General features: G+C 64.8%; 51 protein-coding genes (1 of these 51 cut by a window edge). 18 read left to right on the top strand and 33 right to left on the bottom strand.

From position 1 onward, the window contains the following. The 3 genes from OUZ49_RS00255 to OUZ49_RS00245 all read left to right on the top strand — a co-directional run. Positions 1-799: the 3' portion of a thiazole synthase gene (locus OUZ49_RS00255; protein ID WP_266147871.1), read on the top strand. Its footprint begins 2 nt before the window's first position; only the last 799 of its 801 coding nucleotides appear in the window; the start codon is cut by the window's left edge — 1 of its three bases falls inside, at position 1; the stop codon is at positions 797-799. Positions 800-807: 8 nt separating this feature from the next. Further along, positions 808-1,524, top strand: coding sequence for a tRNA (guanosine(46)-N7)-methyltransferase TrmB (gene trmB / locus OUZ49_RS00250; protein WP_266147870.1), 717 nt, complete (start codon positions 808-810; stop codon positions 1,522-1,524). A 332-nt stretch (positions 1,525-1,856) separates the two neighbouring features. Continuing rightward, positions 1,857-3,674, top strand: a complete 1,818-nt coding sequence (locus tag OUZ49_RS00245) for an SLC13 family permease (protein ID WP_266148612.1) — start codon at positions 1,857-1,859, stop codon at positions 3,672-3,674. A 16-nt stretch (positions 3,675-3,690) separates the two neighbouring features. Here the strand turns inward: OUZ49_RS00245 and OUZ49_RS00240 are convergent, their stop codons facing one another. After that, positions 3,691-4,035 (bottom strand): Rieske (2Fe-2S) protein, encoded by a 345-nt coding sequence (locus OUZ49_RS00240; protein ID WP_266147869.1) that lies wholly within the window; start codon positions 4,033-4,035, stop codon positions 3,691-3,693. A gap of 78 nt (positions 4,036-4,113) precedes the next feature. Here OUZ49_RS00240 and OUZ49_RS00235 point away from each other — a divergent pair, with 78 nt between their 5' ends. From OUZ49_RS00235 to yedA, 3 genes are all read left to right on the top strand, one after another. Further along, the gene (locus OUZ49_RS00235; protein WP_266147868.1) at positions 4,114-4,383 is read left to right on the top strand and encodes a hypothetical protein; all 270 of its coding nucleotides are present in this window, start codon (positions 4,114-4,116) and stop codon (positions 4,381-4,383) included. Between the two features lie 158 nt (positions 4,384-4,541). Continuing rightward, positions 4,542-5,423, top strand: a complete 882-nt coding sequence (locus tag OUZ49_RS00230) for a methylated-DNA--[protein]-cysteine S-methyltransferase (RefSeq protein ID WP_266147867.1) — start codon at positions 4,542-4,544, stop codon at positions 5,421-5,423. 136 nt (positions 5,424-5,559) lie between these two features. Then, positions 5,560-6,483: a drug/metabolite exporter YedA gene (gene yedA, locus OUZ49_RS00225; RefSeq protein ID WP_266147866.1), complete on the top strand. Its 924-nt coding sequence runs from the start codon at positions 5,560-5,562 to the stop codon at positions 6,481-6,483. Positions 6,484-6,632: 149 nt separating this feature from the next. On the opposite strand, the gene OUZ49_RS00220 is transcribed toward yedA, so the two are convergent. The 4 genes from OUZ49_RS00220 to OUZ49_RS00205 all read right to left on the bottom strand — a co-directional run bounded on the left by OUZ49_RS00220 (position 6,633) and on the right by OUZ49_RS00205 (position 11,147). Further along, on the bottom strand, positions 6,633-7,949 hold the full coding sequence (locus OUZ49_RS00220) for an ABC transporter permease (protein ID WP_266147865.1): 1,317 nt from the start codon (positions 7,947-7,949) through the stop codon (positions 6,633-6,635). Positions 7,950-7,959: 10 nt separating this feature from the next. Then, positions 7,960-9,126 carry an ABC transporter permease gene (locus tag OUZ49_RS00215; RefSeq protein WP_266147864.1) on the bottom strand — a complete coding sequence of 389 codons (1,167 nt, stop codon included), beginning with the start codon at positions 9,124-9,126 and terminating at the stop codon, positions 7,960-7,962. Between the two features lie 10 nt (positions 9,127-9,136). Beyond that, positions 9,137-9,823, bottom strand: a complete 687-nt coding sequence (locus tag OUZ49_RS00210; protein ID WP_266147863.1) for an ABC transporter ATP-binding protein — start codon at positions 9,821-9,823, stop codon at positions 9,137-9,139. Positions 9,824-9,899: 76 nt separating this feature from the next. Next, entirely contained in the window at positions 9,900-11,147 is a 1,248-nt protein-coding gene (locus OUZ49_RS00205) for an efflux RND transporter periplasmic adaptor subunit (protein WP_266147862.1), read from the bottom strand. 230 nt (positions 11,148-11,377) lie between these two features. On the opposite strand from OUZ49_RS00205, the gene OUZ49_RS00200 reads away from it, so the two are divergent. From OUZ49_RS00200 to OUZ49_RS00190, 3 genes are all read left to right on the top strand, one after another. Continuing rightward, positions 11,378-12,064: a fumarylacetoacetate hydrolase family protein gene (locus OUZ49_RS00200; protein WP_266147861.1), complete on the top strand. Its 687-nt coding sequence runs from the start codon at positions 11,378-11,380 to the stop codon at positions 12,062-12,064. Between the two features lie 96 nt (positions 12,065-12,160). Next, entirely contained in the window at positions 12,161-12,571 is a 411-nt protein-coding gene (gene mscL, locus OUZ49_RS00195) for a large-conductance mechanosensitive channel protein MscL (protein WP_266147859.1), read from the top strand. A 127-nt stretch (positions 12,572-12,698) separates the two neighbouring features. Next, positions 12,699-14,138, top strand: a complete 1,440-nt coding sequence (locus OUZ49_RS00190; RefSeq protein ID WP_266147857.1) for a M20/M25/M40 family metallo-hydrolase — start codon at positions 12,699-12,701, stop codon at positions 14,136-14,138. An 81-nt stretch (positions 14,139-14,219) separates the two neighbouring features. Here the strand turns inward: OUZ49_RS00190 and OUZ49_RS00185 are convergent, their stop codons facing one another. The 3 genes from OUZ49_RS00185 to OUZ49_RS00175 all read right to left on the bottom strand — a co-directional run bounded on the left by OUZ49_RS00185 (position 14,220) and on the right by OUZ49_RS00175 (position 19,336). After that, positions 14,220-17,324: an efflux RND transporter permease subunit gene (locus tag OUZ49_RS00185; RefSeq protein ID WP_266147856.1), complete on the bottom strand. Its 3,105-nt coding sequence runs from the start codon at positions 17,322-17,324 to the stop codon at positions 14,220-14,222. A 92-nt stretch (positions 17,325-17,416) separates the two neighbouring features. Continuing rightward, positions 17,417-18,547: an efflux RND transporter periplasmic adaptor subunit gene (locus tag OUZ49_RS00180; RefSeq protein WP_266147855.1), complete on the bottom strand. Its 1,131-nt coding sequence runs from the start codon at positions 18,545-18,547 to the stop codon at positions 17,417-17,419. Positions 18,548-18,871: 324 nt separating this feature from the next. Then, complete coding sequence (locus tag OUZ49_RS00175) at positions 18,872-19,336, bottom strand: MarR family winged helix-turn-helix transcriptional regulator (RefSeq protein WP_266147854.1); 465 nt, start codon at positions 19,334-19,336, stop codon at positions 18,872-18,874. 361 nt (positions 19,337-19,697) lie between these two features. Here OUZ49_RS00175 and OUZ49_RS00170 point away from each other — a divergent pair, with 361 nt between their 5' ends. Next, the gene (locus tag OUZ49_RS00170; protein WP_266147853.1) at positions 19,698-20,222 is read left to right on the top strand and encodes an O-acetyl-ADP-ribose deacetylase; all 525 of its coding nucleotides are present in this window, start codon (positions 19,698-19,700) and stop codon (positions 20,220-20,222) included. Here OUZ49_RS00170 and OUZ49_RS00165 read toward each other — a convergent pair. From OUZ49_RS00165 to OUZ49_RS00115, 11 genes are all read right to left on the bottom strand, one after another. Further along, the gene (locus tag OUZ49_RS00165) at positions 20,206-21,903 is read right to left on the bottom strand and encodes a BatD family protein (protein ID WP_266147852.1); all 1,698 of its coding nucleotides are present in this window, start codon (positions 21,901-21,903) and stop codon (positions 20,206-20,208) included. The two genes, OUZ49_RS00170 and OUZ49_RS00165, sit on opposite strands and share 17 nt — an antisense overlap. Continuing rightward, positions 21,900-23,801, bottom strand: coding sequence for a VWA domain-containing protein (locus OUZ49_RS00160; RefSeq protein ID WP_266147851.1), 1,902 nt, complete (start codon positions 23,799-23,801; stop codon positions 21,900-21,902). The genes OUZ49_RS00165 and OUZ49_RS00160 overlap by 4 nt, the downstream gene beginning before the upstream one ends. Beyond that, positions 23,798-24,778 (bottom strand): VWA domain-containing protein, encoded by a 981-nt coding sequence (locus OUZ49_RS00155; RefSeq protein ID WP_266147850.1) that lies wholly within the window; start codon positions 24,776-24,778, stop codon positions 23,798-23,800. Before OUZ49_RS00155 ends, OUZ49_RS00160 begins: the two co-directional genes overlap by 4 nt. After that, positions 24,771-25,316, bottom strand: a complete 546-nt coding sequence (locus OUZ49_RS00150; RefSeq protein WP_266147849.1) for a DUF4381 domain-containing protein — start codon at positions 25,314-25,316, stop codon at positions 24,771-24,773. The genes OUZ49_RS00155 and OUZ49_RS00150 overlap by 8 nt, the downstream gene beginning before the upstream one ends. Beyond that, positions 25,313-26,227 (bottom strand): DUF58 domain-containing protein, encoded by a 915-nt coding sequence (locus OUZ49_RS00145; protein ID WP_380005151.1) that lies wholly within the window; start codon positions 26,225-26,227, stop codon positions 25,313-25,315. The genes OUZ49_RS00150 and OUZ49_RS00145 overlap by 4 nt, the downstream gene beginning before the upstream one ends. Before the next feature lie 14 nt (positions 26,228-26,241). Next, positions 26,242-27,237 (bottom strand): AAA family ATPase, encoded by a 996-nt coding sequence (locus OUZ49_RS00140; protein WP_266147847.1) that lies wholly within the window; start codon positions 27,235-27,237, stop codon positions 26,242-26,244. A 160-nt stretch (positions 27,238-27,397) separates the two neighbouring features. After that, positions 27,398-29,635 carry a type IV pilus secretin PilQ gene (locus OUZ49_RS00135; RefSeq protein ID WP_266147846.1) on the bottom strand — a complete coding sequence of 746 codons (2,238 nt, stop codon included), beginning with the start codon at positions 29,633-29,635 and terminating at the stop codon, positions 27,398-27,400. 56 nt (positions 29,636-29,691) lie between these two features. Then, on the bottom strand, positions 29,692-30,234 hold the full coding sequence (locus OUZ49_RS00130) for a pilus assembly protein PilP (RefSeq protein WP_266147845.1): 543 nt from the start codon (positions 30,232-30,234) through the stop codon (positions 29,692-29,694). After that, on the bottom strand, positions 30,231-30,947 hold the full coding sequence (locus OUZ49_RS00125) for a type IV pilus inner membrane component PilO (protein WP_266147844.1): 717 nt from the start codon (positions 30,945-30,947) through the stop codon (positions 30,231-30,233). The genes OUZ49_RS00130 and OUZ49_RS00125 overlap by 4 nt, the downstream gene beginning before the upstream one ends. Then, the gene (locus OUZ49_RS00120; RefSeq protein WP_266147843.1) at positions 30,944-31,696 is read right to left on the bottom strand and encodes a PilN domain-containing protein; all 753 of its coding nucleotides are present in this window, start codon (positions 31,694-31,696) and stop codon (positions 30,944-30,946) included. Before OUZ49_RS00120 ends, OUZ49_RS00125 begins: the two co-directional genes overlap by 4 nt. Further along, complete coding sequence (locus tag OUZ49_RS00115) at positions 31,696-32,754, bottom strand: pilus assembly protein PilM (protein WP_266147842.1); 1,059 nt, start codon at positions 32,752-32,754, stop codon at positions 31,696-31,698. The genes OUZ49_RS00120 and OUZ49_RS00115 overlap by 1 nt, the downstream gene beginning before the upstream one ends. A 249-nt stretch (positions 32,755-33,003) precedes the next feature. On the opposite strand from OUZ49_RS00115, the gene OUZ49_RS00110 reads away from it, so the two are divergent. Then, positions 33,004-35,541, top strand: coding sequence for a penicillin-binding protein 1A (locus tag OUZ49_RS00110; RefSeq protein WP_266147841.1), 2,538 nt, complete (start codon positions 33,004-33,006; stop codon positions 35,539-35,541). Positions 35,542-35,629: 88 nt separating this feature from the next. Continuing rightward, the gene (locus OUZ49_RS00105; RefSeq protein WP_266147840.1) at positions 35,630-36,304 is read left to right on the top strand and encodes a hypothetical protein; all 675 of its coding nucleotides are present in this window, start codon (positions 35,630-35,632) and stop codon (positions 36,302-36,304) included. 162 nt (positions 36,305-36,466) lie between these two features. Here the strand turns inward: OUZ49_RS00105 and OUZ49_RS00100 are convergent, their stop codons facing one another. From OUZ49_RS00100 to rpoZ, 7 genes are all read right to left on the bottom strand, one after another. Then, positions 36,467-37,762, bottom strand: coding sequence for a citrate synthase (locus OUZ49_RS00100; protein ID WP_266147839.1), 1,296 nt, complete (start codon positions 37,760-37,762; stop codon positions 36,467-36,469). A gap of 255 nt (positions 37,763-38,017) precedes the next feature. Further along, a complete protein-coding gene (locus OUZ49_RS00095) occupies positions 38,018-38,263 on the bottom strand; it encodes a type B 50S ribosomal protein L31 (protein WP_266147837.1) in 246 nt (81 codons plus the stop codon). A gap of 105 nt (positions 38,264-38,368) precedes the next feature. Next, positions 38,369-39,295 carry a nucleoside hydrolase gene (locus tag OUZ49_RS00090; RefSeq protein WP_266147835.1) on the bottom strand — a complete coding sequence of 309 codons (927 nt, stop codon included), beginning with the start codon at positions 39,293-39,295 and terminating at the stop codon, positions 38,369-38,371. A 192-nt stretch (positions 39,296-39,487) separates the two neighbouring features. Continuing rightward, positions 39,488-41,608 (bottom strand): ATP-dependent DNA helicase RecG, encoded by a 2,121-nt coding sequence (gene recG / locus OUZ49_RS00085; protein WP_266147834.1) that lies wholly within the window; start codon positions 41,606-41,608, stop codon positions 39,488-39,490. Positions 41,609-41,688: 80 nt separating this feature from the next. Beyond that, positions 41,689-42,072, bottom strand: a complete 384-nt coding sequence (locus OUZ49_RS00080) for a RidA family protein (RefSeq protein ID WP_266147833.1) — start codon at positions 42,070-42,072, stop codon at positions 41,689-41,691. 166 nt (positions 42,073-42,238) lie between these two features. After that, positions 42,239-44,404: a RelA/SpoT family protein gene (locus tag OUZ49_RS00075; RefSeq protein ID WP_266147832.1), complete on the bottom strand. Its 2,166-nt coding sequence runs from the start codon at positions 44,402-44,404 to the stop codon at positions 42,239-42,241. A gap of 136 nt (positions 44,405-44,540) precedes the next feature. Then, the gene (rpoZ, locus tag OUZ49_RS00070; RefSeq protein ID WP_266147831.1) at positions 44,541-44,831 is read right to left on the bottom strand and encodes a DNA-directed RNA polymerase subunit omega; all 291 of its coding nucleotides are present in this window, start codon (positions 44,829-44,831) and stop codon (positions 44,541-44,543) included. Between the two features lie 200 nt (positions 44,832-45,031). Between rpoZ and OUZ49_RS00065 the strand changes: the two genes are divergently transcribed. Next, positions 45,032-45,877 (top strand): MlaA family lipoprotein, encoded by an 846-nt coding sequence (locus OUZ49_RS00065; RefSeq protein ID WP_266147830.1) that lies wholly within the window; start codon positions 45,032-45,034, stop codon positions 45,875-45,877. Between the two features lie 66 nt (positions 45,878-45,943). On the opposite strand, the gene OUZ49_RS00060 is transcribed toward OUZ49_RS00065, so the two are convergent. The 7 genes from OUZ49_RS00060 to OUZ49_RS00030 form a co-directional block, all read right to left on the bottom strand. Further along, a complete protein-coding gene (locus OUZ49_RS00060; RefSeq protein ID WP_266147829.1) occupies positions 45,944-46,249 on the bottom strand; it encodes an STAS domain-containing protein in 306 nt (101 codons plus the stop codon). Continuing rightward, entirely contained in the window at positions 46,249-46,923 is a 675-nt protein-coding gene (locus OUZ49_RS00055) for an MlaC/ttg2D family ABC transporter substrate-binding protein (RefSeq protein WP_266147828.1), read from the bottom strand. The genes OUZ49_RS00060 and OUZ49_RS00055 overlap by 1 nt, the downstream gene beginning before the upstream one ends. A gap of 53 nt (positions 46,924-46,976) precedes the next feature. Then, the gene (mlaD, locus tag OUZ49_RS00050) at positions 46,977-47,843 is read right to left on the bottom strand and encodes an outer membrane lipid asymmetry maintenance protein MlaD (RefSeq protein WP_266147827.1); all 867 of its coding nucleotides are present in this window, start codon (positions 47,841-47,843) and stop codon (positions 46,977-46,979) included. Positions 47,844-47,907: 64 nt separating this feature from the next. Then, positions 47,908-48,681 carry a lipid asymmetry maintenance ABC transporter permease subunit MlaE gene (mlaE, locus tag OUZ49_RS00045; RefSeq protein WP_266147826.1) on the bottom strand — a complete coding sequence of 258 codons (774 nt, stop codon included), beginning with the start codon at positions 48,679-48,681 and terminating at the stop codon, positions 47,908-47,910. Next, positions 48,678-49,514, bottom strand: a complete 837-nt coding sequence (locus tag OUZ49_RS00040) for an ABC transporter ATP-binding protein (protein ID WP_266147825.1) — start codon at positions 49,512-49,514, stop codon at positions 48,678-48,680. The genes mlaE and OUZ49_RS00040 overlap by 4 nt, the downstream gene beginning before the upstream one ends. A 203-nt stretch (positions 49,515-49,717) precedes the next feature. Continuing rightward, complete coding sequence (gene gmk, locus OUZ49_RS00035; protein WP_266147824.1) at positions 49,718-50,359, bottom strand: guanylate kinase; 642 nt, start codon at positions 50,357-50,359, stop codon at positions 49,718-49,720. Further along, positions 50,356-51,216 (bottom strand): YicC/YloC family endoribonuclease, encoded by an 861-nt coding sequence (locus tag OUZ49_RS00030; RefSeq protein ID WP_266147823.1) that lies wholly within the window; start codon positions 51,214-51,216, stop codon positions 50,356-50,358. The genes gmk and OUZ49_RS00030 overlap by 4 nt, the downstream gene beginning before the upstream one ends. Before the next feature lie 81 nt (positions 51,217-51,297). On the opposite strand from OUZ49_RS00030, the gene rph reads away from it, so the two are divergent. The 5 genes from rph to OUZ49_RS00005 all read left to right on the top strand — a co-directional run bounded on the left by rph (position 51,298) and on the right by OUZ49_RS00005 (position 56,557). After that, positions 51,298-52,029: a ribonuclease PH gene (rph, locus tag OUZ49_RS00025; RefSeq protein ID WP_266147822.1), complete on the top strand. Its 732-nt coding sequence runs from the start codon at positions 51,298-51,300 to the stop codon at positions 52,027-52,029. Positions 52,030-52,049: 20 nt separating this feature from the next. Next, positions 52,050-52,649 carry an RdgB/HAM1 family non-canonical purine NTP pyrophosphatase gene (rdgB, locus tag OUZ49_RS00020; protein ID WP_266147821.1) on the top strand — a complete coding sequence of 200 codons (600 nt, stop codon included), beginning with the start codon at positions 52,050-52,052 and terminating at the stop codon, positions 52,647-52,649. 4 nt (positions 52,650-52,653) lie between these two features. Next, positions 52,654-53,820 carry a radical SAM family heme chaperone HemW gene (hemW, locus tag OUZ49_RS00015; RefSeq protein WP_266147820.1) on the top strand — a complete coding sequence of 389 codons (1,167 nt, stop codon included), beginning with the start codon at positions 52,654-52,656 and terminating at the stop codon, positions 53,818-53,820. Between the two features lie 98 nt (positions 53,821-53,918). Continuing rightward, positions 53,919-56,192: a DUF1631 family protein gene (locus OUZ49_RS00010; RefSeq protein ID WP_266147819.1), complete on the top strand. Its 2,274-nt coding sequence runs from the start codon at positions 53,919-53,921 to the stop codon at positions 56,190-56,192. Further along, a complete protein-coding gene (locus OUZ49_RS00005; RefSeq protein WP_266147818.1) occupies positions 56,189-56,557 on the top strand; it encodes a PilZ domain-containing protein in 369 nt (122 codons plus the stop codon). The genes OUZ49_RS00010 and OUZ49_RS00005 overlap by 4 nt, the downstream gene beginning before the upstream one ends. Positions 56,558-56,869 lie beyond the last annotated feature (312 nt).

The raw sequence follows: 56,869 nt of genomic DNA, 5'->3' as shown, positions 1-56,869 counted from the left end.
GAACATCAAGACGCTCGATTCCGCCGATCCGCTGATCATTGCAGGCAAAAGCTATGGCTCGCGCCTGCTCACCGGCACCGGCAAGTACAAGGATTTCGACGAAACCCGCCGCGCCACCCAGGCCGCCGGCGCCGAGATCGTCACCTTGGCGATCCGTCGCGTGAACATCGGTCAGGATGCCAGCCAGCCCAATCTGCTGGACGCACTGCCGCCCGAGGAATTCACCCTGCTGCCGAACACCGCCGGCTGCTACAACGCCGTGGACGCCGTACGCACCTGCAAGCTCGCTCGCGAGCTGCTGGATGGCCACAAGCTGGTGAAGCTGGAAGTGCTGGGCGACCAGCGCACCTTGTTCCCCGACGTCGTGGAGACGCTCAAGGCCGCAGAAACCCTGGTGGCCGATGGTTTCGACGTGATGGTCTACACCAGCGACGATCCGATCCTGGCCAAGCGCCTGGAAGAGATCGGCTGCGTGGCGGTGATGCCGCTGGCCGCGCCGATCGGCTCGGGCCTGGGCATCCAGAACCGCTACAACCTGCTGGAAATCATCGAGAACGCGAAGGTGCCGATCATCGTCGACGCCGGTGTGGGCACCGCTTCGGACGCGGCGATCGCGATGGAGCTGGGCTGCGACGGCGTGTTGATGAATACCGCCATTGCCGGCGCCAGGGACCCGCTGCTGATGGCACACGCCATGAAGCTGGCAATCCAGGCCGGCCGTGCCGCCTTCAAGGCCGGACGCATCCCGCGCAAGCGTTTCGCCTCGGCCTCCTCGCCGATCGACGGCACCATCGGCTGATTCCGCGCATGAGCGACACGCACGACCACGATCAGGACGCCGGGCACCCTGGCTATATGCGCCGCATCCGCAGCTTCGTGCTGCGCGAAGGCCGCATGACGCCAGCCCAGCAGCGCGCCTTCGACGAGCACTGGGCTCGCTACGGCATCGATTACACCCGCGCGCCGCAGGACTATGCCACTCGTTTTGGCCGCACGGCGCCGCTGGTGCTGGAGATCGGCTTTGGCAACGGCGAAGCCCTGGCCTGGGCGAGCGAGCATGACCTGGCGCGCGATTTCATCGGCGTGGAAGTGCATGGTCCGGGCGTGGGCAGGCTGATGAACGCGCTGGCCGCGCGTGACGCCAGCAATGTACGCCTGTACAAACACGATGCCGTGGAAGTGCTGGAGCACGAGGTGCCCGCCGGCACACTGGCCGAGGCCCGTATCTGGTTCCCCGACCCCTGGCACAAGAAGCGCCACAACAAGCGCCGCATCATCCAGCCCGAATTCGTCGCCCTGCTCGCTTCGCGCATGGCGCCCAGCGGCCTGCTGCACCTGGCCACTGACTGGCAGCCGTATGCCGAGCACATGCTGGAAGTGATGGAAGCGGCGCCGGCTTGGCGCAACGACCTTGGTGCCGGCCAGTACGCCGAGAAGCCGGCCTGGCGCATCGAGACCCACTTCGAGCGCCGCGGCCTGAAGCTTGGCCATGGGGTGTGGGACCTGCTGTACCGCATCGCTTGAGCTTGCTCTACTCCCTCTACCCTCCGGGGAGAGGGCTGGGGTGAGGGGACACTCTGGCCGCGGTCCTTCAAATCCGACTTCTTCAAGCTCGCCATGAGCAATGCTGTCGCGAGCACCCGCCCCTCACCCTGCCCTCTCCCCCGAGGGGAGAGGGAATGCGCGGCTTCATTAGTGCGGACTCAGTTCACCAGCACTCATCACGACCCGCTTATACTCGCCCCTCAAACAGGGACGAGTCGTCGCAGCGTGAAGCTTCCACTGCCCAGCACCATCCATCGCAAGGCAGCCCGGCAGGGGGATGCGCGCTAGTGGGTCTCTCGCTCACCCCCGAAATGATTCTGGTGCTCGGGCTGGTGGGCTTCACCATGCTGATGCTGGTGCTGGAATGGATCCGCGCCGATATGGTGGCCTTGCTGGTCGTGGTGGTGATCGGCCTCACCGGCCTGATTCCCTCCGAGCGCGTCTTCAACGGCTTCGCCGGTAACGCTGTCATCGCGATCATCGCGATCATGATCATGGGTGCAGGCCTGGATCGCGCCGGCGTACTCACCCTCACCGCCAGCTTCGTGATGCGCATGGCGCGCGGCGTGGAGTCGCGCCTGGGCCTCGTGATCAACCTCGTCACCAGCCTGTTCAGCGCCGTCATTCCCAGCCAGGCGCTCGCCGCCCTGATGATCCCGGTGACCAGCCGCCTCTCTGCACGTACCGGCGTACCGATCTCACGACTGCTGCTGCCAATGGCGTTCTGCATCCTGGCCGCCACCAACACGACGCTGATCGCGAACTCGCCGCTGATCGTGCTCAACGACCTGGTGGCCAGCGCCAACGCCAACCTGCCGGCGGGTGCCCACACGATTCCCAAGTTCGGCCTGTTCAGCGTCACGCCCGTGGGCCTGGTGCTGGCGCTGACCGGTGTCGGCTTCTTCTACTTCTTCGGCAAGAAGCTGCTGCCCGAGCGCGAGGACGAACGCCTCAAGGTCACACCCGGCCGCACCGAAAGCTATTTTGCCGACACCTACGGCATCGTTGGCGAAACCGCCGAACTTACCGTGACCGCGGAAAGCCCTCTGGTCGGCATGAGCATCGGCGAAGTCGAGCAGCTCTACGGTGCGCCGCTGATCCTGGCCATCAAGAGCGGCAATGATGCGCGCATGGCGCCGCCGGCAGACCACGTCATCTGGGTCGGCTCCGTGCTCGGCGTGCTGGGGCCACGCGAACAGCTCAATCAGTTCGCCAATAACCAGCTGTGCAAGCTGTCGCCGCGCATGCGCCAGTTGGGTGAGCTGTTCAATCCCACCCGTGCGGGTATTTCCGAAGCGGTGATTCCGCCCAGCTCGCGCTTCCTCAAGCAGTCCGTCGGCGATCTGCGCCTGCGCAAGCGCTACGGCATCTCGGTGCTGGCGGTGAACCGCGGCGACCAGGTTTATCGCGACGACGTGCGCTCGGTCAGCCTGCGCGCAGGCGACACGCTGGTCTTGCATTCCAGCTGGCGCGATCTAGGCCTGGCCACCGAGGACAAAGACCTCGTCGTGGTCACCGATATCCCGAAAGAAGAACAGCGCCCGGGCAAGGTCTGGCAGGCGGTAGGTTTCTTCGTGCTGGCCAAGTGCCTGGCCTTGTTCACCCATCTCGACCTGTCCGTGGCCATGATGACCGGCGCCGTCGGCATGCTGCTCACCGGCGTGCTGAACATGGACGAGGCGTACAAGGCGATCAACTGGAAGACCATCTTCGTCACCGCCTGCCTGATTCCATTGGGCTGGTCGATGGACGCCACCGGCGCGGCCGCGTGGCTGGCGCAGGGCGTGCTGCAGCACCTGGGTCATACCTCGCACTGGATCCTGCAGCTGTCGCTGGCCGTGCTTACCCTGATGTTCTCGCAGGTGATGTCCAACGTCGGCGCCACCGTGATGATGGTGCCCATCGCCATCAGCGTGGCCGTCGCCACCGGCGGCAACCCGTCGGCGTATGCGTTGATCGTCGCGGTGTCTTCGTCCAATACCTTCCTGCTCAGCTCCGGCCACCCTGCCCTGATGATGGTCGCCGGCCCCGGCGGTTATCGCGCGAAGGATTTCCTGCGCGTCGGGCTGCCGCTTACAGCGATCGTGCTCGTGATCACCTTGGTGGCGATCAACTTGATGTACCACTGATCGCAGCGCGTACGCTTCAACCTTCGAGATAAACCTCACCGTCGTCGATCCGCAACGCTACTGCGCGGAGATGGTCGCCGCGACATGGGCCGCCTACACAAAGACCGTCGCTTTCGTTGAACGAGGCGCCGTGGGCGGCGCAGATCAGCAGGTTGTCCTTGATCAGGAACCTGCCGGGCGCCCAGTCCAGCCGGCGGCCTGCGTGCGGGCAGATATTGAGGTAAGCGCGCACTGCGTCATCGCGACGCAGCACGATCACGTTTTCCTCGCCGTCACGCAGCACGGCATCGACGGCAATCGCGCCACCATTGGGAATATCGTCCAGTCGGCAAAGCGCCTGGTCGGGAGTAGCTGCATCCATCGGCACTTGCCTCTTTAGCCCTAAGGCCCCATCGTTGCGCCTGTAAGTCCTTGATTTTACCACACGGATTTTTAACACATGCGCTTTTCGATGCCCATGCCACGTCGCTCCCGTCACCCGCTGGTTCGCGCCCTGTCACTCATCGTCGGCTTGGCGCTGGTCGGTGTGCTGATGGTGTTTGGACTGGTCGTTGCCGGCGTGCTGCTGGTCGGCGGCAGCCTCGTGTTCGCTTTGCGCCACTGGTCCCGCAGCCGTTCCACGGCTTCCGTGGCAGGCCGCCCGCATCAGCCTGAAGTCATCGAGGGCGAGTTCGTGGTCCTGAACCAGCGTCGTCACGCGGTGCGTTGAGCAGCATCGCTCCCGCCTCAACGGCGAGGCTACATGAAACGGGCGAGCGCCACGCGTTGGCCCCGGCATGTCGGCTCGGCCCTGCCCCGCGCAAGATCCGGATGGTCATCGCCCCAGGCGGCGACTAGCCTGAGGGCATTCGTTTTGCGGATGCCGCCATGACTGCACGCAGCGCCACCGAAATCGCCCTGGAACATGTCCGCTTGCTGGTGGAGCGCGCCGACGAGGCGCCCACCCTGCAGGTGCTGGCCGATGCGGCCAGGCTCAGCCCCACGCATTTGCAGCGCGCCTTTCGCCGCCGCTACGGCATGAGTCCCGCCGAATATCATCGTGCGCGTCGCTTCGATCAGCTGAAGGCGGCGCTGCGCACTGGCTCGGCAGTGACGGACGCGGTCTATGACGCCGGTTTCGGCTCGGGTAGCCGTGTCTATGAGCACAGCGATCGCCTGCTCGGCATGACCCCGGCCAGCTATCGAGCCGGTGGCGCCGGTGCGGATATCCGCTACACCACCACCGACACGCCACTGGGCCGCTTGCTGGTAGCCACCACGGTGCGCGGCATCTGTTCCGTCACGCTTGGCGACGACGATGCGGAACTGGAAACACGTCTCGCCGCTGAATTCCCACAGGCCACGCGCCAGCGCGTCGACGCCGGCCGCGAGGAATGGCTGGACGCGGTCATAGCGCGCATTGCCAGCGAGCTGGGCTGGAACGACGCCGAAGCACCCGCTCTACCGCCGCTCGATGTCGCCGCGACCGCCTTCCAATGGCGTGTGTGGGAGGCCTTGACGCGCATACCCAGCGGCGCCACCAAGAGCTACGGTGAACTCGCCGCCGAGCTGGGCATGCCCAAGGCGGCGCGCGCCATTGGTCGCGCCTGTGGCAGCAATCGCCTCGCCTTGATCGTGCCGTGCCACCGCATCGTGCGCGAGGATGGCTCGTTGGGTGGCTGGCGCTGGGGCGTGGAGCGAAAGCGAGAATTGCTGGCGAGCGAACAGTGCGATGAGCACCGTCAAGCACGCCGTAAAGCCGTCGCATAGCCCCAGGCGACTTGAGGAAATCTCAAATCAGCCTTGTACAGGTCTCGCTTCTGCCCGCGTCCGGACCGGAATATGTTGTGAGCCCTGTAGACTATGGCGTGCATCCCCCCGTGATGCTTCCCCGCGCTTCGAGCCCATGAACAACACTGCCATGACATCCGCCGCTGCGGCGGCGCCTGCCCCTGTCGCGGACATGCGCGTTTTCGTGCCGCTGGCGCTGTTTGCGCTCTACGTCATCTGGGGCTCGACCTATCTCGGCATCCGCGTCGCGCTGGAGAGCTACCCGCCTTTCCTCTTGGCGGGCATCCGCTTTCTCGGTGCAGGTGTGGCCTTGTTTGCCTTCCTGCGCCTGCGTGGCATGAAGGCACCGACGCTGCACCAATGGCGTAATGCCGCGTTTACCGGCGTGCTGCTGCTTGGCTTCGGCAACGGACTGGTTTGCTTCGCCGAGCAGCGCGTGAGCTCGGGCATTGCCGCCGTAGCGGTGGCGAGCATGCCGCTGTTTGCCGCAATGTTCGCCGGCATGTATGGCGAATGGCCGTCGCGCCGGGAAACGGTCGGCCTGGTGATCGGCTTTGTCGGCGTGGTCGTGCTGAACCTGGGCAGCGGTCTTTCCGGCTCGCGCATCGGTGCGATCGCCTTGCTGGTTGCCGCGATGAGTTGGGCCTTCGGTTCGGTCTGGAGCCGTCGCCAGGACATGCCTGCGGGACCCATGAACACCGCTGCGCAGATGCTGTGCGCCAGCGTGGCGCTGATGCTGGTAGGTTTTGGCAGCGGCGAACACCTGCCGGCACATCCCACCATGCGCGCAACCGCCGCCGTGGTCTATCTCGCCGTGTTCGGCTCGATCATCGCGTTCAGCGCCTATCTCTACGTGCTCAAGCACGCGCGCCCGGCACTGGCCACCAGCTACGCCTACGTCAACCCACCCGTGGCGGTGCTGTTTGGCGTCATGCTGCTAGGGGAACATGTCGGTACGTATGATCTGGTCGGCATGGCCATCATCCTGCTTGGCGTGGGTGCGATCACCCTGGCCAGGCAACGTCGCGTCACCCGCTGAATCCCTATCTCGACCGCAGGACACCACCGGCAACACCCGCGCTGAGAGGCGGCTTGCGAGCACGCGACGTCTGAAGTTCTGCAATCCGTACCACGCCAGTTGATGGTTGCAGAAGGGGCGCGCCGACAAGCACCGGCACGCCCTCATCATCACAGTTCCCGCAAAGCCGTGGTCACCGGCAAGCGCGCCGCCCGCACGGCAGGAAACAGGCCGCCGATAAAGCCGATGGCCAGTGCCCATTTCAGGCCGGTCCAGAGCAAGGTCGGCGACACCCGCAGTTCGAAGCTGAGCTTGCCCACGGTGCCGGCCGCCAAAGTCGACGCGCTATAGCCGTTGAAGATCAACCACGCGAGCAAGCCGCCAAGCAGGCCGCCGATCAAGGCAAGCAGCATGGTCTCCAGCATCACGGCGACCACCACCGGCACGCCACGGAAACCGATCGCCCGCAGCGTGGCAATCTCCCTGGCACGGGCGGCGACCGCAGCGAACATGGTGTTGAGCGCGCCGAACATCGCACCGATCGCCATGATCAGGCCCACCGTGATGCCGACGATGCGGATCACCTTGGTCATGCCTTCCGATTGTTTGCTGAAGTAGTCGAGCGTGGTGTCCACGTCCACCTTCAACTGCGGATTGCCATCGAGCTCGGCCTTGAACGCGTCGTAGGCCTTGGGATCGGTCAGCCGCACCGTCACCGAGGCACGGCTGCTGCCACGGCGATAGGTATCCGCCACCACGTTGGCATCGCCCCATACTTCCGAGTCCATCGCATCGCCGGAAGAGAACACGCCCACCACCGTCCACTGCTGGTTGCCCAGATGGATCGTATGACCAGGCTCAAGGCCCGCGAACTCCTTCGCCGCGCCCTTGCCCACGACCAGCTCACGCATACCGGGCTGGAAGTTGCGCCCTTCCACGATCTTCACGTTCGGGCGCACCGCCCACGCCTGCTCACTCACGCCGCGCAGCTGCACGCTGCCTTCGTCGTCAGCGCTGCCACCCTTGAGCGGAAGATTCGCCGCGACCACCAGTTCGGGCGAGGCGATCGGCTGTCCTTTGGCGTCCCTGAAGATGCCGGGTGCCTGCGGAATCAGCGTCACGCTGTCGTGATCGAGCACCGACATCACTTCGGCGGCGGAAGATCCACGCATCACGATGGCGGTATCGTCGCTGCCGGTCTTGCGCAGCGTTTCGGCGTAACCCTCGCCCATGGCAAGCAAGGCGACCAGCACGCCGACCACACCGGCGATGCCGATCACGATCACGGCCGATGAGCCGATACGCTGACCCAGCGTGCTGATGCCAACGCCGGCCACGGAGGCCGCCTGTTGTCCACGCCGGGTAAACATCATCCAGCCGGCAAACAGCACCGCAAGCGCCACCACGCCGTACCAGGGCAGCATCACCCAGATGACCATCACGGCGACGACCAGCAGCAACAACAGGAAATTCGTCAATAGGCTCATGTCGGTCTCCTCAGCGTCCTGCCAGTGCGTCGACGATATTCAGGTGCATGGCGCGCAGCGCCGGCAACGCACCTACCAGCAGACCGATCAGGACCATCAGGACGATGCCGAGCAGCCAGCTGCTGCCGCTGACGGCACCGAGGTTCAACATGCCCCCGCTGCCCGCACTGATCGTCGGGATGATCAACGTGGCCAGGCCGAGTCCGATGCAACCGCCCAGCAGCAGCAAGAGCACCGACTCGGCCAGCACCATCGCCAACACGCTGTGATTGGAAAAGCCGATGGTCTTGAGCACCGCCAGCTCGCTGGTTCGCTCGCGCACCGCCTGCATCATGGTGTTGCCGGACAGCAGCAACAGGGTGAAGAACACGGCACCCATGATCGAGCCGACGATCAGGCCGATGTCCGCCAACTGCTTCATCCAGTTCGCGGTGGCGGCCTGTTCGGTCTGCGTGCGCGTTTCGTGGTCGGAGTTGGCCGAGATCGCATCGATCGCCTTGGCCACCCGGTCCGCCTGATTCACGTCGGTTACGCGCGTCACATACCAGCCGACCGTGCCTCGATTGAACGGCGTGGTTTCATCGAAATACTTCCAGTGCAGCAAAAGCAGCTGATCGTAGAAACCACCGGCCTTCTTATCCTTCGAGTGCATGATGCCGACGATGTCGAAGGTCCAGTTCTTGCTGCCTTCGCGATTGGGAAAGATGGTCGACTGCAGCGGGATCTTGTCGCCGACTTTCCAGTTGAAGCGTTGCGCCAGTTTTTCACCCACCAGCACGCCGGTACGCGTGTCGTCGAAGGCCTTGCGCTCGGCCGGGCTCACCTCGATCTCGGGATACAGATCGATGTAGTTCGGCTCCACTGCAAAGCTGAAAACCTGGTTGTGCGGATCCTGGTAGGCTCCGCCAAACCAGTTGGCATAGGTGACCATTTTCACGCCGGGCACCTGCGCAATTTGCGCCTCCAGCGACTGCGGCAAGGTCTGGATGAACGACAGCTTCGAGCCCGTCTGCAGGCGCTGTGCGCCATTCGCACTTTGGCCGGCCTGGTTGAACGAGGTGCGCACCGCATCGAGCATGCCGAACAACAGGAACGCGGCGATGATCGAGACCAGGGTCAGGATCGTGCGGGCCTTGCGCCGGAACAGCGCAGCCCAGATGAGATGGAGATATTTCATCGCCGCCTCCTTAGGCCATGGCCTGTTCGACCAGGGTGCCCTTGTCCAGATGCAGGGTGTGGTTCGCGTACTCGGCTGCCTTGGGATCATGCGTAACCATCATGATGGTCTTGCCATGCTCGCGATTGAGCAGACGCAACAGGCCAAGCACTTCCTCCGCCGATTGGCGATCCAGGTCGCCGGTGGGCTCGTCGCAGACCAGCAAGGTGGGGTCCGAAACGATGGCACGCGCAATGGCGACGCGCTGCTGCTGGCCACCGGATAACTCGCTGGGCTTGTGCGTCGCGCGATCCGCGAGTCCGACCAGCTGCAGCGCAATGGACGCGTTCTTGCGCCGCTGCGCCGCGGAAAGCTTGGTCAGCAGCAAGGGCAGTTCGACATTGCGCTGGGCCGTGAGCATCGGCATCAGGTTGTAGAACTGGAATACAAAGCCGACGTGCGCTGCGCGCCACTTGGCGAGCGTGCCGCCGCTGAGCTGGTCGAGCCGTTGCCCGGCCACGGTGATGCTGCCGCCGGTCGGTGTATCCAAGCCACCGATGAGATTGAGCAAGGTGGTCTTGCCGGAGCCCGACGGCCCCATCAGGGCGAGGAAATCGCCCTCGGCAATATCCAGGTTGATGTGATGCAGCACTTCGACTTTCTGCTTACCGCGTTCGTACACCTTGGAAAGGTCGCGGGTTTCGATCAACGTGCCCATGCGTGTGCTCCCTATGCGGATTTGTAGCATCGCGACTAGCGATGCGCTCAGTCATGCGCGGCAATTCCCTGCCCGCTCAGTTCTTCGCCTTGCCGGTTGCGACGACGCGCATACCGTCTTTCAATGCCGCCGGCGGCGATACCACCACCGTTTCACCGACCTGCACGCCGGCAGTCAGCAGGCGCAGGTCGCCCTGGCTCGATGCTGCTGGCGTCACCGTACGCTCCTGCGCAAGCTCGCCGCTGACGACGAAGACCACCGCACGCGCATCGCGCTGCGCGATGGCTGCCGCTGGCACCAGCGCGCCTTGTGGAGCCTGGGCCGCCGGATGCGCCTGCTTCTGTTCCAGGAACGATACGCGCACGCCCATGTCGGGCACGATGCGCGCATCCTTTTGTTCCAAGGCCACGCGCACCTTCACGGTGGCCTTGCCGCGGTCCGCCGCGGGCACGATGGCGATGACGTGGGCCGGTATCTTCCAGTCCGGATACGCATCGAGCACGGCCTCGGCGGGCATGTTCGGCTTCACCCGACCGATATACGCCTCGTTGACGTCCACGTCGACTTCCAGCGAATCCATGTCGACGATGGTGCCTATGCCCGTGCGCGTGAAACCACCGCCGGCCGAAAACGGCGAGATGATTTCGCCCACCTGCGCGTCCTTGGTGGTGATGACGCCGTCGAACGGCGCACGGATCACGCAGTAGTCGAAATTGACGCGCGCCTCCACCACCTGGGCATCCGCCGAATCGGCCTGCCGCTGCTGGGAGACCAGCTGGGCGCGAGTCGTATCGGCCAGCGTGCGCGCCTGTTCCGCCGCCTGTGCCGCCACCAGTCCCTTGCCGACCAGGGACTCCTGGCGCGACGCATCCTTGATGTTCTGCACCAGCTGCGCCTGGTATTGCGCCACGAGCGCGTGCGCAGCAGCGGCCTGGGTACGGGCGGCCTCCAGCGCGGCCTTGTATTGGGCATCGTCGAGACGGGCCACGATCTGCCCCAGCTTGACGTGATCGCCCTCTTCGATCAGCACCTGCGTCAGCGTGCCGGTGATCTGGGCCGACACCGTCGCCTGGCGGCGTGCCGTGACATAGCCGGTGGCTTGCAGCACGGCGCCGGCGCCCGCATTCGATGCGGGCGACTGGGCCAGGGCGGTCTGCACCTCGACTGCGTGTCCAGCGCTCAGCCACCAGCCGCCGAGTCCGAGCACCACCAACAACAGGAGGGCAACAGCGACGATCCACGGCCAACGACCCGATCCCTGGCCATGCTCCTCGCGCTGATGCTTCTCGATGCGCAGTTCCTTCAAAAGATCCGTATTCGCCACAATGGCTCCCCGCCGGCGGCTGCCGGTTGTTCCGTGTGCAACACCATGATGGAACGGCCACTGCGCAACCAGGGCACGCCATCAGGCATCGACGATGACAGCTGTCACCAGCGGCGTGCCGCCGGGTGACCCCGCCGTTTGTACTCGCAAGTCCGGCTGGAGAAAAGCTGACGTGAAGCTTGCCTGCTCACTGGGAGCAATCCAGCCTGAACTGCTAATCTTGCACGACCATGTCATACGCCATCACGCCCCCCGCGATTCCGAGCCTGCCGATCCTTGGCAGCGACCAGCGCTTCCCGGTCCGCCGGGTGTTTTGCATCGGCCGCAACTATGCCGAACACGCCCGTGAAATGGGCGCGACCGTGGACAAGGACACGCCGATGTTCTTCTGCAAGCCGGCCGACGCCATCGTCGCCGACGGTGCAGACGTGCCTTACCCGCAGGCGACCCAGGACCTCCATCACGAGGTGGAAATGGTGGTCGCGCTGGGGGCTGGCGGCCGGGACATTCCGCGGGAACGCGCCGCCTCGCTGATCTGGGGCTATGGCGTCGGCCTGGACCTCACCCGCCGTGACCTGCAGGCCATCGCCAAAGCCAAGAGCCATCCGTGGGACGTGGCCAAGGGCTTCGATCACTCCGCGCCGGTATCCGCCTTGCGGCCGGCTGCCCAGGTCGGCTTGAGCGACGACACCAGCGTCAGCCTGAGCATCAACGGCCAGCTGCGCCAGCAGGGTAGGCTCGGCGAGATGGTGCATGGGGTGGCGGAAATCATCGCCATCCTGTCGACCTTGTTTGAACTGAAAGCCGGCGACCTGATCTTTACCGGCACGCCGGCGGGCGTATCCGCGCTGCAGCGGGGCGACCGCTTCCACGCCGAGGTCGCGGGCGTGGCGACACTGGACGGCCGGGTCGTCTGAACAACGCACCGCCCTGCCGGTCGCGATTCTGTCGCGGCCGGCCCATGCTGCGTTAGAGTTCCCTCGCCATCCACGGCCTTATCGAGGGAGTGCAGCATGAGCATGCTGAAAGAGTTCAAAGAATTCGCCATGCGCGGCAACGTCATCGACCTTGCCGTCGGTGTGGTGATTGGCGGCGCGTTCGGCAAGATCGTGACGTCGCTGGTCGACCAGATCATCATGCCGCCGATCGGCGCCCTCACCGGCGGCATCGACTTCTCCGACATGAAGTGGGTGCTCAAGCCGGCCGATAACAGCAACCCGGCGCATAAGGTGGCCGAGGTGGCCATCGGCTATGGCGCCTTCATCAATACGCTGATCCAGTTCATCATCATCGCATTCGCCATCTTCCTGGTGGTCAAGGCGATCAACCGGCTCACCCGCCGCCAGGAAGCCGCGCCAGCGCCACCGCCGGCGGATGTGGTGTTGCTTACCGAAATCCGCGACCTGCTCAAGACCAGGCCATAAGGCCCGCGATCATCCACGGCGGCCCGCCCCCGTGCGGCCGCTGTGGTTTTGGCACCGGCATGACTTCTGGCCTAAGCGCGACGGGGCAGGCACGCCATAATCGTCGTTTCCGCCCAAGGAGTTCCCCATGCGCCGCCTGCCCCTCACCGTGCTTGCCGCCAGCCTGATCCTGGCCGTTGGCAACGCCAGTGCCGCTACCCAGACCACCATCCCTGCTGCAGCCGTAAAGGCGGCCGAACAGCTGCGCGACAAGGCGATGAACGACAACACCAGCTATCAGATCGTCGAGTCACTGACGACCGAAGTCGGTCCCCGTCTCGCCGGCAGCCCGGCAGACCAGCGCGGCCGCGAATGGGCCATCGCCAAGTTCAAGGCCCTTGGTTTTGACAAGGTCTATACCGAGCAGGTCAGCTATCCCCTGTGGGAGCGTCGCAGCGAACACGCGGAAATCGTCGCGCCGTTTCCGCAGCCGCTGGCCCTGATCGCGCTCGGTTATTCGTCCGGCACCCCCAAGGGCGGCCTCACCGCCGAGGTGGTGCGATTCGACAGCCTCGATGCGCTGAATAAGGCTGATCCGGCCAGCGTGAAGGGCAAGATCGTTTACGTCGACGCCCGCATGGAACGTCACAAGGACGGCCAGGATTACGCCATCGGTTCGGCCATCCGCGTGGGCGGCCCGGTGATTGCATCGAAGATGGGTGCCGCTGCCTTCCTGCTGCGCTCGGCTGGCACCGATGCCCACAGCCGTACGCCACACACCGGCGTGACCGGCTTCAAGGATCCGAAGGAAGCCATCCCCGCCGCCGCACTCTCCAATCCCGATGCCGACCAGCTCACCCGCGTGCTGGCCTTTGGCAAGCCGGTCAGCATCAAGCTGGACCTCGATTGCGGCATCACCGGCACGTATACGGGCGCCAACGTGATCGGCGAGTTCACCGGCAAGAAGCACCCGGAGCAGATCGTCGCCATCGGTGGCCATCTTGATTCCTGGGACCCGGGCACGGGCGCCATCGACGACGGCGCCGGCGTCGCCATCGCCATGGCCGCAGCCAAGTTGATCGGCGACATGCCGCAGCGCCCAGACCGCACCATCCGCGTCATCGCCTTCGCCAACGAAGAGATGGGGCTGTGGGGCGGCAAAGCCTATGCGGAAAAGCATGGCGCCGATGTCGCCAAGTTCCAGCTCGGCACCGAATCCGATTTCGGTGCACGCAAAGTATGGCGCATGAGTGCCAGCGTGAAGCCCGAGGCCCGCGGCGCCATCGAGCAGATGGCCCAGGTGCTGGCGCCGATCGGCGTGGCCTATGACGCCAAGATGGCGGGTGGCGGCGGCTCCGATCTGTCGCAGATGCACGCCAAGGGCATGGCCGCTCTCAGCTTGACCCAGGACGGCACCGACTACTTCGACTTCCACCACACCGCCAACGACACACTCGACAAGATCGACCCGAAGGAGCTGGCGCAGAACGTCGCAGTCTATGCCGCCTTCTCGTATATGGCGGCGCAAGCGAATGGCGACTTCGGATCGGCAGCGGGCGCTTTCGCCAACGACGCTGCCGAAGACTGATCCACCCTAGCCAGCGAGCAACAAAAAGGGCGGCCTCCGGGCCGCCCTTTTTTGTTGGTGACGCGACGTCCGCCCGTCGATTTACTCGTGGGCAGGACTCACTTGTGGAAGACGGCGCTTGCTCGAGAGCCGTTCGCTCCAGCGATCCATGTACAGGTAGATCACCGGCGTCAGGTACAGGGTGAGCACTTGCGAAACAAGCAGGCCACCCACCACGGCAAGCCCGAGGGGACGACGCGTCTCCGCACCCGCACCCAGGCCCAGGGCAATCGGCAAGGTGCCGGCGAAGGCAGCCATCGTCGTCATCATGATCGGTCGAAAACGCACATGGCAGGCCTCGACGATGGCCTCGGCTGGCGAGATGCCGTCGTTGCGCTGCCGCTCCAGCGCGAAGTCGATCATCATGATCGCGTTCTTCTTCACGATGCCGATCAGCATGACGATGCCGACGAAGGAGAACAGGTCCAGCGGCGCGCGGAAGATCATCAAGGTCAACAGCGCGCCAACACCTGCGGAAGGCAGGCCCGAGAGGATGGTCAGTGGATGGATGAAGCTCTCATACAGAATGCCAAGCACCAGGTAGATCACGAACAAGGCCAGCACCAGCAACAGGCCCATGCCCTGCATCGAGTCCTGGAACGCCTGCGCGGTACCCTGCACGCTGCCGGTGATCGATGGCGGCAAGTCCATCTTCTTCATCGCGCCGTCGATACTCGCCACGGCCTGGCTGAGGCTGACGCCTGGCGCCAGGTTGAACGACACCGTCACGGCCGGACTCTGGCCCTGGTGATTGACGGTGAGTGCCTGGGGCTTGCGCTCGAAGCTCGCCACCGCATTGAGTGGCACCAGCGTACCGCCGCTCGAGGTGACATAGAGTTGCGACAGCACGTCGGCGTCGTTTTGCAGGGCGTAGTAGACCTGCAGGATCACCCAGTATTGCGATGACGCACCATAAATCGTGGAGATCTGGTTCGCGCCGAACGCCGATCCAAGCGCGGTCTGCACCTGATCCATGGTCAGCCCCAGCGTGGCCAGCTTGTCGCGATCGACATTGACCACGATCGATGGGCCGTTGAGGTCCAGATCGCTGGTGACATCCTGGAAACCGGGCAATTTGCTGAACGCGTCGATGACCTTGCCCGACCAGCTATACAAGGCCTCCATATCGATGGACTGCAAGGTGTACTGATACTGCGCCTTGGATTGGCGGCCACCCACCTGGATCGACGGCGGGTTCTGGATATAGGCGCGAATGCCCGGAACCTCCGCAAACTTCTTGCGCAGCTCCTGGATGATGCCGTTGGGATCGAGCGCGCGTTCGCTGGCCGGCTTCAGCCGCAGCAGGATCGAGCCGTTGTTCGTAGTGGTACGCGCGCCACCGCTGCCTACCGATGACATGTAGGCATCGATGTTCGGATCCTTGGCCACGATGGCCGCCAACGCCTGCTGACGCTGTCCCATGCCCCTGACCGAAATATCGTCAGGACCTTCGACATTCACATTGAGCTGGCCGGAATCACCGGCCGGGATGAAGTCCTTGTCGACCACCACGAACAACACGCCGGTCAACAGCAGGCTGCCGAAGAACACACCGAGAATGGAACGCGGGTGCCTTACGGCCCATGCCAGGCTGTGCGCATACCCCTGTCGCACGCGCTCGAAACCGCGATCGAACCAGAGCACCACGCGCGCCTTCTTCTCGTGCTCGGCATGGCGCAGAAAGCGGCTGCACAGCATCGGTGTCAGCGTGATCGAGACGAAGCCGGAAATCAGGATGGCCACGCTCAAGGTCACGGCGAACTCGTGGAACAGGCGACCGACGATGCCGCCCATGAACATCACGGGCAGGAACACCGCGACCAGGGACAGCGTCATCGAGAAAATCGTGAAACCGATCTCGCTCGCGCCCTTGAGCGATGCCTCATACGGATTCATGCCGTCTTCGACATGCCGCACGATGTTCTCCAGCATCACGATCGCGTCGTCCACCACGAAGCCGACCACCAGGGTCAGCGCGAGCAGCGACAGGTTGTCCAGGCTGTAGCCGAGCGCGAACATCGCGCCGAACGTACCCACGATCGATACCGGCAAGGCGAGGCCCGGAATCAGCGTAGCCGACGCATTGCCCAGGAACAGGTAAATCACCAGCACCACCAGCACGCCTGCGAGCAGCAAGGTGAACTGCACATCGTCAACCGAGGCGCGAATCGAATCCGAGCGGTCGTACAGCACGGCCATCTTGACCGACGGCGGCAGCGTCGCTTCGAACTGGGGCAACGCGGCGCGAATGCGATCGATGGTGGCGACCGTGTTCGAACCCGGCTGGCGCTGGATGGCCAGGATGATCGCGCGCTCGCCGTTGTACCAGCTCGCCACCTGGTCGTTTTGCACGCTGTCCTCGGCGCTGCCCAGGTCGGACAGGCGCACCGGTGCACCGTTGCGGTAGGCGACGATGATGCTGTTGTAGCGGTCGGCGCGCTGCAGCTGACCGTCCGAACGAATCGACAGCAGCTGGCGATTGCCGTTCAGCGAGCCCGTCGCCAGGTTGACGTTGGCGTTGGCAATCGCGTTTTGCACGGTATCGATGCCGATGCCGCTGGCCGCCAGTTTCTGCGGGTCCACGCTGATGCGCACGGCATACTTCTGCGCGCCGTACACATTCACCTGGGCCACGCCATCGATCATCGACAGATGCTGGGCCAGCTGGGTCTCCGCGTAGTCATCGACAACCGAAAGCGGCTGGGTTTTCGAACGCAGGGTGAGATAGATGATTGGCGCATCCGCCGGATTCACCTTCCGAAACGTCGGCGGCGTCGGCATGCTGGTGGGCAACTGGCGCAGCGCTGCGGAAATGGCCGCCTGCACGTCCTGCGCCGCACCGTCGATATTGCGGTCCAGCTCGAAGGTCAGCGTGATCGACGTGCCACCCAAGGCACTGGTGGAGGTCATCGACTGGATGCCCGCGATCGTCGACAACTGGTTTTCCAGCGGCGTGGCCACGGCCGTCGCCATGGTTTCCGGCGCGGCACCGGGCAAGCTCGCGCTGACCGTGATGGTCGGGAAGTCGACGTTGGGCAATTCGTTGACCGGCAATTTCGGGTAAGCCACGATGCCGAACACGAGCAAGGCGATCATCAACAGCGTCGTCATCACCGGCCGCTGGATGCAAAGCGCAGGCAGGTTCATGCACCAGCTTCCTTCACGGCAGTTTCAAGCGGCGACGCGTCGCCACGACATGGACACGCGGAGTGGGTCGAAGGAGTTGGCATGACAGGCGCTTATCCGTTGTCGGTAACGATACGCACGTGCGCGCCATCCACCAGCAACAGCTGGCCATCGGTCACCACCCGCTCATTGCCAAGCAGGCCTTTCTCGATCACGACCTGCGAGCCGCTGGTAGGCCCAGCCGTGACCATGCGTTGCTGCACCGTGCCGTCGGCATCGGTGACAAAGACGAAGCTGCCCAAGGGCGAATTCTGCAAGGCCACCACCGGCACCGTCACCACGTTGGTCAAGCGCGTTGTGGGCAAGACGACCTCGACAAACTGACCTGGCGTGAGCCGATCGTCGTTATTGTCGTAACGGGCCTTGAGCTGGATCGTGCTGGTGGTGGGGTCGACGGCGTTGTTGATGAAGTCCAGGTCGGCCTGCATGGGAGCCGCCTTAGTCCCGGGAATGCTGGCCGTGACTGCCACCATGCCACGCCCCATGGCGGCCCTGGTTCCCGCCAGCCCGGTTTCCGGAATGGAGAACGTGATGTGGATAGGGCGAATCTGGTTCAGCACCACGATGGACGTGTCGTTTGCCGTCACCTGCGCCCCCGGATAGATCAACGGCGCGCCGGCGACGCTGTCGAACGGCGCCTGGATCTGCGCGTAGCTGAGCTGGGTGCGCGCCAGCTCCACCGCGGCCTGGTCCGACTTTACCGATGCCTGATAAATGCCCTGGTTGGCCTTGTAGGTGTCGTAATCGGACTGTGCTACATAACCTTTGCCAAGCAGCGGCTGGTAGCGCTTCAGCACGGTTTCGGCATTGGCCAGCTGCGCCTGGTCCTTGGCGAGGTTGCCCAGGGCCTGGTCGAGCTGGGCCTGCAGCAGGCTGGGGTCGATGCGGATGATCGTGTCGCCCTTCTTGACGTGGGCGCCGGGGATGAACAGCAACGATTGCAGCTGGCCGCTGACACGCGCCTGCACATTGACCGTGGAGAAGGCCTCGGCGCGACCAATCACCTTCAGCGTGAGGTCGAGATCGCCGCGGTGCGCACTCACCACCTTGACCGGAACCACGGCAGGCGCCGCAGGCGTCTTGGCGGCAGCGCGCTCATTCCCGCGGAACATCTGGACGGCCAAAGCCGTCGCAACCAGCACCGCGACAAGCAAGACGGATTTCCTACGGGACGTACGCTGCATGAGTTCTCCGACCATCGTCCGCGGACTGGGCTCGGCTGGAGGCCGCGCGCCACGGTATCGACTCGATATATGCCACAGAAGGTGCGCCACTCCCCTCTTTGCATGGAACAGCGCGCCGCATCGGACATTGTGCGGTAGTCGGCACCGTCGAACGGCACGACCGACAGCACTTGGCAAACACTCCACTATGCGGCATGCGTGCGAGCCGTGAGCCGATCTGATCGCAGGACATTACGCGCGCCGCTGGTTGAGATACCAATGGCGAATCCTGTTCCGACCTGCACGACCATGCTGTGGACGCCAGCAGGCCGCACCGACATGGGATTACGATGCCTGCTCGTCCTCCGCGGACGAGGCATCCAGCGCCTGCAGGTTTTCCTTGATCCGGTTCAGCACGCCCATGGCCTGTTCCATCTCGGCGACGTCGATGCCCACGGTGGCGTCCTTGCGCAGGCCCTGGGCGATAAGCTCCATATCGGCAATCACGCCACGCGCCTGATCGGTCACGTACAGGCGCCAGGCGCGACGATCCTTCGGGTCCGGGCGCCGCTCGACGAAGCCGGCCGCCTGCAGGCGGTCGATGACTCGCCCGACGGCGATGGGCTCCATTTCCAGCAGATCGGCGAGCTCGGTCTGACGCAAGCCTTCGCGGTAATACAACATCTTGGTGGCCCGCCATTGCGCGCGAGTCAACCCGAATTTCACGGCGCGTCGGTCGAAGTGCTTGCGAAACAGCAAGGTCACATCGTTCAACAGATAACCAAAGGAGATATTTTCCACCTTAGTCATAGGGGTGCTGTCGATCCGCGCTGTCCAAGTGTAAGCTTAAGGCAACACTGATTAAGTCTCGCCGTCGTCATGATGCCTGGAAGGTTCGCAGGGGAAGGCGCGCGGCGCCGGGAAGACTGGCCGTCTTGCCAAGCCGCGCGTCTTCGTCTGCGGGCCTTCCAGGCATCACCCAAACCTTTGAAATCATATGAGGGGCCGCCCCTGTCTGCCCCCAGCTCGCCGGTCCGCCGGCTCGACAGACGGCCAGTCTGCCTTCGCCGACGCCCCAACGATCTGCGGGCAGACAGGGGCGGTGACGACGGCGAGACTTAATCAGTGTTGCCTTAAGCATGGGCTGAAAATTCCCACGAAACCACGCCTTATGTCTATCGAAATCGTCACTGCCGACATTACCCGGCTCGACGTGGATGCCATTGTGAATGCCGCCAACACCAGTCTGTTGGGCGGCGGTGGCGTCGATGGCGCCATTCACCGCGCCGCGGGGCCGGCGTTGCTGGAAGCCTGTCGCGGATTGCCGCAAGTACAACCTGGCGTGCGCTGCCCTACCGGAGAAGCCCGCCTCACGCCAGGCTTCAATCTTCCGGCACGCTATGTCATCCACACGGTGGGCCCGGTCTGGCGCGGTGGCGCCCATGACGAAGCTTCGCTGCTGGCAAGCTGCTACCAGCAAAGCATGGCGCTGGCGATCGAGCACGCGGTCGAGTCCATCGCCTTCCCGGCCATCAGCTGCGGCATCTACGGCTACCCACCCGAGCTGGCCGCACCCCTCGCCTTGCGGAACCTTCGCGTTGCACAAGAGGGCATCGCTCCCATCCGCGTGTTGGTGTGCTGCTTCAGCCCGTCGATGGCGTCGATCTGGCAGGCCGCACTCAACGATGCAGGTTGAACGGGTACAGCGGCGGCAGCGGTGACGCGTTGATGGCCTGCTCGTCCTGGCGCCACGCGAAGCCATCGCGGAAAGCCTTGGCCAGTCGCTCTCCCACCCCCGACTCGTCCACGCCTGCGTAGTGCTGGCGCTGCAGGGCGGCAATACTCTCACGCTGGCTGTCCGCTGCCAGGGCCAGGGACAGCTCGCCCAGATTCTGCAAAACCGGGCGCTCGGCCCGTGCCCAGGCCAGCAGAGCTGCGGCTTGTGTTGCCGCATCGCCACTGCGGGCAGCATCCAGGAAAGCCGAGTGCAGCTGCGCAGGTGTCACCTTCGCCGCAGCGCTCCGCGCGTGCTCGCTGGGGGCCCGCAGGCGTCGACGCCGCCACCACAGCCAGCCGATCACGCTGACCAGCCACAGGCCGAAGCTGCCCAGTGCGATCCAACGCCAGGGCGTCGTGGGAGTTATGGAGACCACCGACGGAGCCGGCGTCACCGGGGTCGGTGATGGCTGCGCGGCATGGGTCGGAGGCGATGCCACAGGGCCCGTGGCAGGCAATACCGTGAGACTCTGCGCCGGAATGCGCGCCACCTCGGCATGATCGGACACCACGTTCCACCAGGTGAGCGTGGTTTCGGGAATCGTCAACGTGCCAGCACGATTGGGCACGATGGCGAAGCCCTGCTGGCGACGGCCGACGATCCACTGGCCGTCCACGCGCGTGCCGTTGACAGGCTTGTCCGGATATACGGTGGCGCCATCCAGCGTGGGCAGACTCAGTGCCGGCAATGCCTCGTAGGGCAGGCCCGTGGCCTGCAGGCTCATCACCAGGTTCAGCGGCTGGCCAACGCGAAGTTCGCCTTGTGCGGGTCCGCCATCCAGGGTCAGGGTCAACTCACGTGCCGGTAGCCACGCGCTGCGCGCGGCCCCGGCGGGCGCCGGCCGTATGTCGATGCCAACCGGGGGCGACGATGCGGACACCGGCGTGGCATTGCCGAAGAACGCATCGGGGTCGGCCAGATTCACCATGTCGCCCTGGAAGGCGACGGGCGGAATCACCAGGTGGCCTTCGCGCTGCGGCATAAGCGCGTATCGGCGCTCGACGACGTTGTAGCGCCGTCCAGCGCGCTCGGCCTGGTAGTTCGTCTCGCCTCCCAGGGGCCGCACGTCCACACCGGCCAACTGGGGATCCTCCAAAGCGCCGTTGGTCAGGTTCGCCACGAAATACAGGCGCATGGTATAGACCAGCTGCTGCCCGACATAGCCACTCGCCGGGTCAACCGTAGCTTCCAGAAAGACGTCTTTATGGCCGGATGCGGCGGCTGACGGATCGGGCGCCACGACTTCCAGCGTCAACGGCGCCGTCGTACCACCGGCAAACGAGAAGGACGGAATCTTCAGCGTGCCCTCATGCAATGGGCGCAACGCCACGCCAACGACGACCTGCGCCGTGCGGTTGCCATTGACGATGCTGACGCTGGAGTTGCTGGATGTCCCCAGCACGGCAAAGTCACGCGCCAGGACACTCAGGTCCGGCACCTGGACCAGGCCGCCACCGTCGGCGCGCAAATTCAGCGTCACGGTTTCGCCCAGCTCCACGCGCGCCCGGTCCAGCGTGGCCTGCACCTCGGCCGCGCGCGACGCGATGGGAAGCAGGCAGGCGACCAACCACAGCAGGGCGAGCAAATGACGCAACTTCACGGCGAGTCGTCCTCCAGTGGTGCAGTGCCGTGGCGCTGCCGGTATTCAAGATCGAACTTGCGCCGCAACAGCGCGCCCGGATCGTCGGGTACGCGCTGCAGCGCTTGCCGAACATCGGCAGGAAGCTTGGATTGCGGGTCATCCGCGGATACCGCACCCAGCTCATGCGTAGCCGGCCGCTGTTCCTGCCCCGGTTTTCCGAGGGCCTTGTCCATCTGCTTTTGCAGCGCTTGTTGCGCCTGTTGTTCACGCGCGTGTTGCTCGGCCTGTTCCTGTGGCGTCAGCGGCTTGGTCTGGGATGACTCGTCCGCTGGCTTGGCCTGATCCTGCTTCTGGTCGCCCTTGTCCTTGTCGGCATCGCGGGAGTCACCTTTTGCATCCTGCCCAGGTTTGCCTTCGCCATGGTCCTGGTCGGCACGCTCGTGCTGCTGTCCGCTCTGGTTTTGTGCGTCGTCCGACGGCGTGTTCTGCTTGCCCTGCCCCGACTTGTTCTTGTCGTTGCGCGCACCTTTGTCGCGGGACTGTTCTTGCTGCTGGCGATGCAGCCAGTCCTCGACGGCCTTACGGTTCGCCAGCGCATCTGCGTTGGTCGGGGCCAACTTCAGCGCTTGATCGTAGGCGTCCAGCGCGCCCTGATAATCACCTTGCTTGGCCAGGGCATTGCCCAGGTTGTACGGCGCGTCCGTGCCAGACGAATGCTTCAACGCGGTGCTGGCTGCAGCGTAGTCACCGGCGCGATAGGCGGCGGCTCCACGCCAGGCCGGATCGCGTGCCAGCTGCTCGGCCTCCTTCGCCCTACCCTGGCTGAGCGCCGCGGCGGCCTGCTGGTCGGGCCGCCGCCACAGGTCGCTCCACGCACCGGCATGGGCGACATCGGGGAAACAGGGCAATACCACCAGCGGAAGCAGCATCAGCCAGCCGCGCCGAAACGCCATCGCGAGCAAGAGCAGCAGCGGCAGCAGCAACCAGGGTCCGCGATCCTGCCATTCGTCGCCATGCTGGTCGGCCGCCACGGTTGCCGCCCCAGCTACATGCAATTCGCCGCGCAAGGCATCGATGTCATTGCGACCGTCGCTCATCGGCGCATAGCGACCACCACCCGCGGCGGCAAGCGCGCGCAACGCATCGTCGTCGCGACGCGCCATGCTCAGGCCACCTTGCGCATCACGCAAGAAGCTGTCGTCCGCCAAGGGCACCGGGCCGCCCTGCGACGTGCCGACGCCGAGCACCGAGACACGCACACCCTCGCTCAATGCCTTGCGTGCAGCTTCCCGTGCTGAAGCATCGGCGCTGTCAGTAACCAGCACCAGCGAACCACCGCCGGCCTTGGCATCGCGCATCAAGGCCACGCCACGCTCGATGGCCTGCGTCGCATTGTCGCCGTCGGCCGGCATCGTGTCGGGCGCCAGCGCGTCGAGCAGATCATTGAGGCTGCCCGCGTCCGTGGTCAGCGGCGCCACCACGAACGCTTCCCCCGCATACGCGAGCAGCCCATTGAGCCCATCGTGATTGGCAGCAAACAGGTCGCGCACCTTGTAACGGGCGCGATCGAGACGGCTTGGCGCCACATCACGCGCCAGCATGTGCTGGGACAGCGACAAGGCAACCACCTGGGCCGCACGCTGTGCAAACAGCGGTTGCGCGACGCGGCTCCAGGTCGGGCCGGCCATGGCCAAGGCGCACAGCGTCCAGCCCAGCGCTAGCAATACGTACGGTAGCTTCTGACTGCGTTCACGACCTTGCAGCAGATGCGGGAGCAATTCGGCATCGACCAGGGAGGCCAATGCCTCGCGCCCCACGCTCCGCCGCGTCGCCAACATCAGCAGTGGCGGCAGCGCCAACAGCGCCAGCAGCCACCAGGGTCGCAAGAAATGAAACTGCTGCCATGCCTCGGTCATGCCAGCACCTCGACGCGGCGCGCGCGCGGCGCCAGCGCAAGCAGCCATGCGAGCGTGGCCAGGGCGAGAGGCCACGGGAACAGTTCGTGGCGTGGTCGCAGCGTCGGCCCCTGCTGTGGCATCGGCTCCAGGGCATCGATGGCGCGATAGGCATCGGCTAATTGCCCTGAATCAGTGGCACGGAAATAACGCCCTCCGGTCTGGGAGGCCATTGAACGCAACATGCCCTCGTCGAGATCCGCCGACGGGTTGATCGTGCGCGATCCAAAAAAGTCGGGAACGCGCATTTCGGTCGCGCCAATGCCGATCGTATAGATGCGCACGCCCGCCGCCTTGGCAGCATGTGCTGCGTCCAGCGGCGCGATGCTGCCGGCATTGTTCACGCCATCGGTGAGCAACACCACCACGCGGGCCTGCTCGGGCAGGCTTGCCAGCCGCTTCACTGCCACCGCGATCGCATCGCCAATGGCGGTCTCGGTGCCTGCCAGGCCCACGGCCGCGCCCTGGAGTTGGGCACGCACCGCATTCAGGTCGTAGGTCAATGGCGTCACCAGGAACGCGCGACTGCCAAACACGATGAGCCCCATTTCATCGCCGCTACGACGCGAAATGAAATCGCCGGCGATCGCCTCGACGGCCCCAAACCGACTGACCGGCTGACCGCCGAGCTGCATATCGTCGGTGCGCATGCTTCCGGACAGATCCACCGCCAGCATCAAGGCCCGTCCACTGCGCTGCTGTGCTTGCGGCGGGCCTACCCACTGCGGGCGCGCCGCGGCCACGAGCAGGCAAAGCCACGCCAGCAATAAAAGCCAGAAGCGGGCGCCGCCTTCCTGGCTCCGCTCGGCGGCCGCCAGATGCAGGCCTGGATGAGGCAAGTGCAACGCCTGTCCCGGCTGGGCCGGGCGCAACCAGCGACGCAGCAGCCATGGCAACGGCAGCAACAGGAATACCCACGGCCAAGCGAACTCAGGCATGACTGGACTCCACCGGCGGGGACAGCGGCGTCGCGGACGAAGCCTTGCGGATCGGCCGATGGCGCCATGCCATCAGCAACCACTGCCGCGTAGCCGCCACGGCGGCATCCTGGTCGAACGCGGCATCCGGTCGATACATGGCCGAATCGAGTAGCGTCAGTTGCGCCAACATGGCCTGGTCATCGGACACGACGGCCAGGATACGGCGCCAGTCATTGCCGTGTGCGCGGGCGGCCCCGCTGTCATAACGCAGCGCGCCACGACGCAGCAGCTGGTGCAAGCCGGCGGCGAGTCGCTGGGACTGACCGTTCCATTGCTTCGCCAGCAGGTCCACTTCTGCCAACACGGCTCGCTCAATCGCATGGCGCCGGTAACGGTGCAGCCACCACCAGGCAGCTATCGAGCCTGCTGCCAGCAGCAGGAGCGCAAGCATCCACCAGCCGGGCGCGGGCGGCCACCAGGAAGGATCGCGCGGCAGGTGAATGTCACGCAGCACGGGACCTGCTTCCACCGGCGCATGGCCAGGCGCGGCCATCATCGGCGCACCCCTGGTGCCAGCAAGGCGATGACGGCATCGACCGGGTCGCTCGCCGTATCGATCGTACGATGAGGCAGTCCCAGTCGTTGCGCCTGTTCGTTCAAACGCGCCTGTCCCGCTCCCAGCAACTGCTGGAATTCGCGGCGCTGGCGTTCACCGAGCAAAACCACCTCCCGACGCTCGCCTGCATGCTCGAGGGGGTAGCGGCCTGGCGCCGGCATGGACAGTTCGAGCGCATCCGCCACCACTAGTACACGCAGCCCTGCCTTCCTTGTGAGGTCGAGCAGACGGCCATGTGCCGCCTCGTCACAGCTGAGTCCATCACTGATCAATAGGACGCGATTGGCACCATGCATGAGGCGGGACGCACGCAGCAGCGCATCCGACAACGGTTCGCCCTGCGATCGCGCGCGCGCGCCATCCCACTCGGCCAGTGCGCCGCAGACGGCCAGTGCTCCTCGCGGACCCGACTGGGGACGCAGCAAGCGATCACCGCCGCCGAACTCCATCAGCCCGACGCGCTCCCCGGCGCGCACCGCGTACCAGGCGGCAAGCGCCGCGGCCCGGGCGGCCTGCACCGATTTGAAGCGCGCACGCGTGCCAAAACGCATGCTTTCGTGCGTATCCAGCAGGATCAGCAGGCGCCCTTCGCGCTCCTCCTGGAACAGCTTGGTATGCAGCCGTCCGCTGCGGGCGGTCAAACGCCAATCGAGTCGGCGCACGTCGTCGCCCGGCTGATACACGCGGGACTCGGCATAGTCCATGCCACGGCCGTATAGACGGCTGGACTGCTGCCCCGCGCGCATGGCCCGGCTTTCCAGCCGCGGCAAGGCGGCCTTCGCCACGCGCGCGCGCAGTGCAACCAGTTCCGACAGTCGAACGCGGGTGCGACCGTCGGCCTCCAATGGCATATTCACGACAGCGCTCACGGCAGCGGCACGATGTCCAGCACGCGCTTGATGACCTGATCACTGCGCACGCCCTCGGCCTCTGCCTCATAGCTGAGCAAGACGCGGTGGCGAAGCACTTCATGGGCAATGGCATGCACGTCTTCGGGCAAGGCGTAGTCACGACCGGCCAGCCAGGCGTGGGCACGGGCGCAGCGATCCAGCGCGATGGTGCCACGTGGACTCGCACCCCAGGCAATCCAGCGCTTGAGCTCAGGCCCATAGGCAGCCGCATTGCGCGTAGCCAGCACCAGTTGCGCCAGATACTCCTCCAGCGCCGGCGCCATGTGCACGGCCAGCACGGCGTCGCGTGCCTCGAACACGTCGGCCTGGCTCAGGGCCGGGCGTGACGCGGGCACCGGATGCAGGCTGCGGCGTGCCTGGTCGCGCGCCAGCTTGAGGATCGCCAGCTCGGAAGCGGCATCCGGATAACCGATGGTCACGTGCATGACGAAGCGGTCGAGCTGTGCCTCGGGCAGCGCGAAGGTGCCCTCCTGCTCGATCGGATTCTGCGTCGCCATCACCATGAACAGCTCGGGCAGGTGCCAGGTACTGCGGCCCACCGTGATCTGGCGCTCGGCCATGGCTTCCAGCAAGGCCGACTGCACCTTTGCCGGTGCGCGATTGATTTCGTCGGCCAACACGATGTTGTGAAACAGCGGGCCTCGCTCGAACTCGAAGCTGCCGGACTGCGGACGAAAGATATCGGTGCCAGTGAGATCCGCGGGCAGCAGATCCGGCGTGAACTGGACGCGATGGAAATCCGCCTCGATGCAACCTGCCAGCGCCTTTACCGCGGTGGTCTTGGCCAGGCCGGGCGCGCCCTCGACGAGCAAGTGGCCGTCGGCCAGCAGCGCCACCAGCAGGCAGTCAATGAGGTGCGGCTGGCCGATGACGCTGCGCTGCAGCTCGTCACGTACACGTAGAAACGCCTGCTGCAAGCGGGATGCAGGCTGGGCTTGGGGCATGTCCATCGGGTGTTCCATCAAAGGTTGCGCGGTTACAGACCTTAAACCGACGGAGAAGTTTAGTACCCATGACTTTTGGCTGGTGGCGCCAGCACGCGGTGCGCCCGGGTCACAACGAAAAAAGGGCGGCCGAGGCCGCCCTTTCCGAATCGCCATGTAACCGCGCTTATTGCAGGCTATCGCTGAGGATGCGCGGCGTCACGAAGATCAACAGCTCCGCCTTGTCGCTTTCACGCGAGGTGCTGCGGAACAGGAAGCCGATACCCGGGATATCGCCCAGCCCAGGCACCTTGGTCGCGGTGTTCTGCTTGGTGATTTCATAGATGCCACCGAGCACCACGGTCTGACCGTTGTCCACCAGCACCGATGTATTGATTTCGCGGGTGTCGATCTGCGGAACCTGGCCGCTGCCGGGCACGGTGATGAACGAGTTCAGTGCGTCCTTCTTCACGTTGATCATCAGGTAGACACGATTGTCGGCCGTGATGGTCGGCGTCACCTTCAGCTCCAGCACGGCGTCCTTGAACTGCACCGTCGCGGTGCCACTACCGGCCGCACCGGTGGCGCTGTTCTGGAACGTCACATAGCCGATTTCCTGACCCTGGCGAATCACCGCCTCCTGCTGGTTGGAGGTGATCACGCGAGGACTGGAGATGACCTCGCCACGTCCCTCGGTCTGGGCAGCCGAAAGCTCCAGGTCGACCAGGAAGTTCTTGCCCAGGATCGCCAGGCCGAGCGAGCCGGCAGGACTGGTCACGGGCAGGTTGACGTTCGAACCACCCGGGTAGGTGACCGTCGGTGGTGTCGGCACGGTGGTACAGGGGGTCAGCAGACAGTTGGCCGCATTGACCGCATTGGTGACATTGGCATTGTGCTGGCTTTGAGCCAAGGAAACGGCGCCGTCACCCGTCGGATTGGTCGAAATTACATTGCCGCCTGGAAGAGTGCGAGTGGCCTGCACGCCCCACTTCACGCCGAGGTCACGGGTGAAGTTGTCGGTGGCGATCACGATGCGCGACTCGATCAGCACCTGCTGCACCGGCTTGTCGAGCACGGCGATCAGCTCACGCAGCTCACGGATCTTCTGCGGGTTGTCGTTGATCAGCAGGGTATTGGTGCGCTCGTCGAACGAGACGCTGCCGCGCGAGGACAGGAAGCCGTGCGATGTACTACCGCTGCTGCCACCGCCACCGCTACCAGACTGCATGCTGCCGGTGGTCAGGAGCTTGGCGATGTCCTTGGCCTTGCCATAGCTGATCGGCACATAGTCGGTGACCAGCTCGGCATTGTCTTCCGCCTTCAGGCGGGCATCGGCAATGTTCTGCTCGTACTTGGCCAGCTCCTCCTGCGGCGCAATCCAGATCACATTGCCGTTGCGGCGCTTGTCCAGGCTCTTGGCGCGCAGCACCACATCGAGCGCCTGGTCCCATGGCACGTTGACCAGCCGCAGCGTGACGCTGCCACCCACCGTGTCGGACGCCACCAGGTTCAGGCCCGAGATGTCGGCGAGCAATTGCAGGGCCGAGCGCACCGGGATGTCCTGGAAGTTGAAAGTGACGCGATTGCCGTTGTAGACGGGGTCCTGACCCTTGGCCAGCTTGCCGTCCGCAGCCTTCGGATCCTTCTTCTTGGCCGCAATCTCGACCACGTACTGGTTGCCGCTCTGGTAGGCCGATGCATCGATCGGGCCCTTCACGGCGATCTCCATGCGCGCACCGCCGCGCACACCGGCCTTGGTCACGATGGACTGCACGGGCGTGGCGAAGTCGAGCACATCCAGCCGTTGCGCGAGGTTGGACGGCAAGGTCACCTGGCCGAGTTCGACCACCACCTTGTCACCCTGGGTCTTCATGTCGGCATTGGCGCCCGCGCCGCTGAAGTCGATCAGGATGCGGCCTTCGCCGTTCGGGCCGCGACGGAAGTCGATATTCGACACCGAGGGTCCATTCATCGCCGACGGCAGCGCCTTGGACGGATCGATGGTGGCTGCGGTCGTGGTGGTAGCCGCCTCCGTACCGTTATTCACGGTCAGTACGAGGCTATTGCCCTCGACGCGCGAGCGATAAGTCGATTCGCGCACCAATTCCACCACGACGCGGGTACGCCCCCCGGCCGACACGGCGGACACGCCGGTGGTGGAACCCTTGTTGATATCGATATGGCGCGGTGCCGCGTTGTCGGTGTCGGCGAAGTCGACAGCGATGCGCGGCGGGTTGCCGGTGGTGAAGATCTTAGGCTCCGGCACCGGCCCTTGCGCGAAGTTGAGATGCAGCTCGACGCGGCCACCCGGCAGCATGTCGTAGCTGATCTCCTTCAGGGTACTGGTGGCGGCAGCGGCCACGTTCGACCAGGCGGCACCGAGCGTCAGCAGGCCCACGATCACAAAGCGGCTTGCCTGGCGCATGACACGGCCCCGAACAGGTTTGATTTGGTTGGTCATTGCATCAGCCCCTGTATTTCTCATTTCTCGCTGAGCGCGATGCTGGCAGGACGTTCCATCCAGCCACCATTTCCGTTGGAAACCAGCTCTACCAGGTCGATATGGTCATCGCTGATGGCGGTGATCCGACCGTAGTTCTGGCCCATGTATTCGTTGCGATGGACACGGTGAATCACCCCACCGGGATCCTTCACGAGCACTTCCATGCCCGTGCCCCCTCCCACCGTGCCGACCATCTTCAGGCTGTCCAGCGCAAACATTTCCAACGGCTCCTTGGAACGGTTCTCGTCCGGGCGCGGGCCGCTGTTGGCGTTGTTTTGCTGCAGCTCGACCGTGCTCGGACTGAACGGATCACGGCGACCCTGATCGTTGTACTGAAAGGTTTCGAAGGTCTTGATGACGGGCAGCGGCGGAATCGGCGCTCCCTTCTTGTGCTTTTCCTGGTCGACCCAGTCGCGCAGATCGGAGGTACCGCGGGTGCAACCGGCGAGCACCAGCAAGGCACCGAGCACCAGCAGCACGCGCGTCGCCCGGACGGACCGGATGGCAGTCAACTTGCTCATTTCTGCCCCCCAGTCTTAGCAGCCTGTGTTTTGCCCCCGGCTGACTTGGCATTGGCTGCCTTGGCCTCGGCACTCTCGTCATCTTCCAGATAGCGATAGGTCTTTACCGTGCCTTGCAGCACAAGCAAGCCACCCGGAGGTGCCGCGCTGGCGGGCGCGCCTGGCTTGCCGGCGGCGGCGGGCGCATTCTTCGGCGTCAGCGACACGTCGTGCAGGGTCAGGATCACCACGCGCGGCAGCGATGCCACGCCACTGATAAAGGTGCCGAACTGGTGATACGTACCCACCATGCGCAGCGTGATCGGCTTCTCCGCGTAGAAGTCCTTCGGCGACTCCGGTCCCGGCTGGAACAGCTCGGTTTCCAGGCCTGCCGACAGCGCGGTCTGGGAAATATCAACCAGCAGTTCCGGCATTTCGGTCTTGCTGGGCAGCTGGCGCAGCAACTGGCGCAGCATGTCCTGCATCTCGTCGAGCTGCTGCTGCAAAGCCTCGAGATTGACCGACTTGGCCTGCTTCTGCGAGAACTCCTGCTTGAGCTGGTCTTCCTTGCCTACCAGCTGTTCGAGCGTCGTCTGCTGGTCGCTGACGTACAGGTACCAGCCCAGGAACACCACCACGACGAATACCAAGGCGGTAAAGAACACCTTGATCGACTGCGGCCAGCCGCCAATATTGTTGCGATCTAGGTTTTGCAGGTCGCTGAGGAACTTCATGACTTGGCTCCTCCATTACCTGCCGGGCTCGTGGGCTTGGCCCCCGCGGAGACACTGCTCGCCGCCGCCGGCTTGCTTGGCTGGGTGGCTGCGGCCGGAGCAGGAGCCGCTGGCGTAGCCGTGGCGCCAGCCGCCGCTGCGGGCTTGGCGGTTGGCAGGATGGGCGCCTGATCGTCGTCGGAGACTTCACCGTTCTCGTCGGACTTGGGTCGGCTCAGCGCGACGTCCAGCCCGAAGTTATAGGGCATCCGCGTGTCGCCAGCGTGCGTGTTCTCGGTCTTGCGCAGATCGGCATGCCCCATCCACGGCGAAGCCTCGATATTGCGCATGTACTCCGCCACGCTGGCATTGGACTGCGCGACACCGTCGAGGGTCAGCGAGTCACCGCTTTGCTTGAGGCCACCCAGGCGCGCGCTGGCCGGAATCGTCCTTACCAGCTCATCGAACAGATGCACCATCTGCGAGCGATTGGCCTGCAGTTGCTCGATGATCTGCTTGCGCGCCAGCAGTCGCTCACGCACCTTCTCCAGATCCTTGATCTTGACGATGCGCTCGTCCAGCTGCTTGATCTCGCCCTGCAAATAGGCGTTGCGGTCGTTCTGGTTGTCGACGCGCTCGCCCATCCAGAATGACCACAGCATCAGCACCAGGATCGCCGCCACCAGGGCAGCACCTAGCTGCAGGAAGAACTCGCGCTCTCGCTGCTTGCGGCGCTCTGCGCGCCACGGAAGTAGGTTGATATGTGCCATCAGTCGAAGCTCCTCAGCGCGAGGCCTACCGCAATCATCAACGCGGGGGCGTCCTGAGCCAGCGACTGTGCCTGTACGCGTGGCGACAACGACATGCGCGCCAGCGGGTTGGCGACGACGCAGGGAACACCGAGCTGGTCCTCGAGCATCGGACCGATGCCTTCGATCGAGGCACAGCCACCTGCCAGCACCACCTGATCCACCTTGCTGAATTCGCTACCGGCAAAGAAGAACTGCAGGAGGCGACCGATCTGCTGGATCAGCGACTCCTTGAACGGCTCCAGCGCCTCGCTCTCATAGGAGTCCGGCAGGCCGCCCTTGCGCTTGGCGCGGCCGGCTTCCTCATAGGACAGGCCGTAGCGGCGCATGATTTCGTCGGTCAGCTGCTTGCCGCCAAACACCTGCTCACGCGAATAGATGGTGCGCTGGTTGCGCAGCACCGACAGCGTGGTCATGGTGGCGCCAATGTCGACCACGGCCACCAGAGCGTCGCGACCGACATTGAGCTGGTCGGCCACCATGGCGAACGCGTTCTCCATGGCGAACGCCTCGACATCGACCACCTTGGCGGAGAGCCCGCCCAGGTCGAGCGCGGCCACGCGCATGTCCACGTTCTCGGTGCGCGAGGCAGCGAGCAGCACATTGTTCATTTCAGGGTTGTCGCGGACCGGACCGAGCACCTCATAGTCGAGGCTGACTTCGTCGATCGGATACGGGATGTACTGGTTGGCCTCGACCTGGATCTGGCCTTCGAGGTCATCCTCGGACAACTCACTCGGCATTGGTATGACGCGGGTGATCACGGCCGACCCGGCTACCGCCGCCGACGCATGCTTGAGCTTGGAGCCCGAGCGCGCCAAGGCGCGCCGAATGGCCTCGCCCACCGCCTCGACCTCGACGATGTTTTTCTCGACTACGGCATTAGGGGGCAGTGGCTCGACCGCGTAATGTTCCACGCGATAGCGACCGCCGGCTTGGCTGAGCTGCAGCAACTTGACGGCCGTCGAACTGATGTCGACGCCAACAAGTGGCGGCTTCTTGGGTGTAAAGAGCCCCACGATTTTCCCCCTTGCCCCTGGGCGCCTGCGCCTAGACTGGCGAGTACGCACTAGCATTAAATCCAAAAATTAACGTATTGGCAATGGCCTACGAGCTTTTTCTCGACACATTCGCGTGATGGTACGCACACCTTGGATCAAGAGCATCGATTGGCCTGTCTTAGCTGAGACGCACTCGATTCATGTCGTGGATACTGCAACATCTATACTCTGTCTTGTTTTGACTTGCGTCTCGCAAATACCCACATCATGCAAATTCTCAAGCGGTTGGTACGCTGGATCCTCGTTCTGGCCTTTACCGGGTTACTGCTGGGCGTTGCGGCCGTGGGGGTGGCGTACTGGCTTATCTCCCCCCGCCTGCCCTCGGTAGCCGTGCTCAAGGACTACCATATGCAGGTACCCCTGCGTGTGCTCAGTGCCGATGGAAAGCTAATCGCAAGCTTCGGTGAGACGCGGCGCATCCCGATCGCCATCGCCGACGTGCCCGAGCGCCTCAAGCATGCCGTGCTGGCCGCCGAGGACGCGAGCTTCTACAACCATCCGGGCGTCGACTGGCACGGTATTGCCCGCGCCGGCTGGCACGTCATCGTGTCGGGTGGCGATAAGGGACCGGGCGGATCGACGATTACCCAGCAGGTCGCGCGCAACTTCTTCCTGAGTCCCGAGAAGCTGTATTCGCGCAAGCTGACCGAAATCTTCATCGCGTTGCGCATGGAGAGCGAGCTGACCAAGGACCAGATCCTGGAGCTCTATCTCAACAAGATGTTCCTGGGTCACCGCTCCTATGGCGTGGCTGCAGCGGCGTCCTTTTACTATGGCAAGACCCTGGACCAGCTGACCATTGCCGAAGCCGCCACGCTGGCCTCGACCTTCCAGCTGCCCTCGGTAGTCAATCCGCTCAACAACCCCAAGCGCATCCTGGCCCGCCGCAACTGGGTGCTCGGCCAGATGCTGGAAAACCGATATATCAGCAAGGCGGAGTACGAACAGGCGATTGCCGAGCCAAACGACGCCGCCCCGCATGAGCCGGCGATCGAGCTCGATGCGCCCTATCTGGCCGAAATGGTGCGTCTGCAGGTGCTGGACCGCCTGGGCAATGACGCACTCACCGAAGGCTATGTGGTGAAAACCACCTTGCAGAGCGACCGCCAACAGGCCGCCGTGAACGCCATGCGCTCGGGCCTGGTTGAATACGACCATCGCCACGGCTGGCGCGGACCCGAAGCCCATCAAGACCTGGCTGCCGACGCCAGCGCAGAGGACTTTGACCGGGCCCTGGCCGGCTACACCGATATCTCCGGCATGGATCCGGGCCTCGTCACCGCGGTATCGGCCACCGAGGCCAGCATTTTCCTACCCAACCGCGAAACCGTGAAGCTGGGACTGGAAGCGATGGACTGGGCCCATCCCTATATCAGTGACACCCGTGTCGGCACCGCCCCGAAGAGCGTGTCCAGCGTACTCAAGCGCGGCGACATCGTGCGCCTGTTTCGCGATGAGAAGGGTCAATGGCAGCTGACCCAGATCCCGGCCGCCCAGGGCGCCCTGGTCTCGGTCAATCCGGAAGATGGCGCGCTGCAGGCACTGGTCGGCGGCTTCAACTTCCTGCGCAGCAAGTTCAACCGCGCCGTGATGGCGGCCCGCCAGCCGGGCTCGAGCTTCAAGCCGTTCATCTACTCGGCCGCCTTCGAGCGCGGCTTTACCCCGGCATCGATCGTCAATGACGCGCCGCTCGCCCTGCCCGATCCCTCGCGACCGGGCGGCCTGTGGACGCCGTCCAACGACGACGACAAGTTCGACGGCCCGATCCGCCTGCGTGAGGCCCTGGTCCAGTCCAAGAACCTGGTCTCGGTGCGCCTGCTCGACGCCATCGGCGTGCGCTTTGCGCGCGATTACATCACTCGCTTCGGTTTCACCCTCGACTCGCTGCCCGGCAACCTGTCGATGGCGCTGGGCACCGCCTCGGTGTCGCCGATGACCATGGCCCGCGGCTATGCCGTATTCGCCAACGGTGGTTACCTGGTGACGCCTTACTTCATCAGCGAGATCACCGACCGCGACGGCAAGCCGGTCTACCAGGCGAACCCGGCGCGCGCCTGCCGCACCTGCGCCGAGCGCCTGCTGGATACCCGCCCGCCCGGCCCGCCGCCGGCGAGCAGCGCCACCGCCAGCCCAAGCAATGCCGTGGCCGGCAGCAGCTCGGCCGGCGCGCCCGGCACTTCCGGCAGTGTCGCTGGCGTGGGTGACGCCGTGCTCCCGGCAGATGCACATGGTGAGGGTGTGCACGCCCCGGTGCTCGCGCCCCAGGTCATCGACGTGCGCAACGACTTCCTGGTCACTTCGCTGATGCAGGATGTGATCAAGCGAGGCACGGGCGCGGCCGCCATGGCGCTGGGACGCGACGACCTGGCCGGCAAGACGGGCTCGACCAATGACCATCGCGACGCCTGGTTTGCCGGCTTCAATGCCAACCTGGTCACCACCGTGTGGGTGGGCTTCGACGACTTCAGCTCGCTCGGCAAGGGTGAGTTCGGCGCCAAGGCCGCCCTGCCGATCTGGATGTCCTATATGGGAGCGGTGCTGAAGGACGCTCCCTCGAGCATCTTGCCGATGCCGCCCGGTATCAGTACGGTGCAGATAGACCGCGCCAGCGGCTTGCCGGCCGGCGCGGGCGCGCCGAACAGCATGCCCGAGTTTTTCAAGGTGGAAGACGTGGATCGCCTGCGCAACCAGGCCAACCAGCAGCAGGAGGATCAGGACCAGCAGCACGCCTACGACATCTTCTAATCGTCGGCAGCCGGGTTCCGACCACACTGGCCCGTCCTGCCGCCCGCGTTCGCGGAAGCGAACGCCAGCTTCGCCGGAGGAAAGGGGCATGGCACGAGGCGAACATCACCGTATCCACGCGCAGGATCGTCTTCAGCGCAACCGTCTGCGCGTCGCCCAGGAGGCGGCGCGCCTGATGAGCGAACACGGCATCCGCGACTTCCACCACGCCAAGATCAAGGCCGCCGAGCGGCTTGGCATCGTCGATGCGCAGGCCCTGCCGCGCAACAACGAGATCGAACAGGCGCTGCGCGAGCACCAGCGCATCTTCCATGCCGACACCCAGCCGCAGCTGCTGCAGCAACGACGGGAGGCGGCGGCCGAGGCCATGCGCTTCCTCGAGCGCTTCGAACCACGCCTGGTCGGCGCCGTCCTCGATGGCACCGCCGACGCGCATTCGGCGGTATGCCTGCACGTGTTCAGCGACCACGCCGAAGCGGTGGTGCTGTTCCTGCAGGAACGTGGCGTGCCACTGACCCAGCAGACCCGGCGCCTGCGCACCACCCGTGATGAACAAGCCGAATATCCGGTGCTGCTGTTCTCCGCCGACGGCCTGCCCTTCGATATCACCGTACTACCGCTCGACTCGCTGCGGCAGCCACCGCTTGATCGCATCGACGAGAAACCCATGCGGCGCGCGCCGCTCGCCGCAGTCGAGGAGCTGTTGGCGACGGGCGACGAGGAAGATGATTTCGAGCGGATGCTTTCGACCGCGCTGCGCTGAACGAAGGCAGGTTGGGTTGAGGCGCGTTGGGTCGCGCACTGGGTGCGCTCCTACAGGGTTCTCGCGGTTTTGAATGGGCGACCCTGGCGCCGGTAAGACATCCACAAAAAAACGCCCCGGCAACCACCGGGGCGTTTTTCTTTACCTCAATACCGACTGCGCTTAGCGCTTGTCGGCAGCAACATAGTTGCGCACGTCGGAACCGGTATAGATCTGGCGCGGACGACCGATGCGCGACCCCGGGGTTTCGTGCTGCTCGATCCAGTGGGCGATCCAGCCGGCGGTGCGCGCGATGGCGAACATCACGGTGAACATTTCCGTCGGAATACCGAGCGCCTTGTAGATGATGCCGGAGTAGAAGTCGACGTTCGGGTACAGCTTGCGCTCGACGAAGTAGTCGTCCTTCAGCGCCGCCTCTTCCAGCTTCATCGCCACATCGAGCAGCGGGTCGTTGACGCCCAGCTCGTTCAGTACCTTGTGGCACATCTCGCGGATGATCTTGGCGCGCGGATCGAAGTTCTTGTAGACGCGGTGACCAAAGCCCATCAGGCGGAAGTTGTCGTTCTTGTCCTTCGCGCGCTTGACGGCCGTCTCGACCTTGTCCGCGGTGCCGATCTCTTCAAGCATCTTCAGCACCGCCTCGTTGGCGCCGCCGTGCGCCGGACCCCAAAGCGCGGTGATGCCAGCGGCCACCGAGGCATACGGGTTGGCACCGGTCGAACCGACCAGGCGCACGGTCGAGGTCGAGGCGTTCTGCTCGTGGTCGGCGTGCAGGATGAACAGCAGGTCCAGCGCCTTGGCCGCCACCGGGCTCATTTCCAGCGGCTCGCTCGGCACCTCGAACATCATGTGCAGGAAGCGGTCGACGTATTCGAGGTTGTTGCGCGGATAGCGGAACGGCCAGCCGATGGAATAGCGATAGCAGGCCGCGGCGATCGTCGGCATCTTGGCGATCAGGCGGATCGCGGCAAGCTTGCGGTCGGCCGGGTTATCCACGTCCAGGGAGTCGTGATAGAACGCCGACAACGACGCCACCGAGGCAGCCAGCATGGCCATCGGATGCGCGTCGTGGTGGAAACCCTGGAAGAAGTTCTTGTGCGACTCATGCATCATCGTGTGATGCGTGATCTCGTGTTCGAAGTTCGAGAACTCCTGCTTGTTCGGCAATTCGCCATTGAGCAGCAGGTAGGCCACCTCGAGGAAGCTCGACTTCTCGGCCAGCTGCTCGATCGGGTAGCCGCGGTACAGCAGCACGCCTTCGTCGCCGTCGATATAGGTGATCGCGCTCTTGGTGCTGGCCGTGCTGCCATAGCCCGGGTCGTAGGTGAAGTGGCCCGTGTCCTTGTACAGCGTGCCGATGTCGATGCATGCAGGACCGAGCGTACCGCTGAGCAGGGGCAATTCGCTGCTGCGGTTGGTCGACTCATCCACCAACTTGACGATCTTGGAATCGGACACGGAAACCTCCTTCACGTAATGTCATCGTCGGCGCGTCGCGAAAGCGCGAGGGCCGGCGAGGTAGGGTTGATGTCGCCCTCGGGGACTGACTGCGACACCTCAGCGCCCATTATCGCACAACGTTCCGGGGGCATGCCCTAGCGAATGGTCGGATTGCGAGCACAAAAAAACACGGGGCGAGCCTAGGCTCGCCCCGCGCTTCTTATCCGTGCAGCACCACGCGAGCGCGGTGCCCAGACAATGCTTTGCGCGCTCTTACTTCTGCGCGTAGCGGCGACGGAACTTGTCGACGCGACCGCCAACGTCAAGCGTCTTCTGCTTGCCGGTGTAGAACGGATGGGACTGGCTGGAGATATCCACCTTGATCAGCGGGTACTCGTTGCCGTCTTCCCACTTGACGGTTTCCTTGGTGGCAATCGTCGAGCGCGTGAGGAACGCGAAATCGGACGACAGGTCCTGGAACACCACCGGGCGGTAATTCGGATGGGTATCGGGCTTCATGACTGACTCAAAGCGGTGGGTGAAAAGAGCGGCATTATATCGACCAACCTCGCTCATTGGCAAGTCGGTCAATCACTTGGGCCCGGGGGCCCGGCGCGAGGCGATTCAGGCCCCCAGCGCCCGCCTGACCATGGCGGCAAAACGGGCCTGATCCACTTCCATCACGATGCGCGCATTCGCCGGCTGCCCCAGGCGCCCCAGCCAATCGACCACCGTCGCGCCGCGCGTCAGGCGACCGTCCAATTCTACCGCGACATGCCGCTGTTCACTGCGCGTCACGATGTCCGGATCGAGTGCCACGGCCATGGCCAGCGCATCGGCCGCGATCACGCCGCGACGGCCGCGCTGGCGATTGAAGGCTCGCGCGGTGCCGAATACCTGCCCGAAGAATGCGGCGCGTTTATCGCCCGCAGCCAGCCAGGCATCGAAGTCTTCGTCGATGAAGGCGTGCCGCAGCGTGGCTTCCCAGTCGACCAGGTCGAACATCGGGAAGGCTTCGAAGACGACGTGCGCAGCTTCCGGATCGAAACCGATATTGAACTCGGCCGGGATCTTGCCGGTGTTGCCCTGGCCGGTCACCGCCCCGCCCATCACGACCAGTCGCGTCACGCGTTGCGGCAAGGCGGGATCCAGGCGCAAGGCCAGCGCCAGATTGGTCAACGGCCCCAGCGCCACCAGGGTCAAGCCAGGATGTTCGCGCGTCAGCCGCAGGATGGCGTGAGCGGCATGCTCGGCGGACGCCACCGCCTGCGGCTCCGCGAAGCCCACATCACCCAGGCCATCCACGCCATGCACGTGCACCGCATCTTCTTCCGGCATGCGCACCAGTGGCGTCGGGCAACCCGCGAAGACCGGCGTCGGCGTTCCCACCAGATCGACCAGGGTTCGCGCATTGCGCACGGTATGCGCGAGACCGACGTTGCCCGCCGCGATGGTCAACCCCAGGACGTCTGCGTGGGCATGCGCCATCAGGATGGCCAGCGCGTCATCCACGCCGGGGTCGGTATCGATCAGCAGTTGTGGCTTGCTCATGAGACTTCGTCGTTGGGTGTGAACCAGCTAGCTTAAAAGCTCTGGGCGCAGGCGCAAGTTCGCGGCCCTTTTGCGGGAGCGCACCCAGTGCGCGAACAACCAGCCCCCCAAGAGGGCCTGGCGCAGGGGTAACGCCGTCACTCCGCGGTCGCGCACTGGGTGCGCTCCTACACGCATGCCGGTGCGTCAGGCTCAGGCGTGGACATAACGGGCGGCGGCGCCGATCCAGCGCACGATCAACTGCTCTGCCTGTTGTGGGTGATGGGATAGCAGATACGCCCCCACCTCCTGCACGGCCGGCAACAAATGCGCATCGCGCGCCAGATCGGCAATGCGAAAACTGAGCTGGCCGGTCTGGCGCGTGCCCAGCACTTCGCCGGGACCACGCAGCTCCAGATCCTTTTCCGCGATGCGGAAACCATCATTCGTCTCGCGCATCACTTGCAGGCGTTCGCGAGCCAGTTGCCCCAGCGGCGGCTGGTACAACAACACGCAATTCGAGGCCACCGAACCGCGCCCCACCCGGCCACGCAACTGATGCAGCTGCGCCAGGCCGAGCCGCTCGCTGTTCTCGATGACCATCAAGCTCGCGTTGGGAACGTCCACGCCCACCTCGATGACCGTGGTTGCCACCAGCACACTCAACTCGCCCGCCTTGAACGCGTCCATCACGAGCTGCTTTTCCCTGGGCTTCATGCGCCCATGGATCAGACCGATCCGGCAATCGGCCAGTGCGGCGGAGAGCTCGGCATAGGCGACCTCGGCGGCTTGCGCCCGCAGCTGCTCGGACTCCTCGATCAAGGTGCACACCCAGTACACCTGCCGTCCTTCCAGGCAGGCGACATGGATGCGTTCGATCACCTCCGCGCGGCGCGCATTGGAGATCGCGATGGTCTGCACGGGCGTGCGGCCCGGCGGCAATTCGTCGATGGCGGAAACATCGAGGTCGGCATACGCGCTCATCGCCAGCGTGCGCGGAATCGGCGTTGCGGTGAGCACGAGTTGGTGCGGCACCAATCCGGAACCCTGGTCCGCCCCCTTGTCGCGCAACGCCAGGCGCTGCTGCACGCCAAAGCGGTGTTGTTCGTCCACGATCACCAGGCCGAGCTGGGCGAACGTCACGCCTTCCTGCATCAGCGCGTGCGTGCCGATGACCACGTGGGCACCTTCGGCGACGCGCTGCAGCGCCTGTTGCCGTGCCTTGCCCGCCACCTTGCCGGCCAGCCACGCCACGTCGACGCCTAGCGGCGTCAGCCAGTGACGGAAGTGGTGAAGATGCTGTTCGGCCAGCAGCTCGGTCGGCGCCATCAAGGCCACTTGCTGCCCTGATTCCACCGCGGCAATGGCGGCCAGCGCCGCGACGATGGTCTTGCCGCTGCCGACGTCGCCCTGCACCAGCCGCAACATCGGCTTGGCTTGCGCGATGTCGACGGCAATCTCCGCCGTCACCCGCTGTTGCGCGCCGGTCAGGCCGAACGGGAGGCCGGCCAACAGGCGTTCGCGCAGCTGCCCCGTGCCACGCAGGCTTGGCGCATGGCGACGACGCACGGCCGCGCGCATGCGCTTGAGGCTCAGATGCTGGGTCAGCAGTTCCTCGAAGGCCAAGCGCTGCTGCGCCGGATGACGCCCTGCCGTGAGCTGACCGATGTGCGCATCCGGCGGCGGCCGATGCACGTAAAGCAGGGCATCGCGCAACGACGTGAGGCCGTGTTGCGCGCACAGTGCGGGCGGGATCAGCTCGAGTTGCGCGTCGGGCGGCAGCAGGGCCAGCGCCTTGGCAATGACGCCGGCGAGGCGCTTTTGCCCCAGGCCCTCGGTGGTCGGATAAATCGGACTCAGCAGCTCATCGACGATCGCCGGCTCGTCGCCGCTGATCCGCTGATACTGCGGATGCACCATTTCCAGCCCTTGCGGGCCCTGGCGCACTTCGCCGTAGCAAAGCAGACGCGTGCCCGGCTGCATCTGTTCGGCCTGGCTGCGCCGGAAATGAAAAAAGCGCAACACCAGTGTCTGCAGCGAGTCATCGCTGATCGCCACCTTGAGTTGCGGGCGATAGCGAAAGCCCCGCTCCACCGCCTCCACCACGCCTTCCACCTGGGTACGCTCGCCAGGGCGCAGGTCGGCGATGGCGACAACCCGCGTCTTGTCCTCGTAGCGCAGTGGCAAATGGAACCAGAGATCTTGCACCCGCTCCAGCCCGAGCCGCGCCAGCGCATCGGCCAACGCAGGGCCCACCCCGGGCAAGGCCGAAACCGGCGTATCGCCAGGAGCAGCATGCGTCGAGGTCAGGGCGAGAGCGCTAGGGGTCGGCATCGGCAAAGCCTAACCGAGCAACTGCCAGGCGCGCAGCCGGCGGCGCGCTTCCGGCTGTCGGCACATGGCACGTGCAGGGATCAGTCGAGCACCATGACCGCGTCGACCTCCACTTCGGCACCCTTGGGCAGGCCGGCGACTTCGATGGTGGAACGGGCGGGGAACGGCGCCTGGAAGTACTCCGCCATGACCGCATTCACCGCGGCGAAATTGGCGAGGTCGGTGACGTAGATGCCAACGCGGACGATCTTGTCCAGCGAACCACCCGCCGCAACCGCCACCGCCTTGAGGTTGTCGAACACGCGACGCGTGTGTGCGCTGATATCGCCATCGACCAGCGCGCCCGTCGCCGGATCCAGCGGAATCTGCCCGGAGAAATACACCGTACTACCCGCGCGCACGGCCTGCGAATACGGGCCGATGGCGGCCGGTGCCTGATCGGTGGAAATGATGCTGCGGGACATGGGGTGTTCCTCGGGTCGGGGGAGCGACGAGTTTAAAGCGAGGGACGAGAGGTGGGTAGCGAGGACGCATGGCCCTGCCCCGCGCATGGCCTCAGGCGCGCTGAAAAACAGCCAGGATCAAGGTGCAGCACCCCAGCGGAGCACCCTCGCTGCCCGCCGCTAATCCCTACAGAGGATAGCGATACGCACCACTGACGACGCCGGTACGCCGCACGCGGCGAATCACTTCAGCCAGGTGCTTGCGATTCTTCACTTCCAGCGCAAACAGCAACGTGGCCGCCGCCGCGTCGCGCTCGACGTACTCCACGTTCTCGATGTTCGAGTTGGCGGCAGCGATGGCGGCAGCCACGGTGGCGAGCACGCCCGGTCGATTGATGACCTCGATGCGCAGCTCGGCGCGATAGTCGCCCTGCACGTCGCGATCCCACTCGATCGCCACGCAGCGCTCCGGCGACTTGCGCAGCTCCACCACGTTCGGGCATTCGACCCGATGCACCACGATGCCCTTGCCCGACGACAGGTAACCGATGATCTCGTCGCCCGGCAGCGGGTGACAGCAATTGCCGAAGCTGAGTACGCCGCGCTCCGCACCGGTGATGCGGATCTTCTCCGCCACATGCGGCAACTGCTGCACATCGGACGATTTCTTGCCGCGCGCAGCCACCAGCTGACTGGCCACCAGGTGCGGCATGCGGTTGCCCAGCGCGATATCGGAGAGCAGTTCTTCAAGACGCTTGAGCTTGGACGTCTCCAGGAATCGGTCGAGCACGGCTGGAGGAATCGCATCCAGGCTCGAACCCAGCGCATCGAGCGCGCGATCGAGCATGCGATGACCGAAGTCCACCGCATCCTCATGTTGCAGATGCTTCAGGTACTGGCGGATGGCCGTACGCGCCTTGCCGGTGACGACGGATTCCAGCCACGCGGGATTGGGCACTGCCGACGGCGCGGTGATGATCTCCACCAGCTGGCCTGATTCGAGGCGCGTGCGCAGCGGCAGCAGCTTCTTGTCGACGCGCGCCGCCACCGCGTGATCACCCACGTCGGTATGCACGGCGTAGGCGAAATCCAGCGCGGTGGCATTGCGTGGCAAGGCCAGGATGTCGCCGCGCGGCGTGAACAGGTAGACCTCGTCCGGGAACAGGTCGATCTTCACGTTTTCGATGAATTCCGACGACGACGCCGTATTGGCCTGGCTGTCGGCCAGCGACGACAGCCACTCGCGCGCACGTGCCTGCGCGCTGTTGGCCGGTCCGGAGTCGGTCTTGTAGGCCCAGTGCGCAGCCACGCCGCGCTCGGCCACCGAATCCATCTCGGCGGTGCGGATCTGCACCTCGATTGGCGCGCCGAACGGCCCGAGCAACACGGTATGCAACGACTGGTAGCCATTGGCCTTCGGAATCGCGATGAAATCCTTGAAGCGGCGATCCACCGGCTTGTACAGGCCATGCACCGCGCCGAGCGCCATGTAACAGCTCATCGCCGATTCGACCACCACGCGGAAGCCGTAGACATCCATCAGCTGCGCGAAGCTTTTGTGCTCGTTGTGCATCTTGGAATAGATGCTCCACGGCGACTTGATGCGCCCGACTACGCGTGCCGTGAGGTGCTCGGCGGTGAGTCGCGCCGACAACGCCGTCTCGATCTTGCCCATCGCTTCGCGGCGATTGCCCAGCGCCGCGCGGATGCGCTCGCTGATCACGCGATAGCGATCGGGATAAAGCGCGCGAAAGCCCAGGTCCTGCAGTTCCGCCTTGGCCTTGTTCATGCCCAGGCGCTGCGCGATGGGCGCGTAGATCTCCAGCGTTTCGCGCGCGATGCGCCGACGCGATGGCGCATCCTTGGCGCCCAGCGTGCGCATGTTGTGCAGACGGTCGGAGAGCTTGATCAGGATCACGCGCAGGTCGCGCGCCATCGCCAGCAGCATCTTGCGGAAGCTTTCCGCATCCGCTTCCTGGCGGCTGCTGAAGCTCATCTTGTCCAGCTTGGTGACACCATCGACCAGTTCGGCCACGGTTTCACCGAACTCGCCGGCGAGCTCGCTGCGGCTGAGCGCCGTGTCTTCCAGCGTGTCGTGCAGGATCGCCGCGATGATGGTCTCGGCGTCCAGGCCCAGCTCGGCCAGGATGCCGGCCACGGCCACCGGATGGGTGATGTAGGGCTCGCCGCTTTTGCGGGCCTGGCCCTCATGCGCCTGCGCGCCCACTTCGTATGCGCGGATCACGCGGGCCACCTGCGCTTCGGGCAGGTAGGCCACGCGTTCCTTCAAGGCCAGGACGTAAGGCGGCAGCGTCGACGTATCCTGAGGGGTCGGATCCGTGACTGCCGGCATGGATGTTCGGTCCCCGCTCAGGCGACCGCCTCCGTGCGTTTGCTAGAAGCAAAAACCGTGGCTGGGTGGACGCGCCAGCGCCAAGTGCCGGTCATGCCGGCTGCTTGCGAGCGTGGTCTACAGCCACCGCCTTCCATCAGTCATCTCCACCCTTGGAGAGGTCATCGTCCACCTCGGCCGCAGCCCACTCGAGGGCTTCGCGCTCGGCGCGCTCGCGCTCGGCCTTGTCGATTTCGTCAATCGTGATCTGGTCAATGCGGCGGTCGGCGATCTCGCGCAGGGCGAGCACGGTCGGCTTGTCATGATCCGGATTGACTGCCGGCTCAGCACCGTTGGCAAGCTGGCGGGCGCGCTTGGTCGCCATGAGCACCAGTTCGAAGCGGTTGTCGACCACCTGCAGGCAGTCCTCGACGGTAATGCGGGCCATCTGAAATCCTTAGAGAATAAAGCGACTTATCGTGTGTCAGTGTAGCCAGAGGGCGCTTTGCTGGCAATGCAGCAAGCTTTATGATGCGCGGTTCAGCCAGCCTGCAGCGCAGCTGCCTGAGACATAATGGGTTCTGTACACAATAAAAAACTACCAAGTACAATATTCTGCTTAAGCCAACCCCGGGACCGTTGCCACCCATGTCGCCAGTCTTCCGCTCCCTCCTCACGCGCAGTCTGCCTCTGGTGGCCGTGGCCTTGCTGACCGGTTGTGCGATCGCCAAGCCGCGCACCGACGATCCGCACGAGAAGTTCAACCGGAGCGTGTACGCGTTCAACAACTCGGTGGACAAGGCGGTCGTACGCCCGGTGGCGATGGGCTATCGCAAGGTGACCACGGAAGGAATGCGGCGCTCGGTGAGTGACTTCTTCACCAATATCCGCCTGCCGATCACCGTGGCCAACGACCTGCTGCAGGCTCGTCCCAAGGAGGCGGTGCAAAGCAGCGGCCGCTTCATCGTGAACCTGACCTTCGGCCTCGGGGGCCTGTTTGACCCGGCCAGCGAGCTCGGTATCCCGCTGAATGAGACCGACTTCGGCGTCACGCTCGCTCGCTGGGGCGTGCCCGAAGGCAGCTTCCTGATGTTGCCATTCCTTGGCCCCACCACCATGCGCGATGTCTGGCGCATCCCGGTGGACGGCTACTTCTTCGACCCGCTGAGCTATTTCGCACGCAACAACAGCTACGAGTACGGGCAGGAATACCTGCCGCAGGTGCTGTACCTGATCTCGCTGCGCTCGAGCGCCGTCGACGCGGAGAGCTTCCTGAATTCGGCCTACGACCCCTACGCCTTCCTACGCGATGCGTTTCGCCAGCAGCGCCTGTACATGATCTACCGCGGCAACCCGCCGGAAGACGTCATCGAGCAGATGCAGGGCCTGAAGGACAAGAATTTCAATCCGGACGAGCTGCTGGAAGAGCAGCAGAAGTGGCAGAACCAGCAGCCAACCGAAAAGCCGACGCAGAATCCGCCGAAACAGCAGTAATCGCTGCCATCGCGCCAACAAAAAGGGGCCATCAGGCCCCTTTTTGTTGGCGCGACCGGCGGACCCTCAGGCCATCAGGTCTTCCACTTCGCAGACGCTGGCCAGCAGGTGCATGCCCTCGGGAATGTTGCGCACCGTGAGCTTGCGTCCCTGCTCGGCCGCCTGGGCCAGTACCGCCAGCACGCAGGCGAGGCCGGCGCTGTCGGAACGGGTCACCCCGGCCAGGTCCAGCGTATGGCGGCCGTCGCGAGCCACCGCCGCCGTCAGGGCATCCAGGGCCACCGCAGCATTGGCGAACGTCAGTGGGCCCGACACGCGCACGCCATCCGGCGCGCTGTCGTCCACTTGCAGGGGCGTTATCGCGGAAGCCATCACGGGGCGGCCTTGGTGTCCTTTTCCATCGACTCCAAGGCCTTGTCACCCTGCGTCTCAAGGTTGGTGATCAGCTGGTCGATGCCCACTTTGCGGATCTCGGCGTCGACCTGGTTGCGATAGTTGGTGATGTAGGAAATGCCTTCGATGATCACGTCGTAAGCCTTCCAGTTGCCATCGCGATCCTTGCGGAAGGCGTAGTCGACAGCGACGGTCTTGCCATCGTCCAGAACGACCTGGGTACGCACGATGGTGCGCTTGTCGTTGACGTCGCCGCTGGACGGCAGCACCTTGACCCGGCCGCGCGTGTAGTCGAGCAGGCCCTCGGCATAGCGATGGGTGATCGAGTTGTAGAACGCCTTGGCAAAGCGGGAGCGCTGTTCCGGCGTCGCCTCGCGGGCATGCTGGCCGAGCACCAGGATCGACGCATAGTCGATATCGAAGTGCGGCAGGAACACGCCGTCGATCACGCCGATCAACTTTTCGTGGTTGTTCTTCAGCTCCTGCTGGTGGCCTTCGATGGCCTTCGACAGCTGGTCAGTAATGACCTGCACCACCTGGGTCGGCGTCTGCTGGGTATCCGCAGCCGGGGCGGCAGCGTTCTGGGCGAAAGCGGGGGCGGCAACCACGCCACCGAAGGCGATGGCGGTGGCAAGGGCCAGACTGCGCAACATGGGGAGACTCCTCGACAAGATCTTTAGGGAATATCGGGTCGCGTGACGCGGACTCAATGCTTGCTGCCAGCGTCGGGCTTGCCGGCGTCGGGGCTCTTTTTGTCGCTGGACGAGCCGCTGACCAGGAACTTGCCGATCAGATCCTCGATCTGCAGCGCCGACTGGGTAAGCACCATTTCGTCGCCGTTCTTCAGCATATCGGGCGAACCGCCAGGCTGAATCGCGACGAACTGGGTGCCGATCAAGCCGCTGGTAAACACGGCCGCCGCCGAATCATCGGGAATCTGGTCGTAGCGCTTGTCGATGGAAAGGGTCACCTCCGCATCGAGCTTGACTGGGTCGGCCTTCACCGACTGCACGCTGCCGATGGCCACGCCAGCCATCTTCACCGGGGCACCTGCCGAGAGTGCGCCCACATTGGTGAAGCGCGCCTTGACCAGGTAGCTGCCGGACAGGTTGTCCGCTGCGCCGCCGGCGCCGAAGAAGCGGCCCAGCATCTCTTCCAACTGCTGCGCCGGCCGCGTCAGCGCCAGCGTGTCGCCATCGGCCACGGTCTTCTTGGAGTTGCCGTACTGGATGCCCACGTACTGGTCGCCCAGCAGCCCGCTGGTGAAGATGGTGGCCACCGAGTCATTCGGAATCTGGTTGTAACGCTGGTCGATGGCCAGCTTCACGTCCGCCGTCTCCCGGCTCGGGTCGAGCATGATCGACTGCACCTGGCCGATGCGCACGCCTGCCACCTTCACCGGCGCGCGCTCCTTGAGCTGGCCGATGTTGGCGAAGTGCGCCTGCACCGTATAGCTCGGGCCACGGCTGCTATTCGCTACCGAGGTGGTCTGGGTGGCGAGATAGCCCAGCGCGGCAAAGCCAAGCACGATGAACAGGCCGGTGCCGACGGCATAAGAGGGTCTCTGGCTCACGGCACAATCCTCAATCGAATAGGGAGGGTTACGGTTTTCATGTGGGCGCTCGTCATCAGGCCGGTCACATCAGGAATGCGGTCAGCACGAAATCGAGCGCCAGGATGGCGATCGAGGACGCCACCACGGTACGGGTCGTGGCGTAGGCGACGCCCTCGCTGGTCGGCGGCGTGGTGTAGCCCTGGAACACCGCGATCAGCGATACCACGGTGCCGAATACCACGCTCTTCCACAGCACGCCGTTGATCACGTCCTTCACCAGGTCGACGGTCGCGGTCATGTTCGACCAGAACGTGCCGTTGTCGATGCCCAGCCAGCTCACGCCCACCAGGTGGCCGCCAAAAATGCCCAGCGCGCAGAACACGCAGCACAGCAGGGGCATGGCGATCACGCCGGCCAGGAAACGGGGAACGATCACATAGGCGATGGGATCAACCGCCATCATCTCCATCGCGGCGATCTGGTCGGTGGCGCGCATCAGGCCGATCTCGGCGGTGACGGAGGTGCCCGCGCGACCGGCAAACAGCAGCGCCGTCACCACCGGACCGAGCTCACGATAGATCGCGATCGCCACCACCGTGCCGGTGGCCGAGGTGCCGCCGAAGATCGACAGCACGTCATATAGCTGCAGCCCCAGCACCATGCCGACGAACAGGCCGCAGACCATGATGATGATCAGGCTCATCGCGCCGACAAACCACAGCTGGCGCACGGTCTCGCGCAGGTGGCGCAGGCTGCGCGGCACGGAGGCTAGGATGCGCAGCAGGAACAGGCCGCAATCGCCGATCTGCGACAGCGAGCGCAGCACGATGTTGTCGCGACTCATCGGCACGCTCATGCGCCCCTCCCTGGAAAACCAAGCGACGCGGCGAGATCGCCGGCCGGATACTGGAACGGCACCGGGCCATCGGCCTCACCACCGAAGAACTGCCGCGTCCACGGCGAGCCGTCATTCGCAATCGTCTTCGGATCGCCTTGCGCAACGACCTTGCCATTGGCGATCAGGTAGATGTGGTCGGCCACCTGCTTGATCGCTTCCAGCTCGTGCGCCACCAGCACACTGGTGATGCCCAGGGTCTGGTTGAGCGTGCGGATCAGCTTGAGCACCTGATTCAAGGCGATGGGATCGAGGCCGACGAACGGTTCGTCGTACAGGATCAACATGGGGTCGAACACGATCGCACGCGCCAGCGCCACGCGACGGGCCATGCCGCCGGAAAGTTCGCTCGGCATCAGGCCGGCGGCGCCGCGCAGACCCACGGCCTGCAGTTTGGTCAGCACGATGTTGCGGATCAGCACCTCGGGCAGCTGGGTGTGCTGGCGCAGGGGAAACGCCACGTTCTCGAACACGTCGAAATCGGTCAGCAGCGCGGAATTCTGGAACAGGTAGCCGATGCGCTCGCGCAGCTCGAACAGCTTGTCGCGCGACAGCCTGGACACGCTCTGCCCATCCACCATCACATCCCCGGCGTCGCCACGCATCTGGCCGGTGATGTGCTTCAGCAAGGTGGTCTTGCCGGTGCCGCTGGGGCCCATGATGGCGGTGATCTTGCCGCGTGGAATGTCCATATCCAGCGCATCGAAGACCTTCTTGCCATTGAGCACCGTGGTCAGGCCACGGACGCGCACCAGGGCGCTGTCTTCGGGCTTGGCACTAACGGAGTCGGTCATGGGCGAGGCTGCGCGAGGAAAGCCGCCACGTTAGCTGAATAAGCCTTTGAAGACCATGCACCGATCGTCGATGCGCTCAGCTTCCGCTAACGAAACAAGGATTTGCGGATTCCTGCCAGCGTTTTTCCGCGACCCCGGCGAGTGCTGGCATGACGGACATCCGCCCGGCTGACGACTCTGCCTCATCCAAGGTCAGATTAGCCTTACGCCAGCAGCTCGGCGATCAGCGCCTCGTGGCGCTGCCATTGCAGCGAGGTGCGCAGGCGCACCGCGTGCACAATGGCTTGCAGGTCGGCCAGGGCGTCCTCAAAGCGATCATTGACGATGACGTAGTCGAACTCGTGGGCGTGGGCGATTTCCTCACGCGAGTTATGCAGCCGGCGTGCGATGACCTCAGCGCTGTCGGATCCGCGGCCGCGCAGACGGCGCTCCAGCTCCGCCCGCGAAGGTGGCAGGATGAACACGCTGACGCAATCGGGCTTGCTCTGGCGAATCTGCCGCGCGCCCTGCCAATCGATCTCCAGCAGCACGTCGCGCCCCTGCTCCAGCAGCTCGGACACCGTGGTGCGCGACGTGCCATACAGGTTGCCATGCACTTCGGCATGTTCCAGGAAGATGCCTTCAGCGACCTCGCGCTCGAACGCCACGCGCTCGACGAAGTAGTAGTGCCGGCCGTACAACTCGCCAGGACGCGGCGGGCGCGTGGTATGGGAAATCGACAGCGAAATCGCCGGCTCACGCTCAAGCAGCGCATTGACCAGGGTGGACTTGCCCGCACCCGACGGCGCGGCCACCACGAACAAGGTGCCTTCGGAGGTCGCCAGGCTGGGCGTGCTGGTGCTCATTCGATGTTCTGCACCTGCTCGCGCATCTGCTCGATTAACACCTTCAGCTCGACCGCGGCATTGGTGCTGCGCGAATCGACCGACTTGGAGCCGAGCGTGTTCGCTTCGCGGTTGAATTCCTGCATGAGGAAATCCAGGCGGCGACCCACCGGCTCCTTCATGCCGAGCACGCGACGCGTCTCGGAAATATGCGTGCTGAGCCGATCGAGCTCCTCGTCCACATCGGTGCGCGTGATCTGCAGCACCAGTTCCTGCTCGAGTCGGCCCGGGTCGGCTGGCTGCTTGATGTCGGCCAGCCGCGACTCCAGGCGTGCACGCAGGCCTTCGCGGATCTGCGGCATCCAGGTGCGCACATCCGCCACGATGCGCTCGATGGCGTCGAGGCGGTCCTTCAGCAACTCACCCAGCTTGGCGCCTTCACGCTCGCGCGTTGCGGTGAGCGCGTCCAGCGCGCGCTCGAGCACCTCGAGCAAGGCGCCCTGCAACAGGTCCGGGTCCACCTCGGCTTGCTGCAGCACGCCCGGAAAGCGCAACAACTCGGTGAACTCGATCTTCATGCGCGGGAAGCGGGCCTCCATGTCGAGCGCCAGCTCGGACAGCCGCGCCAGCACGCCGGCATTGACCTGCAGCGATTCACCGCGGGCATCGCCACGCAAGCGCACCGTGACATCCACCTTGCCCCGTGAAAGGCGTGCGCCGATGCGCTCGCGCAAGGCCGACTCGAACACGCGCAATTCGTCCGGCAGGCGCGGGCTGAGCTCAAGATAACGGTGGTTGACTGTGCGCAATTCGCAGCTGAGCGTGCCGGCGGGGCCGGTCGTCTCGGCGGAGGCGTAAGCCGTCATGCTGCGGATCATTGAGAGCCTGCGGATGTCTGGAAAGGCGCAATGGTAAACTCTCCCGCCCTGCCTTGCCCAATTCCTAAGGCCATTCGCCCCATGAGCTCCCAAAGCCGCCCTAGCGGTCGCGCCAGCGACCAGCTGCGCACCATTACCATCGAACGCCATTACACACGCCATGCCGAAGGCTCGGTGCTGATCGGTTTTGGCGATACCCGCGTGCTTTGCACCGCCAGCGTCGAAGACCGCGTGCCGCCGTGGCTGCGCGGCAAGGGCGAGGGCTGGGTCACGGCCGAATACGGCATGCTGCCCCGTGCCACCAATACCCGCATGCAGCGCGAAGCCGCGCGCGGCGGCCAAGGTGGCCGCACCATGGAAATCCAGCGCCTGATCGGCCGCAGCCTGCGCGCCTGCGTCGATCGCCAGGCCCTGGGCGAGCGTGTGATCACCCTCGATTGCGACGTGATCCAGGCCGATGGCGGCACCCGCACGGCCGCCATCACCGGTGCCTACGTGGCCCTGGTGGACGCGGTAAACCTGCTGATGAAGCGCGAAAACCTTCGACGCAACCCAGTCGTTGGCGCCGTGGCCGCGGTGTCGGTAGGCATTTACCAGGGGGTACCGGTGCTGGATCTCGACTATGCCGAAGACTCCAACTGCGATACCGACATGAACGTGGTGATGAACGACGGCGGTGGTTTCATCGAGGTACAAGGGACGGCCGAAGGCCATGCCTTCCGCCGCGACGAGATGGACGCCTTGCTCGGCCTGGCCGAAAAGGGCATCGCCGAACTTGTCGCCGCCCAGCGCGCGGCGTTGGAACTGAGCTGATCCCCACCGGAAAACCACGCATGTCCCGTATCGTCATCGCCAGCAGCAATCCCGGCAAACTGGCCGAGTTCAACGACCTGCTCGCCGGCAGCGAGCGCAGCTTCGTGGCGCAGTCGGCGTACGATGTGGAGGACGTGGAAGAAACCGGTCTCAGCTTCGTGGAGAACGCGTTGTTGAAGGCGCGCCATGCCTCGCGCATCAGTGGTCTGCCAGCCCTGGCCGACGATTCGGGGCTTTGCGTCGACCACCTGCGCGGTGCGCCCGGGCTGTATTCGGCGCGTTACGCCGGCAACCACGGCGACAACGCGGCCAACAACACCAAGCTGCTGCGCGAGCTGGACGGCTTGCCCAGCGAACAACGCGGCGCCTTCTTCATCTGCGTGCTGGTGCTGCTGCAGCACGCAGATGACCCTTCGCCACTGATCGCCGAAGGCCGCTGGTACGGCCGGGTCTTGACCGAGCAGCGTGGCACCCACGGTTTTGGCTATGACCCGCTGTTCCTGCCGGATGGCCAGGACGTCAGCGCCGCCGAACTGGCGCCAGCGCTGAAAAACCGCATCAGTCACCGCGCCCAGGCCTTGATCCAGTTGCGCGCACGCCTGAACGCACAGCATCTCTAAGCTCATGCCGCTGATCGCACCGCCGCTGTCGCTGTACGTCCACATGCCGTGGTGTGTGAAGAAGTGCCCTTATTGCGACTTCAATTCGCACGGCTTACGCAACGAACCACCGCCATATGCCGCTTATGTGGACGTGCTGCTGGCGGACCTGGATGCCGACCTGCGCGATTTTGGCGAGGCCGCCTTTGGCCGACCGGTGCACAGCATCTTCTTCGGCGGCGGCACGCCCAGCCTGTTCGCGCCGGAGCTGATCGACCGCTTCCTCGACGGCGTGCGCTCGCGCCTGCCGCTGGCGACCGAGGCTGAGATCACCCTGGAGACCAACCCGGGCACGGTCGAGCACGGCCGTTTCGACGGCTATCTGGCGGCGGGGGTGAATCGCCTTTCGTTCGGCATCCAGAGCTTCGATGACGATAAATTGCGCCGCCTGGGCCGCATCCACTCCGCCAGCGAGGCGGAAGCGGCGGTGAAGTCCGCCCAGGACGCCGGCTACGCCAATATCAACCTGGACCTGATGTATGCGCTGCCCCAGCAGGCGCAGGCAGGTGCGCTGGACGATGTGGCACGCGCGGTCGCGCTGCAGCCTACGCATATCTCGCATTACCAGCTGACCCTGGAACCGAATACGGCATTCGCCGCTAACCCGCCGCCATTGCCCGATGACGACCATGCCTGGGCCATGCAAGAGGCCTGTGAACAGCAATTGGCGGACGCTGGCTATAGCCAATACGAGATATCCGCCTATGCCCAGGCCGGCCGCCGCTGCGTGCACAACCTCAATTACTGGCGCTTCGGCGACTACCTGGGCATCGGCGCCGGCGCCCACGGCAAGCTCAGCGATCCCGCTGCGGGTGCCGTACGACGACGCTGGAAGACCCGTCACCCCAAGGCCTATCTGGCCGCACCGGGCGGCCAGGAGCGCATCGGCGGCGATGGCGCCGTGGCCAGCGACGAACTGCCGTTCGAGTACATGCTCAATGCACTGCGCCTGATCGACGGCGTGCCCCTGGCCGACTTTGCCGAACGCACCGGCCTGCCGGCTGCGCGGATCGCCCCGGCCCTGGCTGCCGCCCGCGGGCGCGGCTGGCTCACCGACGAGCCTGATCTGCTGCGCACGACCCCCCTGGGCCAGCGTTTTCTCAATGATGTGATCGCCGGCTTCCTGGACTGAGAGCCTGTTCTAAAGAGATCACCCGTCCAGCCGATGGCGGCAACGCCGCAACCCGCTTAAACTCGAGGCTCCGGGGGGAGTCTGAAACAGGGTTAATCATGGATGTCGAACAGCAGGGTCGACGTCAGCCGTTTGCAGCCGATCAGGACGCCCGTCCTGACAATGCGGGCTGGCCGCCGCGTGCGCGACGCCTGATCGAGGAAACACACGCACTTTGCGCGAGCTGGCTGGAATCGCCCGTGCGGCTGTGCCTGGGGGATATCGAGCAGCGCCTTTATGCGCTGGCCGAACGCTCGCGCAATCATCTCGAGCAGCAGCAACATCTCTTCAGCAGGCAGCAACTGCAACAGCATCGCGTCGCGTTGGAGCGGCGCTTTATCCAGGGCGTGCGCACCAGCTTCAGCAAGCTTGGCGCGCCTGCCGCGGCGGAAGAAGAGCCCGATGCGCTGCGCCGCCCACTGGCCCTGCTCGACCAGACCGAGCACGAACAGACGGTGGCCCTCAACAAGCTGGTCGCTCGCGGCGAAGCGCGCAACGGCACCTTGCTGTTCGAGCTGGGCTATCGCTTTGCGGTGCTGGTCGGCCAGCCGCCGCTGGAGGGCGAGGTCCTGCCGCTGGGCCCGCAGGCACTGGCATGTGCGTTCCGCGACGCCAGCGCCTCGATGGACCTGCCGGTCGAACACCGATTGTTGATGTTGCAGAGTTTTGACAACGCCGTCGTGCAGTCATTGCCCTCGATCTACGAGACGGTCAACGAGCACCTGCGCAGCGATGGCATCCTGCCGCAGTTGCGTGCGTTCCCGACCGCGCCGCGCGTCCAGTTGGAACGGCAGCGCGCGCCGTTCGCGGAACAGGCGCCGAGCGCCTTCGCACGGAATCAAGCTGCGCCGTCGACGCCCCCGCCGAATGCAACCGCGCCACGCACCGACAGCATTGCGGTGCTCGACAGCCTCCGCGAAATGCTGGCGCAGCATCGCGCCGGCCAGGGTGCGCTGAACTATCAGAGCGGAGGGCGTGCCGCCTCGCCGGAAGAACTGCAACTTGCGCTGGACGCCTTGCAGCTGCACGTCTCCGATGTGACCGACCATGCCACCCGCGAGCTGCACAGCGCCAAGGCGCTGCGCGAAGAGCTGCTCACCCAGCTCAACGCCGGCCGGCCGGCCGGCACCAGCCAGATGCACCTGAGTGACGAACAGGGCGACACGGTTGAGCTGGTGTCGATGCTGTTCGAGCAGCTGGGCCAACAGATGCAACGCGGTGGCAACGCGCATTCGCTGCTAGGTGACCTGCAGCTGCCACTGCTGCGCATGGCCGTGGCCGACCAGGGCTTTTTCAACCAGCGCGAACACCCGGCGCGCAAGCTGCTGAGCATGGTGGCCGAAGCGGCCAACGACTGGCTGGACGGTCCCGAAGGGGACGCTGATCGCTCGCTTTCCGCCAAGCTCAACCAGCTGGTCGACCGGGCCCGCCGCGAGCCGCCCAGCACCGGTCTGTATACCAGCTTGATGGCCGATATCGAGCACCATCTGAACCTGCTCAACCGCAAGGCGCAGATCGCCGAGCGGCGCCAGGTGGAAGCCATGCAGGGCCGCGAGCGCCTGGAACAGGCACGCCATCGCGCCGCGGAATTGATGCTTGAGCGCTTCGAGCGCTGTAATCCGCGGGGCCTGTTGCGCACCCTGCTGGAACGGGCCTGGTCCGACGTGTTGGCGCTGACCCTGCTACGCCATGGCGAAGACAGCGAGGCGTTTGCCACGCGCCTGCGCATTACCGATCAGTTGCTGGGACAACAGGCCGTCACCGACCGCAACCTGCTGCAGGCCGAAGTGGAATCCGGACTGCAGCAAATTGGCATGCATGCCGAGGAAGCCGTCCAGGTCGCGCAGCGCCTGCTGGGCATTCCCCAGAACACCCCTGTCAGCAACGAAACCACGACCACGACCGAGCTCGCGCTCAAGCTGAAGCAGCACCAGCGGCTCGGCGAGCACGCCACGACCGAAACTCCTGCGCCCGAACCGGTCGTGCGCCCTGCTGCCCCACTGGAGCCGCAGACGCAGCGTATCCACAACCGCCTGCGCCAGCTCCCCTTCGGCAGCTGGTTCGAGTTCATCGACCCTGCCACCGGGCAAGTCACCCAACGCAAGCTGGCCTGGTACTCGCCGGTATCCGGCAACAGCCTGTTCGTGACGCGCCGCGGCATGCGCGGCGAGGAAATGAGCCTGGAGCACTTGGCGCACGAAATGGCCTGCGGTCGAGCGAGCGAAATGGCCCCGGTGCGCGAGAACCTGCTTGATCGAGCCTGGCAGGCCCTGACCAGCCACTTGCGCCAAGTCACCAAGCCGCTGGCGGGCGCACAGCGTGAGGGAGCATGAGCGACGTGACGGAGAACATCACTTCCATCGACCAGCGTCGGGCGTTGCGCAAGCGGGCCAATTTCACCGCCCTGGTGACCGACGTCATCAGCGGCCAGTCGATCGGACACCTGGGCAACCTGTCGGCCAACGGCATGCTGTTGATCAGCCCCCATCCGCCACGCAGCGAGGCGATTTATCAGGTCAGCCTTTCCCTGCCCGGCCTGGGCAGTTCACCGCAGACCATCGAGGTGGGCATCCAGGAGCAGTGGCAGGAGGAGGCGGCCAGTCCGGGCCAGGTTTGGGCCGGCTATCGCATCGTGGCCATCGGGGATTCGGATGCGGCCTTGCTGGACGCTTGGTTGGAGTTGCCTGGGCAGAATTAAGGTTTCGTCTGCTGGCTTCCCTCATCCCTCCGATGGCAGGCTGACCTAGCAGCACGCGGGACGTTCGTAGCGAGGCTTCCTGCGCCTTTCGCTCTGTTGTGATGTGACCGCGATCTGGCTCGCCTGCGGCGGGCTTCCGCCCTCCTGCCGGAGGCCGGGTCACTTCTCTTTGCTTGCCCAAAGAGAAGTAAGGCGGTCTCTAACATCAAGTGCAACACCCCCTTCGAGGTGATGCATGGGTCAGAACTACAGTCATCTGAGCGCCGAAGAGCGAGGCGCGATCATGGTGGGCAAGGCGCGCGGGGAGAGCGC

Origin of the sequence: Dyella halodurans (assembly GCF_026283925.1) — a bacterium.
GTDB lineage: Bacteria > Pseudomonadota > Gammaproteobacteria > Xanthomonadales > Rhodanobacteraceae > Dyella > Dyella halodurans.
Note: the sequence above shows the minus strand (reverse complement) of the source record. Positions and strands in the feature narration are given on the sequence as shown.

Coding starts and splice junctions, on each gene's coding strand:
- OUZ49_RS00125 (WP_266147844.1), bottom strand. CDS start 30,947: ATGAAGTTCCTCAGCGACCTGCAAAACCTAGATCGCAACAATATTGGC.
- OUZ49_RS00105 (WP_266147840.1), top strand. CDS start 35,630: ATGGCACGAGGCGAACATCACCGTATCCACGCGCAGGATCGTCTTCAG.
- OUZ49_RS00235 (WP_266147868.1), top strand. CDS start 4,114: ATGCGCTTTTCGATGCCCATGCCACGTCGCTCCCGTCACCCGCTGGTT.
- trmB (WP_266147870.1), top strand. CDS start 808: ATGAGCGACACGCACGACCACGATCAGGACGCCGGGCACCCTGGCTAT.
- rph (WP_266147822.1), top strand. CDS start 51,298: ATGAGCTCCCAAAGCCGCCCTAGCGGTCGCGCCAGCGACCAGCTGCGC.
- OUZ49_RS00140 (WP_266147847.1), bottom strand. CDS start 27,237: ATGGACATGCCCCAAGCCCAGCCTGCATCCCGCTTGCAGCAGGCGTTT.
- rpoZ (WP_266147831.1), bottom strand. CDS start 44,831: ATGGCCCGCATTACCGTCGAGGACTGCCTGCAGGTGGTCGACAACCGC.
- OUZ49_RS00150 (WP_266147849.1), bottom strand. CDS start 25,316: ATGATGGCCGCGCCTGGCCATGCGCCGGTGGAAGCAGGTCCCGTGCTG.
- OUZ49_RS00080 (WP_266147833.1), bottom strand. CDS start 42,072: ATGTCCCGCAGCATCATTTCCACCGATCAGGCACCGGCCGCCATCGGC.
- mscL (WP_266147859.1), top strand. CDS start 12,161: ATGAGCATGCTGAAAGAGTTCAAAGAATTCGCCATGCGCGGCAACGTC.
- mlaE (WP_266147826.1), bottom strand. CDS start 48,681: ATGAGCGTGCCGATGAGTCGCGACAACATCGTGCTGCGCTCGCTGTCG.
- OUZ49_RS00185 (WP_266147856.1), bottom strand. CDS start 17,324: ATGAACCTGCCTGCGCTTTGCATCCAGCGGCCGGTGATGACGACGCTG.
- OUZ49_RS00065 (WP_266147830.1), top strand. CDS start 45,032: ATGTCGCCAGTCTTCCGCTCCCTCCTCACGCGCAGTCTGCCTCTGGTG.
- OUZ49_RS00005 (WP_266147818.1), top strand. CDS start 56,189: ATGAGCGACGTGACGGAGAACATCACTTCCATCGACCAGCGTCGGGCG.
- gmk (WP_266147824.1), bottom strand. CDS start 50,359: ATGAGCACCAGCACGCCCAGCCTGGCGACCTCCGAAGGCACCTTGTTC.
- OUZ49_RS00130 (WP_266147845.1), bottom strand. CDS start 30,234: ATGAGCAAGTTGACTGCCATCCGGTCCGTCCGGGCGACGCGCGTGCTG.
- hemW (WP_266147820.1), top strand. CDS start 52,654: ATGCCGCTGATCGCACCGCCGCTGTCGCTGTACGTCCACATGCCGTGG.
- yedA (WP_266147866.1), top strand. CDS start 5,560: ATGAACAACACTGCCATGACATCCGCCGCTGCGGCGGCGCCTGCCCCT.
- OUZ49_RS00190 (WP_266147857.1), top strand. CDS start 12,699: ATGCGCCGCCTGCCCCTCACCGTGCTTGCCGCCAGCCTGATCCTGGCC.
- OUZ49_RS00215 (WP_266147864.1), bottom strand. CDS start 9,126: ATGAAATATCTCCATCTCATCTGGGCTGCGCTGTTCCGGCGCAAGGCC.
- OUZ49_RS00200 (WP_266147861.1), top strand. CDS start 11,378: ATGTCATACGCCATCACGCCCCCCGCGATTCCGAGCCTGCCGATCCTT.
- OUZ49_RS00155 (WP_266147850.1), bottom strand. CDS start 24,778: ATGCCTGAGTTCGCTTGGCCGTGGGTATTCCTGTTGCTGCCGTTGCCA.
- OUZ49_RS00040 (WP_266147825.1), bottom strand. CDS start 49,514: ATGACCGACTCCGTTAGTGCCAAGCCCGAAGACAGCGCCCTGGTGCGC.
- OUZ49_RS00075 (WP_266147832.1), bottom strand. CDS start 44,404: ATGCCGGCAGTCACGGATCCGACCCCTCAGGATACGTCGACGCTGCCG.
- OUZ49_RS00230 (WP_266147867.1), top strand. CDS start 4,542: ATGACTGCACGCAGCGCCACCGAAATCGCCCTGGAACATGTCCGCTTG.
- OUZ49_RS00110 (WP_266147841.1), top strand. CDS start 33,004: ATGCAAATTCTCAAGCGGTTGGTACGCTGGATCCTCGTTCTGGCCTTT.
- OUZ49_RS00010 (WP_266147819.1), top strand. CDS start 53,919: ATGGATGTCGAACAGCAGGGTCGACGTCAGCCGTTTGCAGCCGATCAG.
- OUZ49_RS00180 (WP_266147855.1), bottom strand. CDS start 18,547: ATGCAGCGTACGTCCCGTAGGAAATCCGTCTTGCTTGTCGCGGTGCTG.
- rdgB (WP_266147821.1), top strand. CDS start 52,050: ATGTCCCGTATCGTCATCGCCAGCAGCAATCCCGGCAAACTGGCCGAG.
- OUZ49_RS00240 (WP_266147869.1), bottom strand. CDS start 4,035: ATGGATGCAGCTACTCCCGACCAGGCGCTTTGCCGACTGGACGATATT.
- OUZ49_RS00055 (WP_266147828.1), bottom strand. CDS start 46,923: ATGTTGCGCAGTCTGGCCCTTGCCACCGCCATCGCCTTCGGTGGCGTG.
- OUZ49_RS00120 (WP_266147843.1), bottom strand. CDS start 31,696: ATGGCACATATCAACCTACTTCCGTGGCGCGCAGAGCGCCGCAAGCAG.
- OUZ49_RS00090 (WP_266147835.1), bottom strand. CDS start 39,295: ATGAGCAAGCCACAACTGCTGATCGATACCGACCCCGGCGTGGATGAC.
- recG (WP_266147834.1), bottom strand. CDS start 41,608: ATGCCGACCCCTAGCGCTCTCGCCCTGACCTCGACGCATGCTGCTCCT.
- OUZ49_RS00030 (WP_266147823.1), bottom strand. CDS start 51,216: ATGATCCGCAGCATGACGGCTTACGCCTCCGCCGAGACGACCGGCCCC.
- OUZ49_RS00210 (WP_266147863.1), bottom strand. CDS start 9,823: ATGGGCACGTTGATCGAAACCCGCGACCTTTCCAAGGTGTACGAACGC.
- OUZ49_RS00145 (WP_380005151.1), bottom strand. CDS start 26,227: ATGCCATTGGAGGCCGACGGTCGCACCCGCGTTCGACTGTCGGAACTG.
- OUZ49_RS00170 (WP_266147853.1), top strand. CDS start 19,698: ATGTCTATCGAAATCGTCACTGCCGACATTACCCGGCTCGACGTGGAT.
- OUZ49_RS00060 (WP_266147829.1), bottom strand. CDS start 46,249: ATGGCTTCCGCGATAACGCCCCTGCAAGTGGACGACAGCGCGCCGGAT.
- OUZ49_RS00135 (WP_266147846.1), bottom strand. CDS start 29,635: ATGCGCCAGGCAAGCCGCTTTGTGATCGTGGGCCTGCTGACGCTCGGT.
- OUZ49_RS00245 (WP_266148612.1), top strand. CDS start 1,857: ATGATTCTGGTGCTCGGGCTGGTGGGCTTCACCATGCTGATGCTGGTG.
- OUZ49_RS00175 (WP_266147854.1), bottom strand. CDS start 19,336: ATGACTAAGGTGGAAAATATCTCCTTTGGTTATCTGTTGAACGATGTG.
- OUZ49_RS00095 (WP_266147837.1), bottom strand. CDS start 38,263: ATGAAGCCCGATACCCATCCGAATTACCGCCCGGTGGTGTTCCAGGAC.
- OUZ49_RS00160 (WP_266147851.1), bottom strand. CDS start 23,801: ATGACCGAGGCATGGCAGCAGTTTCATTTCTTGCGACCCTGGTGGCTG.
- OUZ49_RS00220 (WP_266147865.1), bottom strand. CDS start 7,949: ATGAGCCTATTGACGAATTTCCTGTTGTTGCTGCTGGTCGTCGCCGTG.